This is a genomic window from Dietzia sp. B32, assembly GCF_024732245.1.
Lineage (GTDB): Bacteria > Actinomycetota > Actinomycetes > Mycobacteriales > Mycobacteriaceae > Dietzia.
Map to the genome: position 1 here is coordinate 3611427 of NZ_CP093845.1, position 57176 is coordinate 3668602.

Sequence of the window (57176 nt, forward strand, 5' to 3'; positions counted from 1 at the left end):
ACTCGCCCCCGACGGCACCCTGACCGTGACCACCGACACCGGACACACCATCACCACCCACCCCGACGGACCCCTCGCCCGCTGGCGCCACCGCACCACCGAGACCGACCCCGCGGCCGGCACCGACAGCGACAGCTACGTCCCACCCCCACGCCGACCCTGGCTCGACCCCCGACCACAAAGCACCCACTGGTACCGCCGCGCCCAACGCCTGGCCACCGAACGCAAAGCCAACACCATGGCCCCACCAGCAGAAACCCACCCCGACGGCCCCGACCACGACACCGACCCCCACCCTTCTGACCGGCCGGGCGATCCCCAGCGCGCCGCTGCCCGGCGAGGCGACAGAACGAGGGCCCGGTGTCGCGGAATGCGACACCGGGCCCTCGTGGAAGGTGTGGAACAGGTCAGTGCTTCTCGCGACCCCAGTGGTACTCGAAGACCAGGCCGGAGGCGCAGATGATCAGGGCGACGGCGCCGCCGATGAGCACCCACCAGTTCCAGAACGCCGCACCGTACCCGATGATGAAGATCGAGAAGGCGACCAGAACCGGCCAGTAGCTGTGGGGGCTGAAGAAGCCCAGCTCGCCGGCGCCGTCAGAGACCTCGGCCTCCTCGTAGTCCTCGGGAAGGGTGCTGATGCGCCGCGCCACGAACCGGAGGTAACCACCGATCAGCAGGCTCAGGCCGGCGGAGAGCACGAAGGCCGTGGTGCCGACCCACTCGACGCCCGTCCGCGACGTACCGGTGAGGTACGCGTACCCGATACCCATGACGGCCAGGAAGATAAACAGGGCGTCGAAAATTCGTACTGTTGCGTTCATCGTTCAGGAATCCTTCGCGTGATACCGGGAGAGCCGTCAGTTGCCCGACGCGGTCTCGATGATGTTGTTCTGGTCGCGGGTATCGCTGCGTCCGGTCTTGAACGGTGCAGTGGAGGTCGAGTACGGGTCCTGACCGATCGACTCCAGCGCCTCCGCATTGGACGCGGTCGGGTTCTCCTGGCGGAACTGGATGTACTGGGCGAAGTCCTCCGGCGACACCGCGCGCAGCTCGAAGTTCATCATCGCGTGGTAGATACCGCACATCTCGGCACAGCGTCCGACGAATGCGCCCTCGCGGTCGATCTCCTCGATCTGGAACATGCTCAACTGCTGGTTCTTGCCCGGATGCGGCATGACATCGAGCTTGTAGATGAACTCGGGGATCCAGAACGAGTGGACCACGTCGGCCGACGCGAGGCGGAACTCGATGCGCGTGTCGGTCGGCAGCACCAGGACCGGGACCTCATCGGAGGTGCCGACGGTCTCGATGTTGTTGTAGTGGAGGTACGACTTGTCCTCGGCGAGACGACCGTGGATCGGGCCGCCGGCCGCCGGCTCACCGTGGTGCCCCAGGGCCTCACGGACCTCGTCGGAGAGCACACCGGCCTCCTCGGCCGCGCGCTGCGCCTCGACGTTGGTGCCGTCCTCGATGCTGACCCCGGCGACGTCGACCTTGTTGTAGCCGAACTTCCAGTTCCACTGGTAGGCGGTGACGTCGACCTTGACGCCGACCTCCTCCTGCGGACGGAGGTCGAGGACCTTGTTCTGCGTGACCACGGTGAAGTAGAAGAGGACGGAGATGATCACGAACGGCACGGCCGTGTAGATGAGCTCCAGAGGCACGTTGTAGGCGGTCTGACGCGGGAACTCGCCGTCGTCGTTCTTCCGCTTGCGGTGGAACGCCATCGACCAGAAGATCAGGCCCCACACGAAGAACCCGACGATGAGCGAGGTGATGACGGTGCCCGTCCAGAACTCGCGGATCGCGATGCCCTCCGGGGTGATCCCGTTCGGGAACCCGAAGTTGATCGTCTGGTTCCACCACTTGTTGTCGGTGTGGAGGCTACAACCGGACAACAGCAAGCCCAATGTGCCGAGAGACACCGCGAGTGTCGCCCTGCGCGTCCGACGACGCCCGTCACGCTGTTCCACCATCACGCCTTCCTGATCAGCGGCACCGGCCACGTGGCCGGGACACCTTAGAAGAGTAGACCACGGCTCTCAGAATGGAAGCCGCGGGTCCGGCAATTCACCCATAGGGCCCCCGCGCCGTCCACGGGGGGCCGGAGGGGTCTTGCGGACCAGTAGTATTCGATCGCGTCGCGACCCGCGCGGGCGGGTCACCCACCGACGCCCCGACGACGATGGACGAGGTTTCCGACGCATGTGTGGCCTGCTTGGTCTGATCACCCCCGACGGCTCCGCCCGTACCCACGAGGCGCGGGTCCTGGGCGCCATGGGGTGCCAGCGCCACCGCGGCCCCGACGAGGTGGGCACCTGGGTCGACGGCGATATGGCCTTCGGGTTCAACCGGCTGTCCATCATCGACATCGCGCACTCGCACCAACCCCTTCGCTGGGGACCGCCCGAGCAACCGGACCGCTACGCGCTGGTGTTCAACGGCGAGATCTACAACTACCTCGAACTGCGCGAGGAGCTCCAGCGTGACCACGGAGCAGTGTTCGAGACCGAGGGCGACGGCGAACCGATCGTCGTGGCGTTCCACCACTGGGGCCCCGCCGCGGTACGCCGGCTGCGCGGGATGTTCGCCTTCGCGATCTGGGACACCGTCGAGCGGTCGCTGTTCGTTGCCCGGGACCCCTTCGGCATCAAGCCCTTGTACATGGCGACCGGCCCCGGCGGAACCGTGTTCGCGAGTGAGAAGAAGTCGGTCACGGAACTGATCGACCTCGTCGTCGTCGACACCTCCATCGACACCCGCGCCCTCCAGCACTACGTCACCCTCCAGTACGTCCCCGAGGACGAGACCCTCACCCGCGGGGTCCGACGGTTGGAGTCGGGGTGCCACGCCACGCTCGCCCCCGGCGCGGCGCCGGTGATCGAGCGCTACTTCGAGCCGACGTTCCCGGTCGTGCCCGTCGCCGACGGCGACGCCCAGCGACGCTACGACGAGATCGCCGCCGCACTGGAGGACTCGGTCGCCAAGCACATGCGGGCCGACGTCACCGTGGGCTCCTTCCTCTCCGGTGGCATCGACTCCACCGCCATCGCCGCGCTGGCCCGCCGACACAACGAGAACCTGCTGACGTTCACGACCGGTTTCGAGCGCGAGGGGTACTCCGAGATCGACGTCGCCGCCGAGTCGGCCGCGGCGATCGGTGTCGAGCACATCATCAAGGTGGTCTCGCCCGAGGAGTTCGCCGCCGCGATCCCCGAGATCATCTGGTACCTCGACGAGCCGGTCGCCGACCCGGCCCTGGTCCCGCTGTACTTCGTCGCACGCGAGGCCCGTAAGCACGTCAAGGTGGTCCTGTCCGGCGAGGGCGCGGACGAGCTGTTCGGCGGGTACACCATCTACAAGGAGCCGCTGTCGCTGGCGCCGTTCGAGAAGGTCCCCGGCGGGATCCGCCGTGCGCTGGGCAGGCTCAGCACCCGGATCCCGGAGGGCACCCGCGGCAAGAGCCTGCTGCACCGCGGCTCGATGAGTCTCGAGGACCGGTACTACGGCAACGCCCGCTCGTTCTCCGAGGAGCAGGTCCGGTCCGTGCTGCGCGACTACCGGCCCGAATGGGGTCACCAGGACGTCACCGCCCCGATCTACGAGCGTTCGCGCGGCTGGGACCCCGTCGCCCGGATGCAGCACCTGGACCTGTTCACGTGGCTGCGCGGCGACATCCTGGTCAAGGCGGACAAGGTCACCATGGCCAACTCCCTCGAGCTGCGGGTGCCGTTCCTCGACCGTGAGGTCTACGAGGTCGCCTCGCGTCTGCCGCACACGGAGAAGGTCGCGCACGGCACCACCAAGTACGCACTGCGCAAGGCGCTCGAGCAGATCGTGCCCGCCCACGTCCTGCACCGGAAGAAGCTCGGCTTCCCCGTGCCCACCCGCCACTGGCTGGCGGGGCCGGAGCTGCACGACTGGGCCCGCGAGCACGTGGCGGCGTCCGGCACCGACGAGTTCGTCGACAAGGCCGCCGTACTGCGGATGCTCGACGAGCACCGGCGGGGCGAGTCCGACCACAGCCGCCGCATCTGGACCATGCTGTGCTTCATGATCTGGCACGGCATCTTCGTCGAGGGCCGGATCACCCCGGACATCGAGCAGCGCGAGTACCCGGTCCGCCTCTAGCCCGGGGCCGCGGGGCGGTCAGGCGGGCAGCAGCGCCGACAGCTCCTCGGCGGCCTCGTCCCCGTACGCGTCGACGAGCCGGCGGCGGGCGGCCGCCGGGTCGATGGTCCACTCCTGTGTTCCCGTGGTCTCCAGGACGTGGGTCGCGACGAGGGCGCCGAACTGGGCGGACCGTTCCAGCGACAACCCGTCGAGCACCCCGGAGAGGAAGCCCGCCCGGAACGCGTCGCCGACTCCGGTGGGATCGAGGAGGTTCTCCGACGGCACGATCCCGACCTCGATCGGCTCCGCACCCTGCTCGACGATCACCACGCCCTTCCCACCGCGGGTGGTCACGCGCGTGCCGACCTTCGCGTCGAGCTCCTCGGCCGTCCAGCCGGTCTTGTTCAGCAGCAGCTCGTACTCGTACTCGTTGGTGAACAGATAGCGTGCACCCTCGACCAGTGCGCCGGCCGCGTCACCGTCGAGGAAGGCCAGCTGCTGGGAGGGATCGGCGGCGAAGTCGAGACCGAGCTCGCGGCACTCCATCGTGTGCGAGTGCATGGCCGTGGGGTCGTTGGCCCCGATCAGCACGATCTCCGGCGTACCGATCCGCTCGACCAGACGGGCCAGGGAGATGGTGGACGCCTCCCCCATCGCACCGGGGTAGAAGGACGCCAGCTGCGCCATCTCCGAATCGGTCGTGCACACGAACCGCGCGGTGTGCAGCGCGGAGCTGATGTGGACCGCCGAGCAGTCGACGCCGTGGCGCTCGAGCCAGTCGCGGTACTCGGCGAAGTCCTCGCCCGCCGCCCCCACCAGATGGGGCTGACGGCCCAGGACGCCGAGGGCGAAGGCGATGTTGCCGCCCACCCCGCCGCGCCGGATCTGCAGAGAATCCACCAGGAAGCTCAGCGACACGTGCGCGAGCTGGTCCGGCAGCAGCTGCTCGGAGAAGCGACCCGAGAAGGTCATGAGGTGGTCGGTGGCGATGGAACCTGTGATCACTACGGGCATGACCCAGACAGTAGACGACCCGGGCCGATGGGTGATCGGCCCGGGTCGTCGGGTACTCCGTGCGACCGCGGCGTCAGTTGAACGAGTCGCCGCACGCGCATGAACCGGTGGCCTGCGGGTTGTCGATCGTGAAGCCCTGCTTCTCGATGCTGTCGACGAAGTCGATGGACGCACCGGTCAGGTACGGGACGCTCATGCGGTCGACGGCGAGCTTGATGCCGCCGAAGTCGTCCACCACGTCGCCGTCGAGCGAACGATCGTCGAAGAAGAGCTGGTAGCGCAGGCCCGCGCAACCGCCGGGCTGGACGGCGATGCGCAGCGAGAGGTCGTCGCGACCCTCCTGGTCGAGCAGGGCCTTGGCCTTGGCGGCGGCTGCTTCGGTGAGCAGTACGCCGGTAGCGGTGTTCTCCGCAGTGGTCATGTCGGTTCTCCTTGCGATCGGAAAGAGGGCTTCGGGGGCGTTATGACAGATCCAACGCCCACCGGGGAGTCCTCTATTCCCCGGCACCCGTTCCCCCGCACACGATACGCCTGCCGCGGCCGATGGGTGAATGTCCGGCGTCGGTGTCGATCGCCTAGCCTGGGTGTGTGAAGTTGCGTGCATTCGGCTCCAGAGACGACGAGACCGCCAAAGGCTCCCCCGCCCACGAGGCGCGGCCCGAGCCTGCCTCGGCGTCGGCGTCCGTGCCCACCGCGGACCCGCGCCGCCCCGCGGGCAAGGGCAAGCCGACTCCCCGTCGTCGCGACCAGGAGCGGGCCCGCGGGATGCGCCAGGGACCGGTGACGGCGCCGGTCACCCGCAAGGAGGCCAGGGAGCGCAAGAAGGCGGCCAGGGCCACGATGTCCAAGGACGAGCGCCGGGCCGCCAAGGCGGAGGAGCGTGCCGCCCGCGAGGAGCGCCGCCAGCTCATGATGGAGGGCGACGACCGCTACGTGCTCTCCCGCGACCGGGGCGAGGTCCGTCGCTTCGCACGCGACTGGGTGGACACCCACCGTCGTCTCATCAACTGGTTCATGCCGCTCGCCCTGTTCGTGATCGTGTTCCAGCTCATCCCGAACCCGGCTCTCATGGCGTACAGCCAGACTCTGTTCCTGGTCCTCATCGTCGTCGTCATCGTCGACGGCGTCTTCCTCGGACGGACCGTGAACCGGGCCGTCCGCGAACGGTTCCCGTCCACCGACGACACCGGTTTCGGAATGGGGTGGTACGCCGTCATGCGCGCGACCCAGCCCCGGATGCTCCGCACCCCCCGCCCCCGGGTCCGCCCGGGCGACGCCATCTGACCCGTTCCCACCGCTGACCCCCGGAAGGGCCCGACCCCCATGCGCCTGCTCGTCCTCGGTGGTACCCGCTCGGGAAAATCCGCCCACGCCGAGTCCGTGGCGGCCGACATCGACGACGACGTCGTCTACGTCGCCACGGCCCGGCGCGATCCCGACGACGACGAGATGACCGCCCGGATCGACGCGCATCGCGATCGCCGGCCCACCCGGTGGGCCACGGTGGAGACCGACGAGATCGCCCGCGTCCTCGCGGAGAACCCTGACGCGACGGTCCTCGTGGACGATCTCGGAGGGTGGTTGACGCGCCGGATGGACGCCACTCTCGGGTGGGCCGACGGCGGCGCCGCGGTGGCCGACGACCTGGACGAGCTCGTCACCGCGGTGACGGAACACTCCGGCTCCGTGGTCCTGGTCTCCCCCGAGGTCGGCCTGGGAGTGGTCCCGGATTCGCTCTCCGGCCGGGTGTTCGCCGATGTGATCGGGTCGCTCAACCGGCGGCTGGCCGGGGTGTGCGACTCGGCGGTGCTCGTCGTCGCCGGTCGCGCCCTCCCCCTCGACGGGGCCCGCCCGGCGCCGGCGCCGAGCACCGGTGCCGTCGGCGCCGTCGGTGGGGCCGGTGCCGTCGACACGACCGAGGCCGCAGCCGCCCCGCCCGCGGATCCCGGACAGGCCGGTTCCCACCTCGAGGACGTCCCCCACGACTTCCCCGGCCTGGGCGACGTCGCGCACTACGACGACCCCGTGGCGTTCCCGCCGGTCCACCCCCCGTCCCACACCGTCGCCGACGAGGCGCGTGCCCGGCACCTCACGCTGACCAAGCCCGCGACATCCCTGGGCCGACTCGAGGAGCTCGGTGTCTGGATCTCCTCCTGCCAGGAGACGTGTCCGCCGCGCCCGCTCGACCGCGCCAGGGTGGTGGTGTTCGCCGGTGATCACGGGGTCGCCGGGCACGGCGTGTCCGCGTTCCCGCAGGAGGTCACGCTGCAGATGGCCGACAACATCGTCGGCGGTGGAGCAGCGGTGTCCGTCCTCGCGCGCACGGCCGGCGCCTCGGTCCGGGTGGCCGACATGGCGATGTCGGCCGAGCGACCCGGCGGGCTCGACGACCACAAGGTCCGCCGCTCCAGTGGGTCGATCGACCGGGAGGACGCCCTGACCCCCGACGAGGTGCGGGCCGCGATCGCCGCCGGACGCCGTATCGCCGACGAGGAGGTCGACTCCGGGGCGGACCTGCTCATCGCTGGCGACCTCGGCATCGGCAACACCACCCCGGCGACCGTGCTGACCTGCCTCGTCACCGGTCGGGAACCGGTCGAGTTGGTCGGGCGCGGAACCGGCATCGACGACGAGGGCTGGATGCGCAAGACGGCGGCGATCCGGGACGCGATGTTCCGGGCGTCCGGCGATCTGCGGGATCCCGTGGCCATGCTGCGCAAGGTCGGTGGTGCAGACCTCGCCGCGATGGCCGGATTCCTGGCCCAGGCGGCGATCCGGAAGACCCCGTGCCTGCTCGACGGATCGGTGGTCACCTCCGCCGCGCTCATGGCCGAGGCGATGGCACCCGGTTCCCGCCAGTGGTGGGCGGCCGGCCACCGCAGCGCGGAGCCCGCCCACACCGCCGCGCTGACGTACCTGTCCCTCGACCCGATCCTCGAACACTCGATGCGTCTGGGTGAGGGAAGCGGGGCCGTCGCCGCCCTGCCCGTCGTCCACAACGCCGTCGCGATCCTCACGCAGATGGCGACCTTCGCCGACGCCGGGGTCGCCGGCAAGGACTGACGACCCGTGCTCGACGCGGCCCGGCTCGCTCTGTCGTGGATGACGGTGCTGCCGGTCGGCCGGCCCGGGGTACCCGATGCCGCGGCGGCCGGGAGGGCGATGACCGCGATGCCCGTCGTGGGACTGGTGTGCGGCGTCGTGGCGACCGCCCTCGCCCACGGCGCACACGCGTCGGGAGCGGGCGCGCTGCTGTCCGGGGTGGTCGGCGTGGCAGGCGTGCTGGCGCTGACCCGCGGCATGCACGTGGACGCGTTGGCGGACACGGCGGACGGGCTGGGGTCGTACGCCGGCCCGGATCGCGCGCTGGAGATCATGCGGTCCGGGTCCGTCGGGCCGATGGGGGCCGCCGTCCTGGTGTTGGTCCTGCTCGCCGAGGTCGCGGCGCTGGGCACCCTGGTCGACTCGGGTGCCTGGCTCGCCCCGGTCGCCGCCCTCGTCCTCTCGCGCTGCCTACCTGCCGTCCTCCTGCGTCGGGGCGTCCCCGCGGCGTCGCCGACCGGTTTCGGCGCGCTCGTCGCCGGCTCGCAGTCCCGCGTCGCCGTGGCGGGGACCGCACTGGTGTGTGCGGCCGCCGGCGCCGCGCTGGCGGGGTCCGGGTGGTCCGCCGCCACGTGGTGGGCGCCGGTGGTGGGCGCCGCCGCGGGGATCGCCGCCTGTGCCGCGGCGGCGGGGTTCGGTCGTCACGCCGTCCGCCGGCTCGGTGGGATCAGCGGGGACGTCCTGGGAGCGGTGATCGAGACGGGCAGCGCCGCCGCGCTCGTGACGGCGGTGCTCCTCCTCTGACGCGGCCGCTCAGGCCAGACGCGTCATCCAGCCGAACGGGTCCTCCACGGAGCCGCGCTGGATGCCGGTGAGCGTCTCGCGCAACCGCATGGTGATCTCCCCCGATCCCCCGTCGCCCACCGTGTATCCGCCGGCGGCGTGCTGCACGGATCCGACGGGGGTGATGACGGCGGCGGTGCCGCACGCGAACACCTCGGAGATCTCGCCGGAGGCCACGCCCGCCTCCCACTCCTCCACGGAGACCTTGCGTTCGGTGACGCGGTAGCCGAGGTGGCGCGCCAACTGCAGGAGGCTGTCGCGGGTCACGCCCGGCAGCAGCGAACCGGACAACTCGGGGGTCACGATCTCGGCGGAGTCACCGGAGCCGAGCACGAAGAACAGGTTCATCCCGCCCATCTCCTCGACGTACTTCCGCTCGATCGCGTCGAGCCAGACCACCTGGTCGCAGCCCTTGGCGGCGGCCTGCTCCTGGGCTGCCAACGAGGCGGCGTAGTTGCCGCCGAACTTGGCCGCGCCGGTGCCGCCGGGGCTGGCGCGCACGTACTCGGTGCTCAGCCAGACGCTCACGGGGGCCACGCCGCGGGAGAAGTACGCGCCGGCCGGGGAGGCGATCACCGAGTAGAGGTACTCGTCGGCCGGGCGCACGCCGAGCCCGGTCTCGGTGGCGATCATGAAGGGCCGCAGGTAGAGGGACTCCTCACCCCCGGCGGCGGGCACCCAGTCACGGTCGATCGCCACGATCTGGCGCAGTGACTCCATGAACAGCTCCTCGGGCAGCTGCGGCATGGCGAGGCGCTGCGCAGAGCGGTTGAAGCGGGCGGCGTTCTGCTCTGGCCGGAAGGACGCGATGGAGTCATCGGACTGCCGGTAGGCCTTGAGCCCTTCGAAGATCGTCTGGGCGTAGTGCAGGACCACGGCGGACGGGTCGATGGACAGGGGTGCGTACGCCTCGACGACCGGGGTGCCCCACTGCCCGTTCGAGTACGGGAGGGTGACCATGTGGTCGGTGAAGTACTTGCCGAAGCCGGGGGCGGCGAGGATGGCCTCACGCTCCGCGGCCGACCTCGGCGAGGCGGACGGGCGGACGTCGAACTCGGACATTGCGGGTCTCGTTCCTTGGGGAAGGGGGGCTGGTCAGCGGGTGCGGATCTCGACGAGCGGGGGTACCGCGAGGCGGCACGGTACCTCTCGGCCCCGTACGTCGACGACGACCTCGTCGCCCTTCTTCAGGCCCGCGTCGAGCTCGATGAACGCGAGCGCGATGCCCGTCTTGAGGGTCGGCGAGAACGTGCCGGAGCTGGTGACGCCCACGTCGCGTCCACCGGCCCGCACGGTCTGGCCGGCGCGCAGGATCCCGCGCCCGGTGACCTCGAGCGCGTACATCCGGCGGGCGGGGCCGGCCGCCTTTTGACGCAGCAGTTCCTCGCGGCCCCAGAAGGCGGGCTTGTCCCAGCCGATGGCCCAGGCACAGCGCGCCTCGAGCGGGCTGAGGTCGACCGACAGTTCGTTGCCGTGCAGCGGGTACCCGGCCTCGGTGCGCAGGGAGTCGCGGGCACCGAGGCCGCACAGCGCGCCCTCCCGCGAGAGCACCTGCTCGGCGAGCGCGTCCCAGACGGCGCCGGCCTCATCCCAGGCGGGCAGGACCTCGAAGCCGTACTCGCCGGTGTACCCGGTGCGGCAGATCCGCACGGACCGGCCGTTCCAGTCGGCGTCGACGTACGCCATGTAGTCGAGGTCGGTCGGCAGGCCGAGAGCTTCGAGGACCTCTCCGGCGCGGGGCCCCTGGACCGCGATCACGGCACGGGAACGGTGCTCGTCGGTGACGCTGACCTCGGGCGCCCGCTCGGCCGCCGCGGCCTGCAGCCGGCGCACGACCTCGGCGTTGTTCGAGGCGTTGGGGATGAGGAAGATCTCGGAGTCGGAGACCCGGTAGGCGATGAGGTCGTCGACCACTCCCCCGGACTCGTCGCAGCACAACGTGTACTGGGCGCTGCCGGCGGAGACCCGGTCGAGGTCGTTGGTGAAGCACGTGTTGACGAACTCTGCGGCGCCGGGGCCGGTCACGAGCGCCTTGCCGAGGTGGCTGACGTCGAACAGTCCGACGGCCGTGCGGGTGGCGGTGTGCTCGGCGACGGTGCCGGTGTACTGCACCGGCATCGACCAGCCGCCGAAGGGGGCGAAGGTCGCACCGGCCTCGACGTGACGGGAGTGCAGCGGTCCCTCGTGAAGGTCCCCTGTGTCTGTCATCTGACCACTCCTCGCGCTCTACGGTCCGGCTGCCTGCCCACGTTAGTCGATAGACTATGGTGCCCTCGCCGTGGCGGTCCCGCCGCGTCGCCCGGGCATCGCACTCACTTCCCGCCGGACCCACCGACCCCCAGGAGCGCTTCATGCCGACCGCGCAGTCGATCCTCACCCACAACCCGGACCTCGCCCCGATCGAGGCGGTGACGTCGCCGGTGGACGCGGACGTGGTGGTGGTCGGGATCGCCGCGGATTCCGCGGATGCCGGGGCGGATGCCGCGCCCGTCGTCGTCGCCCCGGGGTTGGACGCCGAGGTCACCGCGGCGCTGGCCACGGTCGCGCGGTCGGTGGGCGCGTCCACCAAGGTCGCCGCCACCACCCGTGTCCCCGCACCGGACGGCGTGCCGGCCGGGTCCGTGGTGCTCGTGGGGCTCGGGTCCTCCGACGACGAGGTGTCCGACGAGTCCCTGCGCCGCGCGGCCGGTGCCGCCGCGCGTGCGTGCCGCGGACTCGGGACCGCCCTGGTGTTGCTGGACGCCGAGCGCGCGGAGCCGGTGGCCCTGGGAGCGGGGCTCGGATCGTTCCGCCCGGCCAAGGTCACCTCGAAGAACGACGACGACGACGAGAACAGCGATTCGCTGAAGGTGTTCGTCGCCGAGGGCGGCGCCGACGCCGTGGCCCGTGCCGCCTCCATCGCGGAGTGTGTCGGTCTCGCGCGCGATCTGGTCAACACCCCACCCAACCTGCTGTTCCCCGGATCGTTCGCCGATCGGGCCGCCGAGCTCGCCGGCGAGGCCGGTCTCGAGGTCGAGGTGCTCGACGAGGCCGCGCTGGCCGAGGGTGGCTTCGGCGGCATCCTCGCCGTGGGTGGCGGTTCCTCGCGCGGTCCGCGTCTGGTGCGTCTGACCCATCGTGGCGCCGCGGGTCGGCCGACGGTCGCGTTGGTCGGCAAGGGCGTCACCTTCGACACCGGCGGCATCTCGATCAAGCCGGCCGCGGGCATGGAGCAGATGACGATGGACATGGGCGGGGCCGCGGCCGTGGTCGCGACCGTGATCCTGGCCGCCCGTCTGGGACTGGACCTGACCGTGGTCGCCACCGTGCCCATGGCGGAGAACATGCCGTCCTCCACCGCGTACCGGCCCGGTGACGTGCTGACCATGTACGGGGGGACGACCGTCGAGGTGCAGAACACCGACGCCGAGGGGCGTCTCATCCTCGCCGACGCGATCGTGCGTGCCTGCGAGGATTCGCCGTCGCACCTCATCGACACCGCCACCCTCACCGGCGCGCAGATGGTCGCGCTGGGCAAGAAGACGCCCGGCGTCATGGGCACCGAGGACTTCCGGGACCGGGTGGCCGAGCTCAGCCGCGGGGTCGGCGAGGGCGGGTGGCCGATGCCGCTGCCCGAGGAGCTCCGTGCCGGGCTGGACTCCGAGGTCGCCGACCTCACCAACGTCACCCCGCACCGCTGGGGCGGCATGCTGTCGGCCGGGTTGTTCCTCTCCGAGTTCGTGGCCGAGGGCGTCGAGTGGGCGCACATCGACGTGGCCGGGCCCGCCTACAACGACGGTGGCCCGGAGGGTTACCTGCCCAAGGGCGGAACCGGGGTGCCCGTGCGGACCATGCTCGCCGTCCTGGAGGACATCGCCGCCGCAGGCTGACCGTCACCGCCGCCGCGGGCTCGCCCTAGCGCCCGTCGGCTTCGCGCATCTGCTCGCGGAGGCGCTCGGCGCGTTCGCGCCGCTCGCGCTTGATGCGGACCTCCTCGTAGTCGCGCATCCGCCGGGGGTAGCCCTGGACGGCGGCGTCGAACAGGGGAAGCTTGAGCTGCGCCGCGAGCCTGCGCGCGGTGGCCACGTCGCCGACGGGCCTGCGGGTCCATTCGCCGTCGAAGGCCACGAGGCACAGTCCGGGGACCGAGACGAGGGTCTCCGGCTCGAGATAGGCCTCGACGCCAACGCGGGTACGGCACCACCGGCGCAGGTGATCGAGATCGGCCGGATCCGCCGGGATCCGCGGCCCACGACGTCCGAACAGGTCACGGATACCCACCGCCGGCTCCCTCCCGTCGGGCCCCCGTACGGGGTGAGGGCCGCCTGTGGAAAACGATCGTACCGACGTCCGACGCCCGTCACGCTGCGGGCAACCGGCGGATCGGGCACCCGGCCGGGTCCGGATCGGCACGTCCGCCGACACCGACAGGTGGCAGAGGGCACAATGGACGACGATCCTGGGTAGGGGCGCCACCGCGCACCCGGCTCCGGACCGACACGACGAACAGATAACTCACACCCACGACGCCGCTCACGCGGGCGCGGACCGCGCCTGCTGACAGCGCCTGAGAACTCTTGAGGAGTCACGACACCATGGCCTTCTCCGTACAGATGCCGGCTCTCGGTGAATCCGTCAGCGAGGGCACGGTTACCCGCTGGCTCAAGAAGGAGGGGGACACGGTCGAGGTCGACGAGCCGTTGCTCGAGGTCTCCACCGACAAGGTCGACACCGAGATCCCGTCGCCCGCGGCCGGCACGCTGAAGAAGATCGTCGCCGAGGAGGACGAGACCGTCGAGATCGGCGGGGAGCTCGCGGTCATCGACGACGGCTCCGGCGGATCCGATGACGCCGACTCCGGGGATGCCGACGACTCCGACGATCAGGCCGACGACTCCGCGGACGACTCCGACGAGCCCGCCGACGAGCCCGCCGAGAAGTCCGGCAGCAGCAGCAAGAGCGGCGGTAACAAGGGCGGCGGCAAGGGCACCGACGTGGTCATGCCCGAACTCGGCGAGTCCGTCACCGAGGGCACCATCACCAACTGGCTCAAGTCCGTCGGCGACACCGTCGAGATGGACGAGCCCCTGCTCGAGGTCTCCACCGACAAGGTCGACACCGAGATCCCCTCCCCCGTCGCCGGCACCCTCCAGAAGATCGTGGCCGAGGAGGACGAGACCGTCGAGGTCGGAGCCGTCCTCGCCGTCATCGGCGACGGCGACGCCGGAAACGACGACGACTCCGACGATCAGGACGCCGACGACGACGCCGACGACCAGTCGGCCGAGGATCAGAACGCGACCGACGCCAAGGACGAGGGCGTGGACGCCTCCGACGAGGACGAGGTCCCCGAGGACACCCCGGAGAAGGAGAAGAAGGCGGCCGCCGAGGCGGAGGCCAAGTCCGAGGAGAAGGCCGAGAAGAAGTCGGAGAAGTCCTCCGGCGACTCGTCGTCCGGTGACCTGCCGAAGCGGGCCGAGCCCGCGGCGGCCGCGAAGTCCGGGACCTCGCCGTACGTCACCCCGCTCGTGCGCAAGCTCGCGCAGGAGCACGGGGTCGACCTCGACTCGGTCAAGGGCACCGGCATCGGCGGCCGCATCCGCAAGCAGGACGTCCTCGCGGCGGCCGAGGGTTCGGGTTCCGACTCCGGGTCCGCGGCCCCGGCGGCCGAGAAGGCGACCACCGGCGGCCCGTCCACGGCCGGCGTGCGCCCCGAGCTCGCCGAGCTGCGGGGCACCACCAAGAAGGCCAACCGGATCCGCAAGATCACAGCGAAGAAGACCCGCGAGTCGCTGCAGCAGACCGCGCAGCTCACGCAGGTCTTCGAGGTGGACATGACCCGGGTGGCGCAGCTGCGTTCGCAGGTCAAGGAGCAGTTCGCCGACAAGCACGGCGCCAAGCTCTCGTACCTGCCGTTCTACGCCAAGGCGGTCGTCGAGGCCCTCGTGTCGCACCCGAACGTCAACGCCTCCTACAACGAGGACACCAACGAGATCACCTACCACGGTTCGGTGAACCTCGGGATCGCCGTGGACACCGAGGCGGGGCTGCTCTCCCCGGTCATCCAGAACGCCCAGGACCTGGACATCCCGGGGCTGGCCAAGGCGATCATCGACCTGGCCGAGCGGGCGCGGGCGTCGAAGCTCACCCCGGACGACCTCCAGGGCGGCACGTTCACCATCACCAACATCGGCAGCGAGGGGGCCCTGTTCGACACCCCGATCCTCGTCCCGCCGCAGGCGGCGATGCTGGGCACCGGCGCGATCGTGCGGCGGCCCGTCGTGGACGCGGACGCCGACGGCGAGTCGATCGCCATCCGGTCCATGGGCTTCATGCCCCTGACCTACGATCACCGCCTGATCGACGGTGCCGACGCCGGCCGCTTCCTCACCACGGTGAAGGACCGGTTGGAGAAGGCCGAGTTCGACAGTGACCTCGATCTGTAGATTCGGCTGAACCCCGCGACGGGCGCCCTCCCCAACGGAGGGCGCCCGTCGTCGTCGTCACACCCTTCGGCCTACCCTGGAGACATGTCCCACACCGGTCAGTCCCTCCGCCGCGACCCGGCGCCCCCGGAGATCCGTCGGCTCGGCACAGTCGAGTACAGCCCCACCTGGGAGCTCCAACGCTCCCTGGCGGAGGAACGCGCCGACGGGAAGCGTGGTGACACGATCCTGCTCCTGGAGCACCCCGCGACGTACACCGCCGGCAAGCGCACGGAGCCGTCCGACCGCCCCACCGACGGGACCCCGGTCGTCGACGTCGACCGCGGCGGGCGCATCACGTGGCACGGGCCCGGCCAGCTGGTGGGGTACCCGATCATCGAACTGACCGACCCCATCGACGTGGTCGAGTACGTCCGACGCGTGGAGCAGGCCCTCATCACCACCTGCGCGCGGCTCGGTGTGGAGGCCGGGCGCGTCGACGGGCGTTCCGGGGTGTGGTGTGTGGCCTCGGACGGCAGGCCCGAGCGCAAGATCGCCGCCATCGGGATCCGGGTCCAGCGGGGCGTGACGATGCACGGGTTCTCCCTCAACTGCGACTGCGATCTGACCGCGTTCTCGCGGATCGTCCCCTGCGGCATCGTCGACGCCGGGGTCACGTCACTCACCGCCGAACTCGGGCGGACCGTGCCGGTGTCGGGGGTTCTCGACCAGGTCACCTCCGACATGGTGGAGGCGCTCGACGGCCGACTGCCCGTGGCGTGATTCGCGCGTAGGCTTGCGGCCGTGACTGTCACCCCTGAAGGCCGCAAGCTCCTCCGTATCGAGGCCCGCAACGCCGAGACGCCGATCGAGCGGAAGCCGTCGTGGATCCGCACCCGGGCCACCATGGGTCCCGAGTACAAGGAACTCAAGACCCTGGTCAAGACCGGTGGCCTGCACACGGTGTGCGAGGAGGCCGGCTGCCCCAACATCTACGAGTGTTGGGAGGACAGGGAGGCGACGTTCCTCATCGGCGGCGAGCAGTGCACCCGTCGCTGTGACTTCTGCCAGATCGACACCGGCAAACCGAGTGCCCTCGACCGTGACGAGCCGCGCCGTGTCGCCGAGTCCGTGCGCGAGATGGGATTGCGATACTCCACGATCACGGGTGTCGCACGCGACGACCTCGACGACGGCGGGGCGTGGCTCTACGCGGAGACGGTCCGCAAGATCCACGAACTCAATCCCAACACGGGTGTCGAGAACCTCATCCCCGACTTCAACGGGAACCCGGAGCAGCTGGCCGAGGTGTTCGAATCGCGCCCCGAGGTGCTGGCGCACAACCTCGAGACCGTTCCCCGGATCTTCAAGCGGATCCGCCCGGCGTTCCGGTTCGACCGGTCCCTCGACGTGATCCGCGCCGCCCGCGACTTCGGCCTGGTCACCAAGTCCAACCTCATCCTGGGGATGGGCGAGACGACCGAGGAGATCGTCGACGCGATGCGCGACCTGCACTCCGCCGGCTGCGACATCCTCACCATCACGCAGTACCTGCGGCCGAGCCCGCTGCACCACCCGATCGACCGCTGGGTCAAGCCCGAGGAGTTCGTCGAGCTGTCCGACCAGGCCCGCGAGATCGGCTTCGCCGGCGTCATGGCCGGCCCTCTCGTCCGCTCCTCGTACCGCGCCGGTCGCCTCTACGTCCAGGCCATGGAGCACCGCGGACAGGCCGTGCCGGAGCACCTGCAGCAGCTGATGACCGGGGGATCGGCGTCCCAGGAGGCGTCGAGCGTCCTGGATCGCGAACGCGCCCGCGTCTGACCCGCTCGCCGTCGGCCCGGCGGGTCACCCCTCGCGCCCGCCGCGGTTCCCGAACCGCGGCGGGCGCCACGTATCCTGGTGGGCATGGCGAAGAGCGAGCTCACCAAGGCGGATAAGAAGGCGGCCCGCGCCGTCCGGCGGCAGGCGGGCAAGGAACAGCGCGGCCAGATGTGGCAGGCGCTGAAGATCCAGTCCAAGCAGGACAAGCTCCTGTGGCCGCTGATGATCGGCGCCCTGGTGGTGTCGGTGGTCGTGTTCTTCCTTCTCGGCACACTGTGGGGCGGCGAGTGGTGGATGCTCCCACTGGGCGTGCTCACCGGTCTCATGCTCGCGATGGTGATCTTCTCGCGACGTGTGCAGAACACGGTGTACGGCAAAGCCGAGGGTCAGCCCGGTGCCGCGGCGTGGTCCCTGGACCAACTGCGGTCCGGATGGCGGGTCAACCAGGCCGTCGCCGCCACGACGAGCTTCGACGCCGTTCACCGGGTGGTCGGACGGTGCGGCATCGTGATCGTGGGCGAGGGTGAACCGCGCCGCCTCAAGCCGCTCATGGCGCAGGAGAAGAAGAAGGTCGCCCGGGTCGTGGGCGACACCCCGATCTACGAACTGATCGTGGGCGATGAGCAGGACGCCACCCCGGAACAGGTGCCGCTGCGCAAGCTCAATCGCCGCCTCACCCGCTACCCGATGAACATCAGTCGGGCCAAGGTCGACGCGCTCGATACGCGGCTCCGCGCGCTGAGCACCAAGACCGGCGTGCAGAATCAGATGCCCAAGGGCCCGATGCCCCAGGGTGCGAAGGTCCGCAACATCCAGCGCAGCGCCCGCCGCCGCGGCTGACCCGGCCCGCCGGCTCGTCAGCGGGTGCGGATGAGCGTGGTGCCGGTGGCGCGGTCGTGCATGCCACGGCCGTCCTCGTCCTGGATGAGCGGGGGTAGCAGGAAGAAGATGAACACCACCCGCACGAGCGCGCGGACGAAGCCCACGCGCTCGTCGGCATCGATCCGCGCCGTGCCGATGCCCACCACTGCCTGCCCCGGGGTCTGTGCGAACAGCCACACGCAGACCACGCCGCTCACGCCCCAGATCAGCGGCACGGCCCAGCTCGAGACAGTGGAGAACGAGTCACCTCCGAGGACGCCCGGGCCGGCCAGCATCACGATGATCGCGACCAGGCCGTACGCCAGGGACCAATCCACCACGAGGGCGCCGATCCGGAGGCCCAGCGGGGCGATCGACCCCTCCCCGTGGCGGGGGAGCCCGAGGTTCTCTCCCTTGAACTTCTGCTCCGGCCCACTGCCGGAGGTGGGTCCGGACAGCCAAGATCCCGCAACGTCACGCATGCTGACCAGGGTAGCCGGGCGACCTGCCGATCCCCATGTCGGCGATACCCCGCCGCGGATGACTAAACTGACCCCATTGGGAGGGACCCCACCCGGTCGATGGTGTTACACCAGCGAAACATTCGGTTGACGGCCGGGCAACACCTCGCCCATATCGTGAGGTCACCGCACGACGGGAGACACCGGTCGCCCGTCGCACAGAGAGACGAGGAGCGAATCGTGGCATTCTCCACTCCGGACGAGGTCATCAAGTTCATCAAGGACGAGGGCGTCGAGTACGTCGACATCCGGTTCACCGACCTGCCGGGCAACGAGCAGCACTTCACGATCGCCGCAGCGGCGTTCGACGAGGACCTGATCGAAGACGGTCTGGCCTTCGACGGCTCCTCCATCCGGGGTTTCCAGTCGATCCACGAGTCCGACATGATGCTCCTGCCGGATGTCGCCACGGCCCGCCTCGACCCGTTCCGCAAGGCCAAGACGCTCAACATCAGCTGCTTCGTCCACGATCCCTTCACCCGTGAGGCCTACAGCCGCGACCCGCGCAACGTCGCCCGCAAGGCCGAGGAGTACCTGGTCTCCACCGGCATCGCCGACACCTGCTTCTTCGGCGCCGAGGCCGAGTTCTTCATCTTCGATTCGGTCCGCTACGGCTCGGGCACCAACCACGGCTTCTACGAGGTCGACTCGACCGCCGGCCACTGGAACAGCGGCGCCGAGACCGAGGCCGACGGCTCCCCCAACCTCGGCTACAAGGTCCGCGCCAAGGGTGGCTACTTCCCGGTCGCCCCGTACGACCACTTCGTCGACCTGCGCGACGAGATGTCCACCAACCTCACCAACGCCGGCTTCGAGCTCGAGCGTCTGCACCACGAGGTCGCCGGCGCCCAGCAGGAGATCAACTACAAGTTCAACACCCTGCTGCACGCCGCCGACGACGTCCAGCTGTTCAAGTACATCGTCAAGAACACCGCGTGGAAGAACGGCAAGTCCGCCACGTTCATGCCCAAGCCCCTCTTCGGCGACAACGGTTCGGGTATGCACGCCCACCAGTCGCTGTGGAAGGACGGCAAGCCGTTGTTCCACGACGAGTCCGGCTACGCGGGCCTGTCCGACATCGCCCGGTACTACATCGGCGGCATCCTGCACCACGCGCCGTCGCTGCTGGCGTTCACCAACCCGACGATCAACTCGTACCACCGGCTCGTCCCGGGCTACGAGGCCCCGATCAACCTGGTGTACTCGCAGCGCAACCGCTCGGCGTGTGTCCGGATCCCGATCACCGGCAACAACCCCAAGGCCAAGCGCATCGAGTTCCGCTGCCCCGACTCCTCCGGCAACCCGTACTTCGCGTTCGCCGCGATGATGATGGCCGGCATCGACGGTGTGAAGAACAAGATCGAGCCGATGGCCCCGGTCGACAAGGACCTCTACGAGCTCCCGCCGGAGGAGGCCGCCGACATCCCGCAGGCGCCCACCTCGCTGCCCGCGGTGATCGACCGCCTCGAGCAGGACCACGAGTACCTCACCGAGGGTGGCGTGTTCACCGAGGACCTCATCGAGAACTGGATCTCGTACAAGCGCGAGAAGGAGATCGCCCCGGTGAACCTCCGCCCGCACCCGCACGAGTTCGAGCTCTACTACGACTGCTGACAGATGTCGCAGCCCTGAAAGGGCCTCTGAACTGCAGACTTGCAGGCTCAGGGGCCTTTTCCGTTGCCGTGAGATCGGCCGGATCCCGCAGGACTCACTGGGCCGTGGTCATCGAGGCCACGCTCCACGCACCGATCGCCACGGACTTCGAGCAGTACCGTCGCGTCGACGACGCCCGGTGTACACCGCTGTGCGTCGTGAGGCATAGCGACTCTTGAACATGCCGCGGTGGGAGGCGGCAATACGTTTGTCCTGCACCGTGTCGGCGCACTCGCTAACGTTTGCTGCAACGACGAGGAGATCACGTATGGCGAAGTACTCCGTGACGCAGTCCGCGGTCACGCAATTGCTGGCTGACGTCAGGAGCGATCGCATCGCAATACCCGAACTCCAGCGACCATTCGTCTGGGACAGCGTCAAGGTCCGCGATCTGATGGACTCCCTCTATAAGGGCTACCCCGTCGGCTACCTGATCACCTGGCAGTCGGTGGGCGCCAAACTTAAGGGGGGTCAGGTCGCGGCGCACCAGCAAATCCTCATTGATGGCCAGCAGCGCATCACGGCACTTCGGGCCGCGGTCGCGGGTCTAAAGGTGATCAACAAGAGGTACAAGGCAGTCCGCATCGTCGTCGCGTTCAATCCGATCACCGAAGCGTTCGCGACCCTGACCCCAGTCATCGGGAAGAATCCCCAGTGGATCTCTGACATCAGCGAGTACTTCAACTCTGACTCGCCGCTGGGGTTCGCGCGGCAGTACATGGAGCGCAATCCCAGTGTCGACCCTAAGGTCTTCGAATTCAACCTCGCCAAACTCGGGGCGATCCAGAACGCCCAGATCGGGATCATCGGTCTCGCCGACGACCTCGACGTCGAGACTGTCTCCGAGATCTTCATCCGCATCAACTCCAAGGGTGTGCCCCTCAGCAGCGCCGACTTCGCGATGAGCAAGATCGCCACCTACGGCGACCGCGGACGCAATCTCCGCAAGCTAATCGACTACTTCTGCCACTTGGCTGTCGCGCCGCACGCCTACGCCGACATCAAAGAGAACGATGGCGAGTTCGCAGCCACCAGCTACCTCAAGGCGATTAGCTGGCTGAAGGACGAGGCCGAGGACCTCTACGACCCCGAATACAGTGACATCATCCGCGTAGCGGGGCTAGTCGGCTTCAGCCGGGGCAAGGCCTCCAGCATCGTGAGTGAACTTTCTGGTCGCGACCCGGAGACCCGCAAGGTTGACGAGGAACGCATTCCGGTCGCCTACGACAAACTCGAAGCGGCTCTCCTCAAGATCGTCAACAACTTTCACTTCGACAACTTCCTCATGCTTATAAAGTCGGCGGGCTTCATCAGTCCAGGCATGGTGAACTCTCGGAACGCGCTCAATTTCGCCTACGCGCTCTATCTCCGCCTGCGCGACGACAAAGACACTAGCGAGGGTGAGCGTAAGCGCATCGTGAAGCGCTGGTTCGTGATGTCGATGCTCACCGGCCGACACTCCGGAAGCTTCGAGTCCACCTGGGAGCAAGACATCCGCCGCATCGGTGAGCAAGGTGCCGCCAACTACCTCAAGCAAGTCGAAGAGTCCGAGCTCTCGGACGCCTTCTGGGCCGTTACTCTTCCCGCCGCCTTGGAGACGACGAGTACGGTTAGCCCCTTCTTCCAGACCTTCCTCGCTGCCCAGGTCGCGAACAACTCCCGCGGATTCCTCTCCAAAGGAATCACCGTCGCAGCTATGACCCAGCAGTCGGGCGACATACACCACATAGTCCCCAAGGACTACCTGCAGAAGAATGGCTATCCCGACCGCGGTGACTACAATCAGGTAGCCAATTACGTATTGACCGAGACGTCAATCAACATCAGCATCAGCAACAAACCACCAGCTGTTTACATGGCCGAAGTCGATGAGCAGATCAAGACCGGCAAACTCACCCTCGGAGAGATCACCGACACTGGCGGTTTGGCCCGGAACCTTGCCGAGAACGCTGTGCCTGAATTCCTACCGGCAGTCGATGCCGGTTCCTACAAGGAGTTTCTCGCCGAGCGCCGGAAGCTTATGGCCGCCACCATCCGCGACTACTTCCAAGCCCTCTGACGGACTGGATCTCTTCGATGACCCTCTCTGCTTACGAACAGAAGGAGTGGGACCGCCTTCAACAGCGCAAGGCGGACGCTCTCAGCAAGAAGGCCCGCCACCTGTTGCCGACCGCAGCTCGGGATCGGATCTCCACGGCTGTCGATACAGTCAAACAGGCTCCTGCAGCCGAACTCGCGGGCACGGCCTATGCCAACGCGACGACAGAGCTCTGGAAGATCATCGGGAGTGCCGCTTCCATCACTGTGAGCACCGAGAACGTGGTCAAGCAGTTTCGAGCAGCGGGCTACCGGATCGGCGCGTTTGGCAGCATCCGAGGTCTTGACCTGGAAGTCGTCGATTCGGTTGCGAGGTTGAGCCGCATCCGGTGGGGCCACGCAGGGTCGGCCGCACTCAGCGGCTTCGCATCGGCAGCGGCCATCACAGGCGGTGGCGTGCTCGTCGCCGAGGGAACGGTGCACAACGAAGGCGCCAAGAAGGCCCCGGGATTCGGGGTTGTGGCAACCGCATACGCCGCAGACATCGCGTCGGTCCTCGGACTCGCGGCGCGAACAGTCGCCTCGACCGCCCGCTACTACGGCTACGACCCCCATCGACCCGAAGAGCAGGTCTTCATGATGTCCGTGATCGGTCTCGGCATGGCGACTGGGACGCCTGCCAAGACCGCCGCCTACGCCGAACTCTCACAGTTGACGCAACTCCTGTTCCGTGATGCAACCTGGGCCAAGCTCAACGAGAAGGTCCTCACGAAGATCGCTCAGCAGTTCGCGAACAGGTTCAGTGTCAGTCTCACCAAGAAGAAGCTTGGCCAGTTCGTCCCGATTGCTGGGGTACTCGTCGGGGCAGGGCTCAACTTCGCGCTCATTGACAGCATTGCGGTCGCCGCCAACGATGCCTATCGAGAACGCTTCCTCATCGGGAAGTCGGGTGTAACGCTCTATGATGTCGCCGATGGCTCTGGTTCAGCCGCTTCGCTCAACGAGAGCGCCATCAGCGTCATCAATCTGCTTAAGGAAGAGGGCGCACTCCCGGCACTCGATCCGCGCACCGCATCGCCCGAGGAGCACGACGCCTGACCCTCTGAGATTCCGCAGGAGACCCGTTCGAGGCCGAGATCAGCCAGAACGGGCCGAGCTCCGTTCTCAGCGTTCCTTAGCTCACACTGTGTTTTCCCGAGATGCTGAACATTTGCAAACGAACCCCGGGGTTTCGAGCTTTACTGCGACTGTTGATGCTCTTGCCGCCCCGTACTATTGCAAAATGCAGGTCAGGGCCGCGGCCTGCCTTGAGGGACTAGCCGGCCGAGTGACCGAAGGACCACGCGTCGACGGAGGAGATGCGCACGCGCATGACCGGCATGACGCCGGGAACGCCCCGCTGCCACGCGTCGGTGAGGTGGATGAACGAGGACACCCGTTCCTCGTCGTCCAGGGCGTTCTCGTACTTCATGATGCCGATCTGGCGGAATATACTCGCCTGGGCGCCGGCCACTTCCTCGGACTTCTCGTCACCCGACAGTGCGTCGAGGGTGGCCGCCTGGATCCGCATGAACTCGCCCTCGGTGATCAGGTTGCCCTCCCAGGCGTTCCCGTTGATCACGAGGGTGATCGGGAAGTTCACGGGGGCTTGCTCAATGCCCTCCGCCATCCGGCGGAGCAAGTAGTCGAGGTCGGTGGCGCCTTCATTACCAGTAGTCACGGCTCGAGTGTATCGACGCCGGTCGGTTACACGGACAGGACGCCGAGGACGCACACCCGCCCGTCGGCGCTCCCTCCGGATGCCGTTCCCCACCCCGTCGGGAAAACCCCTGATTCCGCCGGCCGCCCCGGCCGGGGCGTTTACGGTGGTGGCAACCCGGCGACCACGGCCGGGCGCCACGCCGGGAAGGAGCCGGGATCATGGAGACCGACGGATTCGACTTCCGCAGTTCCTCCCCCCGGGCCCGGCCGCTCAAGGTGGTCGCCGCGGCACTCGATCCGGAACACGACCCCGACAGGCAGGGACAGGGCTACCCCGTCCTGCTCAAACTGTCGCGGGTCCTGGACCCGGAGGAGGCGCGTCTGATCCTCGAGCGCAATCCCTTCCTCCACGCCACCGCCGGTTCCCGGAAGCTCATCGCCATGGACACCTCGGTCGAGACCCTCCGCGAGCAGAAGGACCGGCTCCAGCTCCTCCTCGCGGAGGTCGAGGCCGACGCCCTCGCCGAGCAGGCCCGCCAGCGGATGGAGGAGCACCGGGCGGCCGAACTCCGGGTGGAGGAGCTGCGTCGGCGGAACGAGATCCTCGGGGAGATCGAGTGGTGACCGGGTTCGGGTGGTGAATGTGCAGCGGCATGGGAGAGTTCACCCATGAATTCCCCGCTCCGCTCCCGGTCCGTCTCCGGCGCCGCACGCTCCGCCGCGGACCACCCCGCACTCGAATGGCTGGCCCGCGCCGGATTCGTCATGAACGGGGTGCTCCACCTGCTCATCGGGTGGATCGCCGTTCGCATCGCGCTCGGGTCGGGAGGCGGTGAGGCCTCCAACTCGGGTGCCCTGGCGCAGATCGCGAGCGCCCCCGGCGGGCAGGTCATGCTGTGGGGTGGCGCGGTGGGCTTCGTCGCGCTGGGCCTGTGGCAGATCACCGAACTGCTACTCGGGTCCGAGGATGCCTCCGACCGGGTGAAGGCCGGGGCCAAGGCGGCCGTCTACGTGGCGCTGGGGCTCACCACCGCGCGGTTCGCCTCCGGCGGCGGCGGGTCGGATTCCCAGACCGCCTCCGACGCCACGTCCGGCCTGCTCGCCTCCGGGCCGGGGAAGGTGGCGTTGGTCATCGCGGGCCTGGTGATCCTCGGGGTGGGCGGGTACCACGTCTACAAGGGGGCCACGGCGGCGTTCGTCGAGGACCTCGAACGCACCGGCGGTGGTCAGGTCGGCCGGGCCATGATCATCGCGGGCCGGGTGGGTTACGTCGCCAAGGGCATCGCGCTGGCCATCCTGGGCGGTCTGGTGGTCGCCGCCGTCGTCACCACGGACCCGGAGAAGGCCGGCGGGCTGGACTCCGCGCTGCGCACGGTCGGCGAGCAACCGTTCGGGCAGGTCCTGTTGGTGCTGACCGGCGCGGGAATCGCCCTGTACGGTCTCTACTCGATCGGGCGGGCCCGCTACGGCCGGATGTGACCCGGCGAGCGTGACACGGCGGGGCGCACGCGTGTCTCAGCCGAGCTTGGGGAAGTTCTGGGGACAGTAGGTCCCGACCGCAGCGCCGAGGAAGAAGCCCTGGCCGTCGGGGTCGAGGCCGGCCCGCTCCCCCAGCCATCCGGAGACCTCGTCCATCTGCTGCCCGCCGTCGAACCGGCCGCAGGCCTCGGTGGCCGTCACGACGGGATCCACGCCCTCGGGCAGGGTGACGCCCCGCCGCTCGAGCAGTGCGACGAAGTCCCCACCCCCGGGAGCCGGCGGCGGGGGCTCGGCAGCCCCCGGGCCGGGTGCGTCCGCCGGTGCCTCCTCGGGCGGCGGCAGCGGTTCGGGCTCCCCCGGCATCGGCTCGGGAGCCGGCGACTGGGGCGAAGGAGGCGGAACCGGGCCGGTGGGCTTCTCCGGCCGCTCCTGGGCGAACGGCGACGAGGTGGCCACCGACGCAGTGGGTTCCGAGGACACCTCCGGGGCCTCGCCGTCCACCGTCGCCCCGCCGCACCCCGCGAGGACTGCCGCCACCACAGCGGTGGCGACGCCGGAGGCGGTCAGGCGCGTACGTGAACTCATGGTGCGCATGTTAGGTCACCCGGACCCGGGCGCGGGGAGAAGCACCGTCGCGAGCACTCCGAGGTGATCCGTCCTGGCCACCTCGACGGTGTCCGTCTCCCCCACGGCGACCGCACCGCGGGCCAGCACGTGGTCGATACCGATGAGCGGGGGGATCCGCCGACCCGCCGGCCAGGTGGGCACCCACCCGTCGCTCCCGCCCGAGACGGAGTCCGTGTAACCGAGACCCCGCAGGTCCCGGAACCGCACGTGATCCCAGGTGGCGTTGAAGTCCCCGCCCACCACGACCGGCCCGGGCCCGGGCAGGCTGCCGAGGTACCAGCGCAGTCGATCGGCCTCGTCCACGGCGGCGGGTGCGTCGAACACCGGAGCCACGGGGTGTGCGGCCACCACCGTCACCGGTCCGCCCGGACCCGCCATCTCGGTGCGCAGCAGTCCGAGGCTGAAGCCCTCGACCCTCTCCGGCGGCGAGAGGGGGAACCGCGACCACACCGCCACCCCCTGGGTCGTGGGAGCGGTCGCGGCCGCCTCGTGCGGCAGCAGCCCCGTCAGCCCCGCGGTGCGCAGCGCGTCCGCCGCCTCCGGCGTCGTCTCCACGGTCATGAGCAGGTCGACCCCGCCGGTGCGGACCGCCCGGACCACGTCGTGCGGGGCGGCTCGGCCGAACTCGAGGTTCTGCACCATCACCCGAACCGGCAGGCCCTCGTCGTCGTCGATCTGGCGTGGCGGGGCCACGAGGGGCCCGTACTGGACCACCCCGGCGCCGACGAGCGCGACGGCGATGATCCCGAGAAGCACCGACCGTGCGCGGACGGCCGCGATCAAGGCGACCAGGGAGAACGCCCACGCGGCGACCGCGAACGACGCGAGGACCGGCACCGCCGGGAGCTCCGAGCGTGAGTGGTGCAGCGTCACCCCGGCGCCGGCGACGAGCACGGCGAGGACGGCGATGGCCCGGGCGACCGGGCGCCGACGGGTCAACGCAGAAACTTGCGCAGGTCCCCCAGCGCGGCGATCACGCGGTCCAGGTCGTCACCGTTACGCACCATCGAGCGCACCGTCTCCGCGACCGACGCGACGGTCGGTGAGGATGCGGTCGCGGTGGGCCCGTCGACCGGCTGGCCCACCAGCGCGCCCGAGGCGGCGCGGGCCGCACCGGGGCGCCGGCGGTCCGGGCCGAGCTCCACCTCGAAGCGGTCGCCCTTGTCGTCGGACCCGAGGCAGCGGACACGCTCGTCGGCGGGGACCCCGGCGGCGCGCACGGCGTCGACGAACTCGTAGAGCTCGCCGTAGGTCACGCCGTCGAGGGTGAGGGTGAGGTTCATCGTCACAGCCATGCGCCCAGGTTATCGGCGCGCGGGTGGGCCGCGCATCAGGGACGACCCTGGTTCCGACCCTGGCCCACCCCCGCGCCGGGCCGGCGTCCCCCGTCAGTCCTCGCCCCAGAACACGTGGTCGACAGCCTTGCGCCCGAGACGGGTCACGCGGAGGTACTCGTTGAGGAACCCCGCACCGTCGGCCGAACCCGTGCAGATCATCGCCACCGCCGCAAGGATCGCACCCTGCCCCGGGAGCTGGTCGACCGCTTTGCCGCGTGCCAGCACCAGAGCGTTGCGGGCGTGCCCGGCCATCAACCACGAGTCGACCAGGGCATCGCGCTCGGACTCGGACAACAGTTCGGCGGAGGCCGCGGCGTCGAGCGCCTCGAGCGTGGACGTCGTGTGGAGGCCGGGTACCCGGGCGGCGTGCTGCATCGTCAACAGTTGGGCGCACCATTCCACATCCGCCAGGCCACCGCGCCCGAGCTTGGTGTGGGTGGCCGGGTCCGCGCCGCGGGGCAGTCGCTCCGAGTCGATCCTCGCCTTCATGCGGCGGATCTCCTGGACGATCTTCGGCGGCACACCCTGTTCCGGGTAGCGGAACTCGTCGATCATGTGGAGGAAGTCCAGCCCGAGGTCGCGGTCGCCGGCGGCGAACGCGGCGCGGAGCAGCGCCTGCAGCTCCCAGGTCTCGGCCCACTTGGCGTAGTAGGCGCGGTAGGAGGCCAGAGTGCGCACGAGGGGGCCGTTCCGCCCCTCGGGGCGCAGGTCGGCGTCCAGGTCCAGCGGGGGATCCGACGACGGCGAGGACAGCAACCTGCCCACCCGCTCGGCCACCTGCGTGGCCCACCGGACCGCCTCGTCCTCCGGGACGCCCTCGGCCGGGTCGCAGACGATCATCACGTCCGCGTCCGAACTGTAGGACAGCTCGTCCCCGCCGAGCCGCCCCATCCCGATGTAGGCGATGCGGGCCGGCGCCGCACCGCCCTCGGGCATCATGTCGCGGACCACCGCGGCCAGCGACGCCTCGAGCACCGCACGCCACACGGCCGACAGTCGCCTCCCCACGTCGGGGACCGAGATCATCTGTAGAACGTCCGCGGCACCGATCCGGGCCAGCTCGGCGCGGCGCAGCGACCGCGCCGCCGCGATGACCCGCTCGGGAGTCGGGTGCCGGGCGGCGGAGGCGGTGAGCGCGGAGGCGATGTCGGAGACCTTGGAGGCCACCAGCACCGGCCCCTGCGCGCCGTCGGTGAGATCGGGGATCACCTCGGGATTGCGCGTGAGCAGGCCGGCCACGAACGCCGAGGTCCCCAGGACCCGCACCAGACGGCGGGCGACGATGCTGTCATCGCGCAGTGTGCGCAGGAACCAGGTGACCTCCTCGTGCTCCTCGCACAGGCGCCGGTAGGCCAGCAGCCCCGCGTCGGGGTCCGCCGTGTCGGCGAGCCACTCCATGAACGTGGGCAGCAGCAGCGCCTGGATGCGGCCCCGGCGACTGTTCTGCCCCGCGAGCGCACGCAGGTGACCCAACGCGTTGCGGGGAGCCGCGAAGCCGAGGGCGGCCAGCTGACGCTCCATCGCCTCCGGGCTGAGGGAGAGCGCCTCGGCGTCGTAGGAGGCGATCGAGTCCAGCAGCGGGCGGTAGAAGAGCTTCGAGTGCAGGCGTCGCACCCGGCGGCGCAGCTCCCGCAGACTCTGCCGCAGCACCTGGGCGGCGTCGTTCGGCCCGTTCGGCCGGATGTGCGCCGCGCGGGCCAGCCAGCGGTAGGCCTCCTCGTCGTCGTCCTCCGGTAGCAGGTGGGTGCGCTTGTAGCGCTGCAGCTGGAGACGGTGCTCGAGCAGGCGGAGGAACTCGTAGGCGGCCATCAGTTCCGCGCCGTCCTCACGCGCGATGTACCCGCCGTCGCGCAGGGCTCCGAGCGCCTCGACGGTGCTGGTGACCCGCAGGTCCTCGTCCGTGCGGCCGTGGACCATCTGCAGCAGCTGCACGGCGAACTCGACGTCGCGCAGGCCACCGCGCCCGAGTTTGAGTTCCCGCTCGCGCAGGGCCTCGGGCACGTTCTCCTCGACCCGCCGTCGCATCGCCTGCACGTCGTGGACGAAGTCGTCCCGTTCGGCGGCGGTCCACACCATCGGGTGGACGGTGTCGTGGTACTCCACGGCCAGTGCCATGTCGCCGGTCATGGGGCGCGCCTTGAGCTGTGCCTGGAACTCCCACGTCTTGGCCCAACGCTTGTAGTAGGCCGTGTGTGAGTCGAGTGTGCGCACCAATTCGCCGGACTTGCCCTCCGGACGCAGTGCCGCGTCAACCTCGAAGAAGGCCATGGACCCGATGCGCATCATCTCCCCCGCCACCCGCCCGGTCCTGGCGTCGGCGGGCTCGGCCACGAAGATCACGTCGACGTCCGAGATGTAGTTGAGTTCCCGCGCACCGCCCTTGCCCATGGCGACCACGCCCAGCCTGCCCGGCATCGGCGAATCCGGATAGACGGTGGCCACCGCGACCGCGAGGGCGGCGGTCAGTGCGGCGTCGGCGAGGTCGGACAGCCGCCGACCCACCTCGATGAAGGGAAGTGCGGGTTCGTCGTCCTCGACGGCCACGGCCACGTCGTGGGCGGCGAGCAGGGCCACGTGATCGCGGTAGGTGGAGCGCAGCACGCTGACCGCGGCGCCGCCGGTGACCCCGGCGCGGTAGGTGCCGACGCTGCGCAGATCCTCCCGCTGGGACGGCTCGGGGGCGTCTGCCACGGCCTGCTCCGGGACCGCCTCGACCGCACTGAGCATGTCGGCCAGGATGTCCTCGAACGCGGGGAGGTCCGCCCGCAACAGCGTCCACCGGGTGGGCTCCGCGACGAGGTGGTCCCCCAGAGCGCTCGACGACCCGAGCAGCCCCAGCAGTCGCGCGCGCAGCCGCGAGTCGGACCGCAGGGCGCCGTCCAGCGCCGCGACGCCGGCGCCGGCGGAGCCGCTCTCATCGTGGGAACCGGCGGCGAGTGATTCGTGGAGCCGCACCAGGGCTCCCAGAGCGAGGTCGGGGTCCGGAGCCCGGGACAGCGACCACAGCACCGGGACCGCGTCGTCGTCGGTCCACCCCAGGTAGTCGAGCCAGTCCGCGGCTCGGTCGTCTAGCAGCCCGAGGCGGCCCGGGCTCGGTAGCCGTGGTCGCGAGGAATCCCTGCTCACGATCCCACCGCCGGTCACAAGTTGAGGTAGTGCCGCAGCTCGTACGGGGTCACGTCGTTGCGGTACTCGCGCCACTCACGCCGCTTGTTTCGCAGGAAGAACTCGAAGACGTGCTCGCCCAGCGCCTCGGCGACCAACTCGGACTCCTCCATCGCGTCCAGCGCCTGCTCGAGGCTGCCCGGGAGGTCGGTGTACCCCATCGCGCGCCGCTCGCGGCGGCTCATGGTCCACACGTCGTCCTCGGACTCCGGCGGGAGCTCGTAGCCCTCCTGCACACCCTTGATCCCTGCGGCGAACATCACCGCATAGGCCAGGTACGGGTTGCAGGCCGAATCGGGACTGCGCACCTCGATCCGCCGCGACGACGCCTTGTTGGGCGTGTACATGGGCACGCGGACGAGGGCCGAACGGTTGGCCCGTCCCCACGTGGCCGCGGTGGGGGCCTCGCCGCCGCCGATGAGACGCTTGTAGGAGTTGACCCACTGGTTGGTCACGGCGGAGAACTCGGGCGCGTGGGTGAGGATGCCCGCGACGAACGACTTCGCGGTGGTCGACAGCTGGTACTCGTCGTCCGGGTCGTGGAACGCGTTGGCGTCGCCCTCGAACAGGCTCATGTGGGTGTGCATCGCCGAGCCCGGGTGGTCGCGCAGGGGCTTGGGCATGAACGACGCCCACACCCCGTTGTTCATGGCCACCTCCTTGACCACGTAGCGGAACGTCATGATGTTGTCCGCCATGCTCAGGGCGTCGGCGTAGCGCAGGTCGATCTCCTGCTGCCCCGGCGCGTTCTCGTGGTGGGAGAACTCCACGGAGATGCCCATGGCCTCCAGTGCCTCGATCGCGTGGCGTCGGAAGTGGGGCGCCGAGTCGTGGACCGCCTGGTCGAAGTAGCCACCGTTGTCGGTGGGCACCGGTTCCGCGCCGTCGGTGTCCAGGTCCTTGAACAGGAAGAACTCGATCTCGGGGTGCACGTAGCACGAGAACCCGAGGTCGGCGGCCTTGTTGAGCTGGCGGCGCAGCACGTGCCGGGGGTCGGCCCAGCTGGGGCTGCCGTCCGGGTTGTAGATGTCGCAGAAGATTCGTGCGGAGTGCTGCTTGCCGTCGGCGTGGGCCCACGGGAGCACCTGGAAGGTCGACGGATCGGGCTTCGCGACGGTGTCCGCCTCCGAGACCCGGGAGAAGCCCTCGATGGCCGAGCCGTCGAAGCCGATCCCCTCCCCGAAGGCGCCCTCGAGCTCCGCCGGCGCCACGGCGACCGACTTGAGGGTGCCGAGGACGTCGGTGAACCAGAGCCGGACGAACCGGATATCGCGCTCTTCCAAGGTCCTGAGAACGTACTCCTGCTGGCGGTTCATGCCGTCCAACCTAGCGCCTGTCGCATTACGAGCGTGTGACACCCGCCGTGCCGACTCCCACCGCCCCTCTCCGGGCCGGTCGTGGCAGACTCGTCCGCGACAGCGCGCCGATTCCGCCGCGCACGTCACCGCCCCCTGTCCACCCGGGTACCGGCCACCGCCGCCGGCCTCGAGGTCACCGAAGGAAGGCCACATCTCCATGAGCGACTCCCCCGACACCCCGGTCTACGGCGCCGGCGGCGCACCGGCTCCGACACCGCAGGGCGACGGGCCGCAGGGCCTGACCCGGGTCACCCGTCTGCACCACCTCGCCGAGCTGAAGGCCGCCGGCGAGCCGTGGCCGATGCTCACCGCCTACGACTTCGTCTCCGCGCGGCTGTTCCAGGAGGCCGGGATCCCCGTGCTGCTCGTGGGCGACTCGGCGGCCAACGTGGTCTACGGCTATGACACGACGGTCCCGGTGACCGAGGACGAGATGATCCCGCTGGTGCGGGCGGTCACCCGCGGCGCCCCCAAGGCGCTCGTCGTGGCGGACCTGGTCTTCGGCAGCTATGAGGCCTCGCCGACGCAGGCCGTGGCCGCGGCCACCCGCATGATGAAGGAAGGCGGCGCCCAGGCCGTCAAGCTCGAGGGCGGGGTGCGGATGGTCCCGCAGATCAAGGCGATCGTGGACGCCGGGATCCCCGTGATGGCCCACATCGGGTTCACCCCGCAGTCCGTCAACGGGCTGGGCGGGTTCCGGGTCCAGGGCCGCGGCGACGCAGCGGATCAGCTGCGTGCCGACGCGCGCGCCGTCCAGGAGGCCGGGGCGTTCTCCGTGGTGATGGAGATGGTGCCCGCCGACCTCGCCCGCGAGGTGACCGCGGAGCTGCAGATCTCGACCGTGGGCATCGGAGCCGGCAACGGGTGCGACGCCCAGGTGCTGGTCTGGCAGGACATGGCCGGTCACAGCACCGGTCGCACCGCGAAGTTCGTCAAGCGGTACGCCGAGCTGGCGGACACGCTGCGCGACGCCGCCCGTGAGTACGGCACCGAGGTCCGCTCGCGGGCCTTCCCCGGCGCCGAGCACTCCTTCTGACCGTGATGGCACCGACGACCGACACCGGGCGCGGCGCCGCCCGCCGCGCCCCCTACCCCGCGATCGAACCGCACGACAGCGGGATGCTCGACGTGGGCGACGGCCAGCAGCTCCACTGGGAGTGCTCCGGCAACCCGGACGGCGCCCCCGTGGTGTTCGTCCACGGCGGACCCGGCGGTGGGACCACCCCCGCGCACCGGCGCATGTTCGACCCGGCCGCCTACCGGATCATCCTGTTCGACCAGCGGGGATGCGGACGGAGCACCCCGCACGTCGCCGAGGGCGCGGACCTGTCGGTCAACACGACCCGTCATCTGATCGACGACCTCGAGCGACTGCGGGAGCACCTCGGCGTCGAGACGTGGCTGGTCTTCGGCGGCTCGTGGGGGTCGACTCTGGCACTGGCCTACGCCCAGGACCATCCGGACAGGGTTCGTGGTCTGGTCCTGCGCGGCATCTTCCTGTGCCGTCCGAGCGAGATCGACTGGTTCTACCGCGGTGGCGCGGCGCACCTGTTCCCCGACGTGTGGGAGGGCTATCTCGCGCCGCTGCTCGCCGCGGACGGGGCGGACGCCGTCCACGGGCCGGGCTACGACCACGTCGCCGCCTACCACCGGCTCCTGCACTGCGGTGATCCGCAGATCGAGATCGAGGCGGCCCGGGCGTGGACCACGTGGGAGACGTCGACCTCGACGCTGCTCCCCCGGCCCGTCGACACCGGCGGGGACCACGACCGTTTCTCGCTGGCCTTCGCCCGGATCGAGAACCACTACTTCGCCAGCGACGCGTTCCTGCAGGGCCGGGCGATCCTGGACCGGATGGACCGCATCGCCCATCTCCCGGCCGTGATCGTCCACGGCCGGTACGACGTGGTGTGCCCGGTCGTGAGCGCGTGGGAACTGCACGCGGCGTGGCCGGGTTCCGAGCTGCACATCGTCCCCGACGCCGGGCACGCGATGGCCGAGCCCGGCACGACCCACCACCTGCTGGAGGCCACGGACCGCTTCCGGCCCTGACGAGCCCCTGACGCGCTCCCGGGTCAGACCACCCCGAAGCGGCGCGACACCGCGACGGTGCCCCTCTGGTAGCCTGCCGGGAACAGCCGGACCAGGGCGTCCAATAGGTGCGCGTCGACCCCTACCAGCACTCGCGCCTTGCGTCGCTCCACGCCGTCGAGGATCACCCGTGCGGCGGTCGACGCCTCCGTGCGCGCGAACTTGGTGTCGAAGATCGTGGCGAAGTTCGCGCTGTCGAGGCCCTCCGCCGCGCCGGCGCTGCGGGCGACGGCGGTCTTGATCCCGCCCGGGTGCACGCAGGTGACGTCGACGGGGTGCCCGGCCGCCAGCATCTCCATCCGCAGGGACTCGGTGAACTGCTGCACCGCCGCCTTGGCCGCGTTGTAGGCGTTCTGGGTGGGGACGGACAGGAACGCGAAGATGCTGGAGACGTTGACCAGGTGGCCGTCGCCGGAGGCGATGAGGTGCGGCAGGAACTCCTTGGTGCCGTGGACGACGCCCCAGTAGTCCACGTCCATCACCCGCGCGATGTCCTTGTAGGCGGACTGCTCGACCGCCCCGGTGAAGGCGATCCCCGCGTTGTTGACGACCAGGTGGACCGCGCCGAAGTGCTCGGCGACGGCCCCCGCGTACTCCGCGACCATGGCCTGCTCGGTGACGTCGAGGCGCTGCGAGTGCACGTCGGTGGCGCCGTCACCGCGCGCGAGCTCGACGGTGCGGGTCAGGCCGTCGACGTCGATGTCGCTCAGTGCCAGCCGCGCGCCGCGCCGCGCGGCCTCGCGCGCCAGTTCGCGCCCGATCCCCGAACCGGCGCCGGTGACGACGACGACCTTGCCGTCCATCCGCCAGCGGGGGCGGCGGGCCAGTGACCCGACGGTGCCGAACAGTCGGCGGACAGGGGCGCTCACGAGAGGGCCTCCTGCCCGGTACGCGTCACGTCCGTGGCGTCGGCCGCGGTCCGCCGATACGCGCTCAGGTCGAACTCCCGCGTCTGGTTGCGGAAGGAGAACGTGAAGTCCGGCCACACGGCCGGCGCGTTGCCCTTGGCGTCGAGGTACCAGCTGCGACAGCCGGTCACCCACACGGTCTCGCCGGTGCTGTCGCGCAACTCACGGTTGTACGCGTCCTGGACGGCCGAACGCACCTCGACGGTCTGCAGGTCGCGGTCGCGCATGGTGCGCAGCGCGTCCACGAGGTAGTTGAGCTGGGACTCGATCATGTAGATCATCGACGAGTGCCCGAGCCCGGTGGCGGGGCCCACCAGGACGAACAGGTTGGGGTAGCCGGCGACGGTGGTGCCCTTGTAGGCCTCCATGCCCTCGCTCTGCCACTTGTCCGCGAGCGTGCGTCCGTCCGTTCCGCGGACCCGCTCGAAGAACGGGGAGTCGGTGACGTGGAAGCCGGTGGCCACCACCAGGACGTCCGTGGGGTGCTCGACGCCGTCACCGGTGACGATCCCGGTCCCGGTGACACGGGTGATCGGCTCGGTGACCACGTCGACGTTGTCCCGGGACAGTGCCGGGTACCAGGAGTTGGACAGCAGGATGCGCTTGCACCCGATCTCGAAGTGCGGGGTGAGCCGCGCGCGCAGCGCCCGGTCGCGCACCTGCATCGCCAGGTGCGCCCGTCCGAGCGCCTTGATCGGCGCCAGCGCCGCGCGCGTGCGGGTCAGGCCCACCACCTGGAACTCGCGGCTGGCGTACTGCAGGGCCCGCACCGCGCGTTGCAACCCGGGCACCCGGCGGTACAGCGACCGCTCGACCCGGGGGTACTGCCGATCCATACGCGGCAGTACCCAGGGCGCGGTGCGCTGGTAGACGTCGAGGTGCGCCACGGTCGGGGCGATGGACGGCACCACCTGGATCGCCGAGGCGCCGGTGCCGATCACCGCGACGCGCCGATCGGCAAGCGTCACCGAGTGGTCCCACCGGGCGGTGTGGAAGACGGGCCCGGCGAAGTCTCCGATGCCGTCGATCTCGGGGAGCCTGGGCTCGCACAGTGCGCCGACGCCCAGCACCACCACGCGGGCGTCGTATACCCCCTCGCTGGTGCGCACCGTCCACCGGCCGCGGGACTCGGAGTAGTCGACGGAGGTGACGTCGACGCCGAAGCGGATCTTGTCGCGCACGCCGGCCTCGTGGGTCACCCGGCGGATGTAGTCGTAGATCTCGCCCTGCGGCGAGAAGGCCCGCGACCAGTCGGGGTTGAGGGCGAAGGAGTACGAGTAGAGGTGGGACGGGACGTCGCACGCCGCCCCGGGGTAGCTGTTGTCCCGCCACGTCCCGCCGACATCCGGGCCGCGCTCGAGGACCACGAGGTCGTCGAAGCCCTCCTGCGCGAGTCTGATGGCCGCGCCGAGCCCGGAGAACCCGGCCCCCACGACGAGGGTGTCGACGATTTCCGGCTGATCCACAGTCTCTCCCTACGACGAACGTGTGACCGTTGCCACCGACCTTACCCGTCGGTAAGTCCACCGGGGGCCGTGCTCCTTCACGCCGTTCATCCTTTACTGATACAACCGGTCCATGACGATCAACGAGACCGTCGAGGTCGAGAGCAAGTTCGAGGTCGACGAGCACACCCCGCTGCCCACCGTCGACGCCCTCGCGCCTCTCGTCGCGGACGTCCCGGTGCAGCACCAGCTCTCCGCCACCTACTACGACACCGCGGACCTGTCGCTCACCCGCCACAAGGTGACCCTCCGGCGCCGGACCGGTGGGGACGACGAGGGCTGGCACCTCAAGCTGCCCGCCCGGGGTGGTCGCGTCGAGTTGCAGGCCCCGCTCGGTGACGGCGACCCGCGCGACGACGTCGTCCCACCGGAGTTCCTCTCCGCGGTCGCCGGGGTGGTCCGGCGCCGGCCGCTCGAGCCCGTCGCCCGCATCGACAACCGTCGGCAGGTCCTCACGTTGCGGGACCCCGACGGTGCCCCGGTGATCGAGTTCTGCGACGACCACGTCTCCACCGAGTCCTTCGTCGACGGCGGGTCCACGTCCGGGTGGCGGGAGTGGGAGACCGAACTGGTCGATCCGGGACGGCCCGACGCGCACGACCTCCTCGAGAGCGTCGCGACTGCATGCGCTGCCGCGGGCGCCACGGCCTCGTCGTCGTCGTCCAAACTCGCCCGCACGATCGGGCCCCTCCCCGAGGCCCACGAGCGCGGCGTCTCCCCCGTGCGGGACGCCCTGGCTCGTGACCTGCACCAACTCCTCGATCACGACCCGGGCGCCCGTCGCGTCACCATGGTGGGCGTCCACCAGATGCGCGTGGCGGTCCGGGGTCTGCGCAGCACCATCAGTTCCTACGCCGACGAGCTCGGGTCCGAGACCGCCGCCACCGACCTCGACCTGGCAGCGATCCTCGCCGAGCTCAAGGTGCTCGCCGCCGTACTGGGCAAGGTCCGTGACATCCAGGTGGTCGACCAACGGCTCGGGGCGCTGGCCGCCGGCTACCCCGAGGACGTGGTGACCCCGCGGACCCGGCACCTCCTGCGTACCGAACTGGACCTCGAGGAGGCCAGGGCGGGCGAACGACTCACCGCGGCGCTGCTCTCCGACCGGTACCTCGACCTCCTCGACCGGCTCCACGACCTGGTCCGCATCGCGGGCACCGACGCGGCCCCGGCGGAGGGCGGGACGCGGACGAAGGGCGGCGGGACGCGTCGCGACGCCGAGGACCTCCTCCTGCGCGGGGTCGATCGGCAGTTCAGGAAGTTCGCCAAGGCCCGCACCCGCACCGAGCGCGACCTGGACTCCCTCGACCTGACGCTGGCCCAGCGGGAGGAGCTCACCCACGTCGTGCGCAAGCGGGCCAAGGCGTTACGCTCCAACGTCAGCGCGGTGCCGGCCACGGACGACCTCGCCATCGCACCGTTGCGCACCGCCTGCGACCGGCTGCACTCGGTGCTCGGCGAGGTGCAGGACAGTGTCACCACCCGGCAGTGGATCAGACGCATCACGCGGCGTGCCGAATTCGCGGGCGAATCGACGTTCGGCCTCGGGGTGCTCTTCGAGCACGAGCGGGGGTTCTCCGAGCGCGCCCTCGAGGGGTTCGAGGGCGACGCCGCGGCGGTGACGGCCGCCTACCGCGAGCTGTCCGAATCACGCCGCGCGGCACGGCGATGCAGGAGGAAGGACGAGAAGGGCGGGAAGAAGGGCAACAAGAAGAAGGGCCGCGGGAAGTAGGCGCGCCCGGCGGGTCAGTCCTTCTCGTCCTCGGCGTCCCACGCCTCGTTGCGGGCCTTCGCCTTCGCCAGCGCCGCCTCCGCCTCCCCGCGCGTGGCGTACGGGCCCATCCGGTTGTCCCAGTTGGTCACCTTGCCCTGCAACGCCTGACCTGTGGTGATGTCGTAGTACCACTGTTCGTCCGACATGGTGGACCTCCTCGGTGCGACGGATGGCGTTCACTCCGGACCCTACTACCAGCGCCTCGGAGTATCAGTCTTCCGGCCTCGTCGGCTTGCGCGCCGGAAATGCACGATTCCGAGGGACGTGCGCTCCCGGAGTGGACCATAGGGAGCACGCAACCGGCGGGCGCACCACCAACCGGGGATGGGGCGAACGAGCCGGCCTGTAAGCCGGATCCTGTGCCCTCCGCGGGCGGAGGGCGACGACCATCCATCTGGACACACCGTTGCCGGGTGCCTCGAGCGGTCCACCCGCGGACTCGGGCGAGCAGCCCTCCCGTGCATCGCTGCACACCATCCGCGCAGTCGCACCGCGGGCGGTGCGACCTTCGACCTTGCTCCGGGCGGGGTTTACCTAGCCGCCCCGGTCACCCGGGGCGCTGGTGCGCTCTTACCGCACCGTTTCACCCTTACCGCGCCCGCAGGCGCGGCGGTCTGTTTTCTGTGGCACTGTCCCGCGGGTCACCCCGGGTTGCCGTTAGCAACCGCCCTGCTCTGTGGAGTCCGGACTTTCCTCGGACCCGGGCCTGGTCGCCCGAAGGCGCCGGTTCCCCTGTCCGCGGCCGTCCGGCCGACTCGTTCGCCCCAGGGAGTCTAGTCGCCCGCGCGGGGCGGTCGGGGTGCGGGCTCAGACGAGGTGGGAGGTGTCGTTGACCAGGTGCACCGAGGTGGGACCGTCGGGGTAGAAGCGCACGTCGGAGACGGAGGCGAGGTCCAGGTGCAATCGGAACAGCAGTTCGTCCCCGGCGCCCAGACCCGCCCGGATCGCCAGTTTGATGGGCGTGACGTGGCTGACCACGGCGACGACGCCGCCGGGGCGGTCGGTCACGATGCGCTGCAGTCCCCGCTCGACGCGCGCCCGCACCACGGCGAAGCTCTCGCCACCCGGTGGTGCCACGGCGGTGTCGGCGAGCCACCGCGAGTGGAGGGCGGGGTCCTGCTCGGCGGCCTCCCGGAAGGTCAGCCCCTCCCACCCGCCGAAGTCGGTCTCGATGAGGTCCTCGTCCACCACCAGGGGCACGCCTGCGGCATCGGCGGCCCGCTCGGCGGTCGCCAGGCAGCGTCGGAGCGGGGAGGAGACCACCGCGGTGAGATCCGGCAGTGCCGCGAGCCGGGCGGCGGTCCGCTCGGCCTGGGTGACGCCCAACTCGGTGAGGTCGGGGTCGCCCTGTCCGGAGTAGCGCCGGTCCACCGACAACGGGGTCTGTCCGTGGCGGGCCAGGACGATCCGGGTGGGGTGGCCGGTGGCCCCGGTCCAGCCGGGTCCGCTGCTCGAACCCGCTCCGGTGCCCGAACCCGGTCGGCTGCTCACGAGTTGTCGGTGCGGACCACGATCACGCCACACTCGGGGCAGTTAAGCACCTCGTCCTCGGGGGCGGAGCGGAACGCCGAGACGGTGCTCCGGTCGAGGTCCATCGCGCAGGCGGAGCAGCGGCCGCCGTTGAGGATCGCCGCGCCCCGGCCCGCCTCCTTCGCGCTACGGGTGTAGTGGTCGAGGAGTGCGGCGGGGATGGTCTCGGCCACGCGGGCCCGCTCGGCCATGGTCTCCGTCACCGCGTCCTCGAGCTCCGCGAGGGCGGTGTCGCGCAGCGTCACGGCCAGCCCGATGCGCGCGTCCAGGTCGGTGACGATCGCGCCGGAGTGGCGGACGTCGGCCTCCATGGCCTCGTGCCGCTCGCCGAGCTCGCCGAGCTCACCCTCGAGTGCCTCCTGCCGGCGGGCCAGCGAACGCAGTTCGTAGTCCAGTTCGGTGGACTGCCGCTCGGACAGGCCGCCCTTCGCGAGCAGGTCGGAGTCCGCAGCACGACGCCGACGCACGGCCTCCAGGTCGGACCGCAGCTTGGCCAGTGCGCGGTCGAGATCCTCCAGGTGGATCCGGGCCCGGGCGACGGACTCCGTGGCGGCCCGCCGCTCGGCCTCCAGCGCGTCGAGGGTCGCCTGCTCGGGTAGCTGCGACCGCCGGTGCTCGAGACTCGCCAGTCGCAGGTCGAGGTCGGCGATGTCGACGAGTCGACGCTGGTCGTGGGGATCGGCCTTCATGGGTGCCAAGACTACCGCTGCCCCCGCGCTCCCCCGGCGGCCACCGTCCAGGGGTCGGTCCGCTGCTCGCAGACCGTCGCCGTGAGATCCGCCCCCTCCTCGAGCAGGGCCGCGGCCTGTGCGCACCACGGGAACTCCAGCGCCCAGTGCGCGGCGTCGACGAGCATGGGCCCGCCCGAGCGAAGGTGCTCGTCCACGACGTGATGGCGCAGGTCCCCGGTGAGGTAGACGTCGGCGCCCGCGGCGCGGGCCGCGCCCAGCAGGGAATCGCCGGACCCGCCGCACAGCGCGACGCGCCGGATCTCGGCGTCGGGATCGCCCGCGGCGCGGACCCCCCACTCGGTGGTGGGCAGGCGCTCGGCCACGAGCTCGGTGAACCGCGCCAACGTCATCGGTGCGTCGAGTTCGCAGATCCGACCGAGCCCGGTGTCCTCGGGTCCGGGTCCGGGTCCGGCGTGGTTGACGAACACGTCCATCGCGGGCACCTCGTACGGGTGCCCGGCCAGGACGGCGCGCCGCACCGCGGACCGCAGTTCCGGCGGCGCGACGAATTCCACCCGGGTCTCGGAGACCTGCTCGGGCTCGCCGATGCTGCCGATGGTCGGGTCGGTGCCGTCGCCGGGGCGGAACCGGCCGGTGCCCCGGACGGAGAACGAGCACTCGGTGTAGCCGCTCATCCGCCCGGCGCCGGCGGCGAAGACCGCGTTCAGCAGGTCGTCGCGGTCGTCGTCGGGCACGGTCACCACCCACCGGTCGACGGTTCCGTCGCCGGTGGGGGCCAGGGGGCGGCCGGGGGTCAGACCGAGCGCGTCGGCGAGGGCGTCGTTGACTCCGGGTCGGGCGGAATCGGCGTTGGTGTGTGCGGAGTACAGCGCGCAGCCGCCCGCGATGAGCCGGTGGAGCAGTCGACCCTTGGGGGTGTCGGCGGCCACGGAGTGCACGCCCCGCATCAGCGGCGGGTGGTGGACCAGCAGCAGGTCGGCGCCCTCGGCGAGCGCGTGGTCGACCACGGCGTCGGTGGCGTCCACCGCCACCACGACCCGCTCCACCTCGGCCGCCGGGTCACCGGCGACCAGTCCCACGCGGTCCCACGATTCGGCCAACCGCGGCGGGTAGGCGTGCTCCAACAGGTCGATCACGTCGGCCAGGGTGGGCCTGCCGGTGGTCATGGTCGCTCCCCTTCCTGTTCACCCGCCGCGCCGCGATCAGTCCGTGCCGCGATCTGCCCGTTCCGCCATCTGTCCGTGCCAGGCTCCGACGAGTTCGTCCACCATCGTGCCCGGCCGCACGGCCAGTCGCAGGTAGGTGGCGTCGAGGCCGGGGAACGTGTCGCAGCGACGGGTGACGATCCCCCGGCGCACGAGCCCGGTCCGGAACGCGACCGGATCGATCCCGGCCGGGGTGCGGACCAGGACGAACGGCGCGGCCGGCGGCACCACCACCTCGATCCCCGCGGCGCCGAGTGCGCGGACCATCTCATCCCGCTCGGCCGCGACCTGCACCCGCGCGGCGTCGAGCTCCGGATCCGCCTCCGGACCGACGCATGCCCGGACGGCCTCCAGCTGGAGGGTGCCCAGGGGCCAGTGCGGCCGGCGCGCGGCCAGGTCGGCCAACACCGACGGGTCCCCGACGGCGTACCCCACTCGCAGGCCGGCCAGCGCCCACGTCTTGGTCAACGACCGCAGCACCACGAGGCCCGGCAGCTCGGCGCCGGCGAGGGTGTGGGCCGCCTCGTCCGGGAGGATGTCGCAGAACGCCTCGTCGACGACCGTCACCCGCCCCGGACGACACAGCGCCGCCACGGCGGACCGGGGGTGCACCACCGAGGTGGGGTTGGTGGGATTGCCGACGACGACGAGGTCCGCCTCCTCCGGGACGAGGCCGGGATCGAGGTCGAACGGAACCGGCAGGAGGACCCGCTCCACCGACACGCCGGCCCGTCGCAGCTCGAGCTCCGGTTCGGTGAAGGACGGGTGCACCACCGCCGCTCGCAGCAGGTTCCGGGCCGCGTGCGCGGCGAGCAGGTGGAACCCCTCCGAGGCGCCGCCCAGCAGCAGGACGCGGTCGCGTCCGACCCCGTGACGGGCGGCCACGGCGGCCACCGCGGCGTCGTCGTCGTCGACCCCCGGATATCCCCCCAGGTCGGCGAGGCGGGCCGCCAACCTGTCGCGGAGCCAGCCCGGCGGCCCGGACCCGCGCACGTTGACGGCGAAGTCCAGGGCGCCGGGGACCAGCTCGGCGTCACCGTGGTGTCGCAGCGCCGCCCACGACGCCTGGTCGGGGCCCTCTCCGGGTTGTTCACTCATTCCCGGAAGCGTAGGACGACCGCGCGCGCCGCGCGGCGCCGGACGGGCGGAGGGGCCCGCCCGGCGGACTCTGGGAGGATGGCGGCATGACCGACCGCCCGATCCTCCTGGTGGACCTCGACGGCACCATCACCGACTCCCTCGACGGCATCGCCAAGTCCCTCCACCACGCGCTCGGCGTGGTGGGCACGCGCTGGGACGACACCCGCGACATCCGTTCCATCGCCGGCCCGCCCATGGTCGACACGTTGACCTCGCTCGGCCTCGCCGGGTCCGACCTGGACCGGGCCGTGGCCGCCTACCGGGAGCGCTACGACGAGGTGGGGTGGTTGGAGAACGCCGTCTTCACCGGGATGGACGCGTTGCTCGACCGGCTCGCCGTGGACGGCTACCGGATGGCGGTCGCCACGAGCAAGGACGAGGTCGCCGCGCGCCGGATCCTCGGGCACTTCGACCTGGCCGCGCCCTTCGAGTTCATCGGCGGGGCCGACATCTCCGTCGGCCGGATGGCCAAGGCCGACGTGATCGCGCACTCCCTCGCTGCGATGGGGGTCGAGCCGACGCCCGTCGACGGGGGCGGGACCGGGCAGGTGCTGATGATCGGAGACCGCGAGCACGACATCGAGGGCGCCGCCCGCTACGGCGTCCCCACCGCGATCGTGCGGTGGGGTTACGGGCGCCCCGACGAGTGGGACCGCGCCCACTGGTCGGCCGTCGACACCGCCGCACTGGAGGAGATCATCCGTGGGTGGTGAGTCGCGGGTGCGCGTGGTGTTCGTCTGTACCGGCAACATCTGTCGCTCCCCCATGGCCGACGTCATGGCGCGTCGGGCGTTCGCAGACGCCGGGCTCGGCGACCGGGTGGTCGTCTCCAGCGTCGGCACCGGCGGCTGGCACGTCGGCGACGGCATGGACCCGCGCGCCGCGGCCGAGCTCGCGGCCCACGGCTACGACACCGGGCACGTGGCCGCGCAGCTGTCCGAGGAGGACCACGACGCCGACCTCGTGGTGGCCCTCGACGCCGGCCACCGCGATCACCTGCACCGCGCGGGCGTCGACCCCGACCGGATCCGGCTGCTGCGTTCGTACGAACCCGGCGCGGACGGTGCGGACGTGGCCGACCCGTACTACGGCGACGACAGCGGCTTCGCCCGCACCCGCCTGCAGATCTCGCGCGCCCTGCCCGGTCTGGTCGCCGAGGTGCGCGGCCTCACTGCTTAGCGGGCGCAGGGTAGCGGGCGCGGGGTAGCGGGCGCGGGGTAGCGGGCGCGGGGTGGCGGGCGCACCGGCGACGGGACCCGCCGGCGCGCGACGGATACCCTGGGACCATGCGGACTCTGCGGCGATTCCTGACCCCGGGATGGGTGATCGGCGTCCTCGCCGCGATCTTGTTCGCCTGGGCGTGCTTCGCGCTGCTGGCGCCGTGGCAGTTGGGCAAGAGCGACGATCTCGACGCCCGCAACGCGCGGCTCGCCGAGTCCGTCGAGGCCGCCCCGGCGCCGCTGGCGCAGGTGGTCGACGGGCCGCAGGCCTACGCCGAGCGGGAGTGGCGCCTGGTCACCCTCTCCGGCGAATGGCAGCCGGACTCCGAGGCGCTGTTGCGTCTCCGGTCCGTGGACGGGGATCTCGTCTACCAGGTGCTCACCGTGTTCGACCCCGTCGACGGCGCGGACCTGCTGGTCAACCGCGGATACGTCCTCGTCGGGGAGAACAACGCCGTCCCGGACTACCCCGCGGCTCCCACCGGCGAGGTGGAGATCACCGCGCGTCTTCGCGTCGCCGAACCCGGCGAGGCCGAGCCCGTGCCGATGGCCGGCCTGCCGGCGGTGCGGGTGGTCGACCCCGCGGCCATCGGAGACACCCTCGGACACGACCTCGTCCCGGAGGGGTACCTGCAGTTGACCGGGGACCAGCCCGGTTCGTTGACCCCCGCGCCGATCCCCGGCATTGAGAACGGCCCGTACCTGTCCTACGGTCTGCAGTGGCTGGCCTTCGGCGTGCTCGCCCCGGCCGCGCTCATCTACTTCGCCTGGGCCGAGATCCGGGCCCGGCGACGCGACGCCGAGGTCGCGGCCGCCGACGCCGAGGCGGACGCCGACCGGGGTTCGGATGACGACATCCCCCCGACCGCGGGGAGAAGCGACCAGGGTGGCGGGACGACGGGCGGCATCGCCCGTGGCGACAGCAGCGTCGACCGGGACGCCTCCGACGTCGACGAACTCTCGGCGCGCGAACGGGCGATGCGAGCCCGCTACGGCGACCGCGACGACGTCGAGAAGCGCCGGGCTCTCCGCCGCGCCGACCGCCTGCGGACGTGACCACACCCCGCCGTATCCACCGCGGCCCGGAGTGTTCGGTGGTGCGATCGGGAACGGCTCCGGAGATGTTATGCGAGAGGCCCCACCTCGTACGGGTACGGGGTGGGACCTCTTCCTCGGTGCGCGCGGAGGGAATCGAACCCCCGACCGCTGGTGTGTAAGACCAGAGCTCTAACCGCTGAGCTACGCGCGCGTACGCACCGGCGCCGAGAACGCGCCGGTGCGGTCAGATTATGCCATCCGGGAGATCGCCCCGCCCCGGGGCGGGGCGGGCATCCCGGGTGCCGGGATCACTTACGCGGCATGCTGTTCTTGCGCAGGGCGAGCCGGCTGCCGGCCCAGTCCCCGAGCGCGGCGGTGCGCGTCTGCAACATCCCCGCGGTCTGCGCGGACTCCGCGATCACCGCGGGCACGACATGCCCGTCGCGCCCCGTCTTGGGGGTGAGGACCCACACGGAACCGTCGTCCGCCAGGGGGGTCATGACGTCCATGAGTCGGTCGACGAGGTCACCGTCACCGTCCCTCCACCAGAGCAGCACCGCGTCGACCACCTCGTCGGTGTCCTCCTCCAGCAGCTCTGATCCGACGGCGTCCTCGACGGCCTCGCTGATCGACTCGTCACAGTCGGAATCCCATCCGACCTCCTGAACGAGCATGCCCTCCGTCAGTTCGAGCTGACCAGCTACCTGGTCCGCTCCGTCCTGCTGGTTCGCCGCGGCGACCACCGTGGTGTTCCTCCCTCTATTCCGTCGTGCTACTTCTCGGGTCCTTCGCTGACCAGGAACACTACCCGCGCATGCTCACCGGGGAAACGACTACCGCCCATTTACCGGTGCCCGGGCTCGGGTGACGGTGTCGCGCGTCACGCTTTGGGGCACAATCGGAACCGGTGGGCCTACGGTGGCCCGTCCCGAGCCCGACGCGATCCGCCCCACACCTGCGGACCGCGGCCCGGGCCCGACGAAGTACCACGACATGTGGAGGCCCCACCGGGCGTCCACGGTACGAATCACAGAAGTGAGGACGATACGCATGAGCGGAAACGAAGGCCCACGGGACGGGACCGCCCCCACCAACGTGCCGATTCTCCGGGAAGGGGTCGCCTCCTACCTGGCGGACTCCGACCCCGAGGAGACCCAGGAGTGGATGGACTCGCTCGACGGCCTGCTCGCCGAGGCCGGTCCCGAGCGTGCCCGTTACCTCATGCTCCGTCTGCTCGAGCGGGCCTCCAAGCAGCGTGTTCCGCTGCCCGCCCTCACGTCCACCGATTACGTCAACACCATCCCCACGAGCCTCGAGCCGGAGTTCCCCGGCGACGAGGCGGTGGAGCGGACCTACCGTCGGTGGATCCGCTGGAACGCCGCCATCATGGTCCACCGCGCCCAGCGGCCCGGAATCGGCGTCGGTGGCCACATCTCCACGTACGCCGGGGCGGCCCCGCTCTATGAGGTGGGGTACAACCATTTCTTCCGCGGCAAGGACCATCCCGGCGGCGGCGACCACATCTTCTTCCAGGGTCACGCCTCCCCCGGCATGTACGCCCGCGCGTACCTCGAGGGCCGACTGCGTGAGCAGGACCTCGACGGGTTCCGCCAGGAGAAGAGCCATCCGGGGCGTTCACTCCCCTCCTACCCCCACCCCCGCTCGCTGCCCGAGTTCTGGGAGTTCCCCACGGTCTCCATGGGCCTGGGGCCGATCAACGCGATCTACCAGGCGCGGTTCAACCGCTACCTCCACAACCGCGGCATCAAGGACACGTCGCAGCAGCACGTGTGGGCGTTCCTCGGTGACGGTGAGATGGACGAGGTCGAGTCGCGCGGCGCGCTCCAGATCGCCGCGAACGACGCCCTCGACAACCTCACCTTTGTCATCAACTGCAACCTCCAGCGTCTCGACGGGCCGGTCCGCGGGAACGGGCAGATCGTCCAGGAGCTGGAGTCGTACTTCAGCGGCGCTGGCTGGAACGTCATCAAGGTGGTCTGGGGTCGCGAATGGGACGCCCTGTTCGACAAGGACACCGAGGGCGCCCTGGTCTCGCTGATGAACTCGGTCTCCGACGGCGACTACCAGACCTTCCGCGCCAACGACGGTGCGTGGATCCGTGAGCACTTCTTCGGACGCGACCCCCGCACCGCGAAGCTCGTCGAGGACATGACGGACGAGGAGATCTGGGCGCTGCGCCGTGGCGGGCACGACTACCGCAAGATCCACGCCGCGTACAAGGCGTCGCTCGAGCACACCGGTCGGCCGACGGTCATCCTGGCCCACACCATCAAGGGCTTCGGGCTGGGCCAGAACTTCGAGGGACGCAACGCGACCCACCAGATGAAGAAGCTGACGCTGGACGATCTCAAGCAGTTCCGCGACAAGCAGGAGATCCCCATCACCGACGAGGAGCTGGAGGCCGACCCGACCCAGCCGCCCTACTACAACCCCGGACCCAACTCGCCGGAGATCCGGTACATGTTGGAGCGCCGGTCCGCTCTCGGCGGGCACGTCCCCGAGCGGCGCCAGTCGTTCACGCCGCTGGCCGTGCCGGACATCGATTCCCTCAAGTCCCTGCGCAAGGGGTCGGGCAAGCAGGCCGTGGCCACCACGATGGCGCTCGTGCGGACGGCCAAGGAGCTCATGCGCGACGAGTCACTGCGGGACCGCTTCGTGCCGATCATCCCCGACGAGGCCCGCACCTTCGGCATGGACTCGTGGTTCCCCACCCTGAAGATCTACAACCCGCACGGGCAGAACTACACCTCGGTGGACCACGACCTCATGCTGAGCTACAAGGAGGCCAAGGACGGCCAGATCTTGCACGAGGGCATCAGCGAGGCGGGCTCGGTCGCCGAGTTCACCGCCGCCGGGACCGCCTATGCGACCCACGGTCAGCCAATGATCCCGCTGTACATCTTCTACTCGATGTTCGGGTTCCAGCGCACCGGCGACGGCATCTGGGCCGCCGCCGACCAGCTCGCCCGGGGCTTCCTGCTGGGTGCGACCGCCGGCCGCACCACGCTCACCGGCGAGGGACTGCAGCACATGGACGGCCACTCCCCGCTCCTGGCCGCGACCAACCCGGGGATCATCTCCTACGACCCCGCGTGGGCGTACGAGGTCGCCCACATCATGCGTGCGGGCATCGAGCACATGTACGGCCCCGGGGCGGCCCACGAGACCGAGACCGACGGCATCGACCGCAACGTCTCGTACTACATCACCCTGTACAACGAGCCCGTCCCCCAGCCGGCCGAGCCCGAGGACCTGGACGCAGACGCGCTCCTGCGCGGCTTGTACCGATTCAGTGCGGCCGAGACCGGGACCCACAAGGCCGCCGTCCTCGCCTCCGGCGTGGCGATGTACGCGGCGGTCGAGGCCCAGAAGATGCTCTCCGAGAAGTGGGACGTGGCGGCCGACCTGTGGTCCGCCACCTCGTGGACCGAACTCGCCCGCGACGGCTTCGAGTGCGAGCGTCATGCGCTGCGCCATCCCGACCAGCAGCCGCGCACCCCGTTCGTCACCGCCGCCCTGGCCTCGGCCGAGGGGCCGAAGGTGGCGGTGAGCGATTTCCAGAAGGCGGTTCCGGACCAGATCCGCGCCTGGGTGCCCGGCGACTTCACCGTTCTCGGGTGCGACGGCTTCGGGTTCTCCGACACCCGGCCCGCCGCGCGCCGCTTCTTCAACACGGACGCGGAATCGATCGTCGTCGCCGTCCTGGCAGGTCTGGTTCGTGAGGGCGCGATCGAGAAGCGCACCCTCCTCGAGGCCGCCCGCCTGTACCGGATCGACGACGTCATGGCCGCGCCCGAGCCGACGACGGACCCCGGAGTGGCGTGACAGACCCGACCGGCCCCGGGACCGGGGAGAGGGATCCACAGCCCGTCCGGCGGCGTTCTTCGACGCCGCCGGACCAGCGACCCGTCTCCGATGCCCTGCTCAAGCGCATCACCCGGTACTCGGGGACCCTGTCCACCGAGGCGGTCCGCGCGCTCGAGCAGGAGCTGCCGTTCTTCGGCGAGCTGTCCGCTGACCAGCGGGCCGAGATCCAACTGATCATCCAGAGCGCGGTGCGCGACTTCGTGACCTGGATGCGCAACCCGGAGGCGCCGCACACGGACACCATCGCGGGATTCAAGCTGCTCCCCAAGGGGCTCGGCCAGGGTCTCACCCTGCAGCAGACGGTCCAGCTCGTCCGGTCGACGTGTGAGTACTTCGAATTGGTGATGCCCCGGATCACCCACAACGAGCGCCAACGGGGTCTCATGATCACCGCGGTGCTCAAGTTCGGTCGCGAACTCGGCTTCACCGCGGCGTCGGTCTATGCCGCCGCCGCGGAGAACCGGGGTGCCTGGGACACCCGGATGGAAGCCATGCTGGTCGACGCCGTGGTCCGCGGTGACCGCCATGCCGACCTCGCCTCGGGGGCCTCGGCCCTGAACTGGGACCCGACCACCGCCGCGACCGTGATCGTCGGCCGGCCCCGTGAGGAACTGGGACTGGCGTCGGTACCCGCCGCCCACCGGGCTGCGGTCGCCGCCAACCGGCACGCCCTGGCCGTGGTGCAGGGCGCCCGCCTCGTCGTCATCCTCTCCGGTGAACTCGAGTCCTCCTCCGCCGTGCCGGCCGGGGTCCTCGACTCCTTCTCTCCGGATGCACCGATCGTCGTCGGGCACACGGTGGGCTCCCTCGCCGAGGCCCCCGACAGCGCGGCCGAGGCGCTCTCCGGGTCGGCGGCCGTCTGCGGTTGGCCCGGTGCACCCCGGCCGGTGGCAGCGATCGACCTCCTTCCCGAGCGGGTCCTCGCCGGCGATCGTGGCGCGGCGGCGATGTTGGTCGATCGGATCGTCACTCCCCTGCGTGGCGCCGATTCCTCGGTCGAGGACACCCTGCGGGCCTATCTGGACTCCGGAGGGCACGTCGAGGCCTGTGCCCGCGAGTTGTTCGTCCATCCCAATACGGTGCGGTACCGCCTCAAGAGAGTGAGCCAAATCACCCAATTCGATCCGCTTAACGCAAGGGACGCTTTTGTCCTCAGAATTGCCCTCGTCCTCGGGAAGTTCGCCGATCGAAGTACTCAGGAGTCCTAATTAGTCACTTCTGTAACAGGGTGTAACGAAACCGCACAGAATGCAGATGGACGACCGGCCAGCTCGACATTTGTGGGAAGTGTACAAAATCCGGGCTGTGTTTCTGGCTTGGGGAACATCATCCGAAGTGGGTGCGGACGTGTTCTCTGATATTCGTGCTTTGCCTTACCTCCCCTGGACAAGGGTCTCAGAAAGCCGGGATGCTCGCCCCCTGGCTCGAGTTGCCCGGTGCCTCGGACCGCCTCGACGAGTGGTCCGCATCGAGCGGACTCGACCTCGAGCGTCTCGGCACCACCGCGACCCTGCAGGAGATCACCGACACCGCGGTGACCCAGCCACTCGTCGTGGCCTCCGCACTGCTCGGTGCCGCAGAGCTGCGCCGTCGTGGCCAGGTCCCCTCCGACACGATGGTCGCCGGTCACTCGATCGGCGAGATCGCGGCGCTGGCGATCGCCGGGATCGTGTCGGAAGCCGACGCCCTGCGCCTGGCGTCCGTCCGTGGTGCGGCGATGTCCCGGGCGTGCGCCGAACGTCCCACCGGGATGATCGCGGTCCTGGGCGGCGTCGAGGCCGACGTCCTGTTGTCCCTGGACACGGCCGGTCTGCAGCCCGCCAACCGCAACGGTGCGGGCCAGATCGTGGCCGCCGGCCCGCTCGAGGCCTGCGACGCGCTGGAGCAGAACCCGCCGAGCCGGGCCCGCCTGCGCCGACTGGAGGTCGCGGGGGCGTTCCACACCCACCACATGGCCTCCGCCGTCGCCGAGTTCCGCGAGCTCGCGGACACGATCGAGGTCAACGACCCCGAACTGACCCTGATCTCCAACGCCGACGGCATGGTGGTCACCTCCGGTCGCGATGCCCTCGACCGGGTCGTCTCCCAGATCACCCACCCCGTCCGGTGGGACCTGTGCACGCAGACCATGCTCAAGCTGGGTGTCGACACGTTCGTCGAACTCCCGCCCTCCGGCTCGCTCGTGGGACTGGCCAAGCGCATGATGCGCGATGTGCCCCGCTACGGCGTGACCACCGTTGAGGACCTCGAGTTCGCACTCGAGTCGGTTCCCGCACTCAGCGGCGCCTGACCGCTCCATCCACCCCCGATCGGCGGCCCCGGCCGTCGATCGCGATCAGACCACCCGTCGCGCCCGCCGGGCACGACACCACCCATCAGAAAGGGACACCACATGGCACGCACCGAGGCCGAGATCATCGCAGGACTGGCGGAGATCGTCGAGGAGGTCACCGGAATCGAACCCTCCGAGGTGACCCCGGAGAAGTCCTTCGTAGACGATCTCGACATCGATTCGCTCTCCATGGTGGAGATCGCCGTGCAGACCGAGGACCGCTACGGGGTGGAGATCCCCGACGAGGACCTCGCAAAGTTGCGTACTGTTCAGGATGCGGTCGACTACATCCAGAAGATCGACCAGAGCTGACATCCGGCCCCGTGTGCCGGGGCGGGGACGCAGTCAGGGCCGAAGGTGCGGTCGGTGCACCACGTCGAGCCCGCGTCCCCTCCCCCACACAGGGCCCAGCAATGACCGCCCCGCTGACCGCGGGGCACCGGGCGAGAGGTCCGGATCGGGACGGGGGTCCTGATCCGAACGCCGATCGCCCACCAGCCAGTCCGGGGGTCCATCGCAGGCGCGCTCTCCGTCACGGGGACACGCGCCGAGGAAAGGACTGCACTTATGACCATCACCAGCGCTGTTGACCAGAACATCCAGATCGATCCTCGCGATCCCGTCGTCCGGCTCGAGAATCTCTTCGACCCGGCCTCACTCGAGTTCATCACCGAACCCGACGCCTCCGGTGCTCTGGCCGCACGCGGCCTGATCGACGGCGAACCCACCATCGCGTACGCGACGGACGCCACTGTCATGGGTGGCGCCATGGGCCTGGACGGGTGCCGGCACATCGTGCGCGCCATCGACGTGGCGATCGACGAGCATTTGCCCGTCGTCGGCGTCTGGCATTCGGGTGGGGCGCGACTCGCGGAGGGCGTCGAGGCGCTCCACGCGGTCGGCCTCGTTTTCGAGGCCATGGTCCGCGCATCGGGCCACGTGCCCCAGATCTCAGTCGTGCTCGGGCCCGCCGCCGGCGGCGCCGCCTACGGTCCCGCCCTGACCGACGTCGTCATCATGGCGCCGGCCGGCAAGATCTTCGTCACCGGACCCGACGTGGTCCGCTCGGTGACCGGCGAGCAGGTCGACATGGAAGGCCTGGGCGGCCAGGACGTGCACCACCGCAAGTCGGGCGTCTGCCACATCGCCGCGACCGATGAGCGTGACGCCCTTCACCGGGCGCGCCGGCTCGTGACGCTGCTGTCCGCGCAGGGCGAGTTCGACACGCGTGTGCTCGAGGGCGACCACACCGATCTCGCGGGCCTGCTCCCCGAGTCCCCCAAGCGCGCGTATGACGTCCGCCCCCTCGTACACGGGTTGCTCGACTCCTCGGAGCTCGATGGCAGCACCACGTTCGAGGAGCTGCAGGCGAAGTGGGCGCCCAGCATCGTCGTGGGCTTCGGTCGTATGGCCGGCCGCACCGTCGGCGTGATCGCCAACAACCCGCTGCGGCTGGGCGGCTGCCTCAACTCGGAGTCCGCGGAGAAGGCGTCGCGCTTCGTCCGGCTCTGTAACGCCTTCGGCGTGCCGCTGCTCGTGATCGTGGACGTGCCCGGGTACCTGCCCGGCGTCTCGCAGGAGTGGGACGGCGTGGTGCGTCGCGGTGCGAAGCTGCTCCACGCGTTCGCCGAGGCCTCGGTCGCCCGCGTCACCCTGGTGACGCGCAAGATCTACGGCGGCGCCTACATCGCGATGAACTCACGAGCGCTCGGCGCCTCGGCCGTGTTCGCCTGGCCCGACGCCGAGGTCGCCGTCATGGGGGCCAAGGCCGCCGTCGGCATCCTGCACAAGCGCACCCTCGCGGCGGCACCGGAGGACGAGCGGGAGGCGCTGCACGAGCGTCTGGCCGAGGAGCACGCGGCCATCGCCGGCGGCGTGGGCCGGGCGGTCTCCATCGGGGTCGTCGACGAGGTCATCGAGCCGACCGACACCCGACGCCGCCTCGCGGAGGCCCTGGACGCCGCCGCGCACACCCGCGGCCGGCACAAGAACATCCCGCTGTGACCTGATCCCCCGGCCGGAACACCCCGGCAGGATCTGCGAACGACGACTGCGCCCTCTCCCCGATCGTCTGGGAGGGGGCGCAGTCGTGTGTCGGGCGCAGTCGTGTGTCGGGCGCAGTCGTGTGTCGGGCGAACGGGAAGCGCCCGCCCCGAGAGGGTGCGGGCGCTTCCTGCGCGAGTGCGGGAGTGCGGTGGGTCAGCCGACCCGGGAGAGCCAGGTGACCTCGGCTGCGGCCGGGTGGCCGCGCAGCGGCTCGAGGGCGCGGTCCCAGGCGGTGCCGAGCTCGTCCTCCACCGCGGAGTGGAAGGCGGCGGGGCCGGCCTTCATGAGATGACGCAGGCGGTTCTCGCTGATCACCACGTCACCGCTGGCGCCCGTCTGTCCCCGCCACATCCCGAGTTCGGGTGTGTGCGAGAAGCGTTCGCCGTCGACGAGGTCGCTCGGGTCCTCGGTGACCTCGAACGAGAGCATCGCCCATTTTGCCAACGAGTCGGCCAGGCGCGCGCCGGTGCCGACCGGGCCGATCCAGTCGACGATCGCCTTGCGAGCGCCCGGCTGGGCCGGCTGGTCTTCCCAGCGCATGGCTGAGTTGGCGTCGAGCGTGGCTGCGAGAGCCCACTCGACGTGAGGGCATAACGCGGTAGGCGCGGCATGGATGAACACCACGCCGGTCGTCGTATCCGCGAGATAGTTATGGTCAGACATCACTTCACTCCCGACTCACTGAGGGACGTCTTCCCCAACGACCTCACGAAATCGTGTGAATGATGTTGCTTATGTTGCTTGCAGTTACCACTGTGCCTGAAGTGGTCGAATTACACCAGCGACACTTCTCGACTCTCAGCAAAGTTACAGCACGGTGATTCCGGCGCCCGGCACGACTGCGGGCGTGTCGCGGGTGGCGGACTCACCCGCCCAACGCATCGTCCTCGCGCGAGCGCCGGGTGGCCGCGTCGACGACCCTGTCGGACAGCTCCGGCCACAGCGGCTTGGCCCAGTCGCCGAAGTCGCGGTCGGTGAGCACCACCAGCGCCGTGGAGATCTCGGGCTCGACCCACAGCAGCGTCCCGGACTGTCCGAAGTGACCGAAGGTCGCGGGCGAGTTGTGCTGGCCGGTCCAGTGGGGGTGCTTGGCGTCGCGGAGTTCGAAGCCCAGGCCCCAGGGGCACGGCTTCTGCATGCCGTACCCGGGCACGATCCCGTCGAGGCCGCGGAACTGCTCGGTGACGGCCTCTTCCAGGGTCTCGGGGGCGAGCAGGCCCGGGGCCACGAGTTCCCGGGCGAACGCGATGAGGTCGGCGAGGCTGGCGGACGCGCCGTGGCCGGCGGATCCCTCGAGCGTGGTGGACTCCATGCCCAGCGGCTGGCACACCCCCTCGTGGAGGTAGTCGCCGAACGCGATCCCGGTGGCGTCGGCGATGTGGTCGGCCAGCACCTCGAACCCGGCCGAGGAGTAGATCCGCCGTTCCCCCGGCTCGGCGCGGACCTTGTCGCGGTCGGCGAAGTCCAGCCCCGAGGCGTGGGCGAGCAGGTGACGCACCGTGGACCCCTCGGGCCCGGCGGGCTCGTCGAGGGTGATGGCCTCCTCCTCGATGGCCAGGAGCGCGGCCATCGCGACGAGGGGCTTGGTCACCGAGGCCAGGCGGTACACGCGGGTGTCGTCGCCGTGGACCGCGAGGGCGCCGTCGGGGCCGACGACCGCGGCCGAGACGTTGTCCACCGGCCAGTCCGCGACCACCGACAGTGCGGTGGAGAGCCTGTCTCGATCGAACTCGTCCGACATCGGTTCCTCCCTGGATCGCCTGCGGCCGGCGGAGCCGGCGGCCGTGTCGGCCTCGCCGATGTGGCGTAGCGGCCGTGGGGGCCAGTCTGTCAGGTCGGGTCGGCCACCGCGGTCAGGTCCGCGGCACGTCGCGGCGCCGGAATCCGACCACCCCCACGGCGACGAGGACGGCCGCGATGGCGAGGAGCACGGTCACGCCGACCGTGTCCACGGGACCGACGGGGGCGGTGCCCACCGCGCCGAACGGGGACAGGCGCATCTGGTCCTCGCTGAGCCGGAGCGTGGGTCCCATGAGGGTGACGACGACGGCGAGGACGAACGGCACCCAGGCGAGGACCTGCAGCCGCGGGGCCGCACCGAACAGTCCGATGGAGACCGCGACGAACACCAGCGCGGCGGGGATGTACCACGCCCCGGCCCCGATGATGCGCACCGCGAGGCCCGCGTCGTCCAGCACGGCGGCCGCGGTGATCCCGAAGGCGGCCGCGCCGGCGAGGACCACCACGACGGTGCCGGCGGCCACGACGGCCGCGTGCGCGGCGAGCCATGACCACCGCGAGCGCCCCGTGGACAGCTCCACCTCGAGCCGGCCGGCGGCCTCCTCGGCGCGCAACCCGGTGAGGGTCTGCAACGCGAAGCCGGCTCCGAGGAATCCGGCGAAGGCGACGAGCATCTGCACGATCGAGTCGACCAGGGTGCCCGCATCGGCGAGGAACATCGCCAGGTCGGGGTTGGAGAGCATCGTCTCGACCACCACGTTCATCAGCGCGCCGTACACGGCCATCAGCGCCACCACGCCGATCGTCCAGCCGGCGAATGCGCCGAGGTGCTGGTGGACGGCGGACCCGGTCCGGGACGCGCGCCATCTCGACGCGGTGGCGGGGCCGGTCCGGGCCGGGACCAACCCCTGGCCCACGTCCCGGCGGCCGGCGAGCCACAGGGAGACGGCCGCGAGTCCGGCCGCGGCGGCGACGGCCACGATCAGAGGCACCACGGACGCATCGCCGAACGGCCGGGTGAGGCCGTGCCACCCCAACGGGGAGGTCCAGCTCAGCCAGTTGCGGTTGACGTCACCGATCCCGCGGGTGATGAGGGTCAGTCCGGCCGCGGCCATCGACACCGCCCACACGGTGCGGGTGTGCGCGAGTACCTGGGCGACCACGGCGGTGCCCGCGGCGTAGACCCAGCCGGCGGCGACGATCGAGCCCACGTACAGCGCCGCGCCGCCGGGATCGATCTCGAGGGTGAGGGTCGCCGTCCACAGCGCCAGTCCCAGGACGGTGAAGACCCCGACGACGACGACAAGTGCGGCCGCTGTCGGGGCGAGCCGACCGACCCGGCCCGACAACAGCAGTTCGGACCGTCCGGACTCCTCCTCCCTGCGGGTGGAGCGCGCGGTCAGGGCGATCGCCATGACGGGGATGCCGAAGGCGACCATGAACGAGTACTCGTTCATCATCACGCCGCCGAGGGTGTCGAGTCCGGCCACCCGGCCCGTGAGCATGATCATCGACTCGCCGACCGAGGTGCCGTACGCGGCGAGGTCCTGCGGGGTGTCGTAGAGGGCTGCGATCGAGAGCCCCGTGATGAGGTACAGCGCGGCGAGGCCGAGGACCCAGGCGGCCGCGACCCGCCACCCCGTGCGCAGGGCGATGCGGGTTAGTAGTCCGGTGCCGGCGAACGGCGAGGTCATCCCCGGTCCCCTGCTCCGGAGTAGGCGCTGAGGAACAGGTCGTCCAGGCTGGGCGGGGTCGCGGTGAGCGTGTGGATGCCGGCCGCGTGCAGGACGCCGGTGACCTCCCCCAGCTGCGGGGCAGGCACGTGGCAGCGGACCTCGAACCGACCGTCGGCGGCCTCCTCGATCCGCAGGCCGTCGACCCCCGTCACGCGTCCGAGTGAACCCGGATCGGCGTCGGTGACGGCATGGACCTCGGTCGTGGTGTGGCGCCGCAGGTCGGCCAGCGTCCCCGAGGTGACGGTGCGTCCGTCGCGGATGATGCTCACCCGGTCGGCGAGCGCCTCGACCTCGCCCATGATGTGGCTGGACAGCAGCACGGTGGCGCCACCGTCGACGGCCTCGCGGACGC

General features: G+C 70.4%; 50 protein-coding genes, 1 tRNA gene, 1 other RNA gene and 1 pseudogene (1 of these 53 only partly in view). 25 read left to right on the plus strand and 28 right to left on the minus strand.

The genetic code is table 11. The features are described from left to right. Positions 1-407: 407 nt before the first annotated feature. Together L8M95_RS16990 and L8M95_RS16995 are read right to left on the minus strand one after the other, a co-directional pair. A complete protein-coding gene (locus L8M95_RS16990; RefSeq protein ID WP_260487242.1) occupies positions 408-824 on the minus strand; it encodes a cytochrome c oxidase subunit 4 in 417 nt (138 codons plus the stop codon). Between the two features lie 36 nt (positions 825-860). Then, entirely contained in the window at positions 861-1979 is a 1119-nt protein-coding gene (locus L8M95_RS16995; protein ID WP_260489298.1) for a cytochrome c oxidase subunit II, read from the minus strand. Positions 1980-2208: 229 nt separating this feature from the next. Between L8M95_RS16995 and asnB the strand changes: the two genes are divergently transcribed. Continuing rightward, positions 2209-4134, plus strand: a complete 1926-nt coding sequence (gene asnB, locus L8M95_RS17000; RefSeq protein ID WP_260487243.1) for an asparagine synthase (glutamine-hydrolyzing) — start codon at positions 2209-2211, stop codon at positions 4132-4134. An 18-nt stretch (positions 4135-4152) separates the two neighbouring features. Here asnB and L8M95_RS17005 read toward each other — a convergent pair whose 3' ends face one another. Both L8M95_RS17005 and L8M95_RS17010 read right to left on the minus strand, forming a co-directional pair. Beyond that, the gene (locus tag L8M95_RS17005; RefSeq protein WP_260487244.1) at positions 4153-5130 is read right to left on the minus strand and encodes a carbohydrate kinase family protein; all 978 of its coding nucleotides are present in this window, start codon (positions 5128-5130) and stop codon (positions 4153-4155) included. Positions 5131-5203: 73 nt separating this feature from the next. Beyond that, positions 5204-5551 (minus strand): iron-sulfur cluster assembly accessory protein, encoded by a 348-nt coding sequence (locus L8M95_RS17010; RefSeq protein ID WP_067714160.1) that lies wholly within the window; start codon positions 5549-5551, stop codon positions 5204-5206. 167 nt (positions 5552-5718) lie between these two features. Here L8M95_RS17010 and L8M95_RS17015 point away from each other — a divergent pair, with 167 nt between their 5' ends. From L8M95_RS17015 to L8M95_RS17025, 3 genes are read left to right on the plus strand one after another with little or no spacing between them, the layout of a single operon-like run. After that, on the plus strand, positions 5719-6414 hold the full coding sequence (locus L8M95_RS17015) for a DUF3043 domain-containing protein (RefSeq protein WP_260487245.1): 696 nt from the start codon (positions 5719-5721) through the stop codon (positions 6412-6414). 39 nt (positions 6415-6453) lie between these two features. Next, entirely contained in the window at positions 6454-8193 is a 1740-nt protein-coding gene (cobT, locus tag L8M95_RS17020; RefSeq protein WP_260487246.1) for a nicotinate-nucleotide--dimethylbenzimidazole phosphoribosyltransferase, read from the plus strand. Positions 8194-8199: 6 nt separating this feature from the next. Beyond that, positions 8200-8976: an adenosylcobinamide-GDP ribazoletransferase gene (locus L8M95_RS17025; protein ID WP_260487247.1), complete on the plus strand. Its 777-nt coding sequence runs from the start codon at positions 8200-8202 to the stop codon at positions 8974-8976. A gap of 9 nt (positions 8977-8985) precedes the next feature. Here L8M95_RS17025 and L8M95_RS17030 read toward each other — a convergent pair whose 3' ends face one another. Beyond that, a complete protein-coding gene (locus tag L8M95_RS17030; protein WP_260487248.1) occupies positions 8986-10077 on the minus strand; it encodes a branched-chain amino acid aminotransferase in 1092 nt (363 codons plus the stop codon). Positions 10078-10110: 33 nt separating this feature from the next. Then, a complete protein-coding gene (gcvT, locus tag L8M95_RS17035; RefSeq protein ID WP_260487249.1) occupies positions 10111-11223 on the minus strand; it encodes a glycine cleavage system aminomethyltransferase GcvT in 1113 nt (370 codons plus the stop codon). Positions 11224-11366: 143 nt separating this feature from the next. Between gcvT and L8M95_RS17040 the strand changes: the two genes are divergently transcribed. Then, on the plus strand, positions 11367-12884 hold the full coding sequence (locus L8M95_RS17040) for a leucyl aminopeptidase (RefSeq protein ID WP_260487250.1): 1518 nt from the start codon (positions 11367-11369) through the stop codon (positions 12882-12884). A gap of 25 nt (positions 12885-12909) precedes the next feature. Here the strand turns inward: L8M95_RS17040 and L8M95_RS17045 are convergent, their stop codons facing one another. Beyond that, positions 12910-13275, minus strand: coding sequence for an oxidoreductase (locus tag L8M95_RS17045; protein ID WP_260487251.1), 366 nt, complete (start codon positions 13273-13275; stop codon positions 12910-12912). Positions 13276-13589: 314 nt separating this feature from the next. Between L8M95_RS17045 and sucB the strand changes: the two genes are divergently transcribed. The 4 genes from sucB to L8M95_RS17065 all read left to right on the plus strand — a co-directional run bounded on the left by sucB (position 13590) and on the right by L8M95_RS17065 (position 18080). Next, positions 13590-15440, plus strand: coding sequence for a 2-oxoglutarate dehydrogenase, E2 component, dihydrolipoamide succinyltransferase (gene sucB, locus L8M95_RS17050; protein ID WP_260487252.1), 1851 nt, complete (start codon positions 13590-13592; stop codon positions 15438-15440). Positions 15441-15524: 84 nt separating this feature from the next. Then, the gene (gene lipB, locus L8M95_RS17055) at positions 15525-16202 is read left to right on the plus strand and encodes a lipoyl(octanoyl) transferase LipB (protein ID WP_260487253.1); all 678 of its coding nucleotides are present in this window, start codon (positions 15525-15527) and stop codon (positions 16200-16202) included. A 21-nt stretch (positions 16203-16223) separates the two neighbouring features. Then, on the plus strand, positions 16224-17240 hold the full coding sequence (lipA, locus tag L8M95_RS17060) for a lipoyl synthase (RefSeq protein ID WP_260487254.1): 1017 nt from the start codon (positions 16224-16226) through the stop codon (positions 17238-17240). An 84-nt stretch (positions 17241-17324) separates the two neighbouring features. Further along, positions 17325-18080, plus strand: a complete 756-nt coding sequence (locus L8M95_RS17065) for a DUF4191 domain-containing protein (protein WP_260487255.1) — start codon at positions 17325-17327, stop codon at positions 18078-18080. A 17-nt stretch (positions 18081-18097) separates the two neighbouring features. Here the strand turns inward: L8M95_RS17065 and L8M95_RS17070 are convergent, their stop codons facing one another. Further along, complete coding sequence (locus L8M95_RS17070) at positions 18098-18583, minus strand: RDD family protein (RefSeq protein WP_260487256.1); 486 nt, start codon at positions 18581-18583, stop codon at positions 18098-18100. A 219-nt stretch (positions 18584-18802) separates the two neighbouring features. On the opposite strand from L8M95_RS17070, the gene glnA (L8M95_RS17075) reads away from it, so the two are divergent. The 3 genes from glnA (L8M95_RS17075) (at position 18803) to L8M95_RS17085 (ending at position 23410) form a co-directional block, all read left to right on the plus strand. Next, complete coding sequence (gene glnA, locus L8M95_RS17075) at positions 18803-20236, plus strand: type I glutamate--ammonia ligase (RefSeq protein ID WP_260487258.1); 1434 nt, start codon at positions 18803-18805, stop codon at positions 20234-20236. A gap of 307 nt (positions 20237-20543) precedes the next feature. Further along, positions 20544-22334, plus strand: coding sequence for a DUF262 domain-containing protein (locus tag L8M95_RS17080; protein WP_260487259.1), 1791 nt, complete (start codon positions 20544-20546; stop codon positions 22332-22334). A 17-nt stretch (positions 22335-22351) separates the two neighbouring features. Beyond that, positions 22352-23410: an EcsC family protein gene (locus tag L8M95_RS17085; protein ID WP_260487260.1), complete on the plus strand. Its 1059-nt coding sequence runs from the start codon at positions 22352-22354 to the stop codon at positions 23408-23410. 217 nt (positions 23411-23627) lie between these two features. Here the strand turns inward: L8M95_RS17085 and L8M95_RS17090 are convergent, their stop codons facing one another. Beyond that, complete coding sequence (locus L8M95_RS17090; protein ID WP_260487261.1) at positions 23628-24032, minus strand: hypothetical protein; 405 nt, start codon at positions 24030-24032, stop codon at positions 23628-23630. 200 nt (positions 24033-24232) lie between these two features. Here L8M95_RS17090 and L8M95_RS17095 point away from each other — a divergent pair, with 200 nt between their 5' ends. Both L8M95_RS17095 and L8M95_RS17100 read left to right on the plus strand, forming a co-directional pair. Continuing rightward, positions 24233-24637, plus strand: coding sequence for a hypothetical protein (locus L8M95_RS17095; RefSeq protein WP_260487262.1), 405 nt, complete (start codon positions 24233-24235; stop codon positions 24635-24637). Positions 24638-24682: 45 nt separating this feature from the next. Next, positions 24683-25492 carry a DUF1206 domain-containing protein gene (locus L8M95_RS17100; protein WP_260487263.1) on the plus strand — a complete coding sequence of 270 codons (810 nt, stop codon included), beginning with the start codon at positions 24683-24685 and terminating at the stop codon, positions 25490-25492. Positions 25493-25528: 36 nt separating this feature from the next. Here the strand turns inward: L8M95_RS17100 and L8M95_RS17105 are convergent, their stop codons facing one another. From L8M95_RS17105 to glnA (L8M95_RS17125), 5 genes are all read right to left on the minus strand, one after another. Beyond that, positions 25529-26077 carry a DUF732 domain-containing protein gene (locus L8M95_RS17105; protein ID WP_260487264.1) on the minus strand — a complete coding sequence of 183 codons (549 nt, stop codon included), beginning with the start codon at positions 26075-26077 and terminating at the stop codon, positions 25529-25531. A 15-nt stretch (positions 26078-26092) separates the two neighbouring features. Further along, positions 26093-27058 carry an endonuclease/exonuclease/phosphatase family protein gene (locus L8M95_RS17110; protein ID WP_260487265.1) on the minus strand — a complete coding sequence of 322 codons (966 nt, stop codon included), beginning with the start codon at positions 27056-27058 and terminating at the stop codon, positions 26093-26095. Then, on the minus strand, positions 27055-27414 hold the full coding sequence (locus L8M95_RS17115) for a hypothetical protein (RefSeq protein ID WP_260487266.1): 360 nt from the start codon (positions 27412-27414) through the stop codon (positions 27055-27057). The genes L8M95_RS17110 and L8M95_RS17115 overlap by 4 nt, the downstream gene beginning before the upstream one ends. A 93-nt stretch (positions 27415-27507) precedes the next feature. After that, positions 27508-30585, minus strand: a complete 3078-nt coding sequence (locus L8M95_RS17120; RefSeq protein WP_260489299.1) for a bifunctional [glutamine synthetase] adenylyltransferase/[glutamine synthetase]-adenylyl-L-tyrosine phosphorylase — start codon at positions 30583-30585, stop codon at positions 27508-27510. Positions 30586-30596: 11 nt separating this feature from the next. Next, positions 30597-31937, minus strand: a complete 1341-nt coding sequence (gene glnA / locus L8M95_RS17125) for a type I glutamate--ammonia ligase (RefSeq protein ID WP_260487267.1) — start codon at positions 31935-31937, stop codon at positions 30597-30599. A 199-nt stretch (positions 31938-32136) separates the two neighbouring features. Here glnA (L8M95_RS17125) and panB point away from each other — a divergent pair, with 199 nt between their 5' ends. Together panB and pip are read left to right on the plus strand one after the other, a co-directional pair. Further along, on the plus strand, positions 32137-33015 hold the full coding sequence (panB, locus tag L8M95_RS17130; RefSeq protein ID WP_260487268.1) for a 3-methyl-2-oxobutanoate hydroxymethyltransferase: 879 nt from the start codon (positions 32137-32139) through the stop codon (positions 33013-33015). A gap of 5 nt (positions 33016-33020) precedes the next feature. Further along, positions 33021-34031, plus strand: a complete 1011-nt coding sequence (gene pip / locus L8M95_RS17135; protein ID WP_260487269.1) for a prolyl aminopeptidase — start codon at positions 33021-33023, stop codon at positions 34029-34031. A 23-nt stretch (positions 34032-34054) separates the two neighbouring features. On the opposite strand, the gene L8M95_RS17140 is transcribed toward pip, so the two are convergent. Both L8M95_RS17140 and L8M95_RS17145 read right to left on the minus strand, forming a co-directional pair. Next, positions 34055-34873 (minus strand): SDR family oxidoreductase, encoded by an 819-nt coding sequence (locus L8M95_RS17140; protein WP_260489300.1) that lies wholly within the window; start codon positions 34871-34873, stop codon positions 34055-34057. A gap of 62 nt (positions 34874-34935) precedes the next feature. After that, the gene (locus L8M95_RS17145) at positions 34936-36444 is read right to left on the minus strand and encodes an NAD(P)/FAD-dependent oxidoreductase (protein WP_260487270.1); all 1509 of its coding nucleotides are present in this window, start codon (positions 36442-36444) and stop codon (positions 34936-34938) included. Positions 36445-36556: 112 nt separating this feature from the next. On the opposite strand from L8M95_RS17145, the gene L8M95_RS17150 reads away from it, so the two are divergent. Beyond that, positions 36557-38215: a CYTH and CHAD domain-containing protein gene (locus L8M95_RS17150; protein ID WP_260487271.1), complete on the plus strand. Its 1659-nt coding sequence runs from the start codon at positions 36557-36559 to the stop codon at positions 38213-38215. A gap of 14 nt (positions 38216-38229) precedes the next feature. On the opposite strand, the gene L8M95_RS17155 is transcribed toward L8M95_RS17150, so the two are convergent. The 6 genes and pseudogenes from L8M95_RS17155 to cobC all read right to left on the minus strand — a co-directional run bounded on the left by L8M95_RS17155 (position 38230) and on the right by cobC (position 42782). Beyond that, entirely contained in the window at positions 38230-38403 is a 174-nt protein-coding gene (locus tag L8M95_RS17155; RefSeq protein WP_260487272.1) for an SPOR domain-containing protein, read from the minus strand. Positions 38404-38587: 184 nt separating this feature from the next. Then, an RNA gene (rnpB, locus tag L8M95_RS17160) (RNase P RNA component class A) lies at positions 38588-39015 on the minus strand. A gap of 49 nt (positions 39016-39064) precedes the next feature. After that, positions 39065-39712 (minus strand): annotated as a pseudogene (locus L8M95_RS17165) (histidine phosphatase family protein); the annotation flags it as partial. A 32-nt stretch (positions 39713-39744) separates the two neighbouring features. Further along, positions 39745-40476, minus strand: a complete 732-nt coding sequence (locus tag L8M95_RS17170) for a zinc ribbon domain-containing protein (RefSeq protein WP_260487275.1) — start codon at positions 40474-40476, stop codon at positions 39745-39747. An 11-nt stretch (positions 40477-40487) separates the two neighbouring features. Beyond that, positions 40488-41645 carry a Nif3-like dinuclear metal center hexameric protein gene (locus L8M95_RS17175; RefSeq protein ID WP_260487276.1) on the minus strand — a complete coding sequence of 386 codons (1158 nt, stop codon included), beginning with the start codon at positions 41643-41645 and terminating at the stop codon, positions 40488-40490. Between the two features lie 36 nt (positions 41646-41681). Continuing rightward, positions 41682-42782: an Rv2231c family pyridoxal phosphate-dependent protein CobC gene (gene cobC / locus L8M95_RS17180; protein WP_260487277.1), complete on the minus strand. Its 1101-nt coding sequence runs from the start codon at positions 42780-42782 to the stop codon at positions 41682-41684. Between the two features lie 86 nt (positions 42783-42868). On the opposite strand from cobC, the gene L8M95_RS17185 reads away from it, so the two are divergent. The 3 genes from L8M95_RS17185 to L8M95_RS17195 all read left to right on the plus strand — a co-directional run bounded on the left by L8M95_RS17185 (position 42869) and on the right by L8M95_RS17195 (position 45100). Then, positions 42869-43537, plus strand: coding sequence for an HAD hydrolase-like protein (locus L8M95_RS17185; protein ID WP_260487278.1), 669 nt, complete (start codon positions 42869-42871; stop codon positions 43535-43537). Continuing rightward, positions 43527-44003 carry a low molecular weight protein-tyrosine-phosphatase gene (locus L8M95_RS17190; RefSeq protein WP_260487279.1) on the plus strand — a complete coding sequence of 159 codons (477 nt, stop codon included), beginning with the start codon at positions 43527-43529 and terminating at the stop codon, positions 44001-44003. Before L8M95_RS17185 ends, L8M95_RS17190 begins: the two co-directional genes overlap by 11 nt. 107 nt (positions 44004-44110) lie before the next feature. After that, on the plus strand, positions 44111-45100 hold the full coding sequence (locus tag L8M95_RS17195; protein WP_260487280.1) for an SURF1 family protein: 990 nt from the start codon (positions 44111-44113) through the stop codon (positions 45098-45100). A gap of 120 nt (positions 45101-45220) precedes the next feature. Here L8M95_RS17195 and L8M95_RS17200 read toward each other — a convergent pair. After that, a tRNA-Val gene (locus tag L8M95_RS17200) sits at positions 45221-45293 on the minus strand. Positions 45294-45390: 97 nt separating this feature from the next. Next, entirely contained in the window at positions 45391-45825 is a 435-nt protein-coding gene (locus L8M95_RS17205) for a DUF3052 domain-containing protein (RefSeq protein ID WP_067714222.1), read from the minus strand. A 307-nt stretch (positions 45826-46132) separates the two neighbouring features. Here L8M95_RS17205 and aceE point away from each other — a divergent pair, with 307 nt between their 5' ends. The 5 genes from aceE to L8M95_RS17230 all read left to right on the plus strand — a co-directional run bounded on the left by aceE (position 46133) and on the right by L8M95_RS17230 (position 53306). Next, entirely contained in the window at positions 46133-48928 is a 2796-nt protein-coding gene (gene aceE, locus L8M95_RS17210; protein WP_260487281.1) for a pyruvate dehydrogenase (acetyl-transferring), homodimeric type, read from the plus strand. Then, entirely contained in the window at positions 48925-50178 is a 1254-nt protein-coding gene (locus tag L8M95_RS17215; protein WP_260487282.1) for a CdaR family transcriptional regulator, read from the plus strand. Before aceE ends, L8M95_RS17215 begins: the two co-directional genes overlap by 4 nt. A gap of 155 nt (positions 50179-50333) precedes the next feature. After that, the gene (locus L8M95_RS17220) at positions 50334-51260 is read left to right on the plus strand and encodes an ACP S-malonyltransferase (protein WP_260487283.1); all 927 of its coding nucleotides are present in this window, start codon (positions 50334-50336) and stop codon (positions 51258-51260) included. 102 nt (positions 51261-51362) lie between these two features. Then, positions 51363-51614, plus strand: a complete 252-nt coding sequence (gene acpM, locus L8M95_RS17225; protein ID WP_007629089.1) for a meromycolate extension acyl carrier protein AcpM — start codon at positions 51363-51365, stop codon at positions 51612-51614. A gap of 255 nt (positions 51615-51869) precedes the next feature. After that, on the plus strand, positions 51870-53306 hold the full coding sequence (locus L8M95_RS17230) for an acyl-CoA carboxylase subunit beta (RefSeq protein WP_260487284.1): 1437 nt from the start codon (positions 51870-51872) through the stop codon (positions 53304-53306). Between the two features lie 195 nt (positions 53307-53501). On the opposite strand, the gene L8M95_RS17235 is transcribed toward L8M95_RS17230, so the two are convergent. The 4 genes from L8M95_RS17235 to L8M95_RS17250 all read right to left on the minus strand — a co-directional run. Further along, positions 53502-54011, minus strand: coding sequence for a DUF3145 domain-containing protein (locus L8M95_RS17235; RefSeq protein WP_260487285.1), 510 nt, complete (start codon positions 54009-54011; stop codon positions 53502-53504). A gap of 202 nt (positions 54012-54213) precedes the next feature. Further along, entirely contained in the window at positions 54214-55089 is an 876-nt protein-coding gene (locus L8M95_RS17240; RefSeq protein ID WP_260487286.1) for a serine hydrolase, read from the minus strand. 112 nt (positions 55090-55201) lie between these two features. Then, positions 55202-56782 carry an ABC transporter permease gene (locus L8M95_RS17245; protein WP_260487287.1) on the minus strand — a complete coding sequence of 527 codons (1581 nt, stop codon included), beginning with the start codon at positions 56780-56782 and terminating at the stop codon, positions 55202-55204. Further along, on the minus strand, positions 56779-57176 hold the end of the coding sequence (locus L8M95_RS17250; RefSeq protein ID WP_260487288.1) for an ABC transporter ATP-binding protein. The gene runs 526 nt beyond the window's last position; only the last 398 of its 924 coding nucleotides appear in the window; its start codon lies beyond the right edge, outside the window; it ends in the stop codon at positions 56779-56781. Before L8M95_RS17250 ends, L8M95_RS17245 begins: the two co-directional genes overlap by 4 nt.

Bases quoted from the DNA above. Each gene is read 5' to 3' on its own strand.
- L8M95_RS17195 (WP_260487280.1), top strand. From the start codon at position 44,111: ATGCGGACTCTGCGGCGATTCCTGACCCCGGGATGGGTGATCGGCGTC.
- cobT (WP_260487246.1), top strand. From the start codon at position 6,454: ATGCGCCTGCTCGTCCTCGGTGGTACCCGCTCGGGAAAATCCGCCCAC.
- cobC (WP_260487277.1), bottom strand. From the start codon at position 42,782: ATGAGTGAACAACCCGGAGAGGGCCCCGACCAGGCGTCGTGGGCGGCG.
- gcvT (WP_260487249.1), bottom strand. From the start codon at position 11,223: ATGACAGACACAGGGGACCTTCACGAGGGACCGCTGCACTCCCGTCAC.
- L8M95_RS17170 (WP_260487275.1), bottom strand. From the start codon at position 40,476: ATGAAGGCCGATCCCCACGACCAGCGTCGACTCGTCGACATCGCCGAC.
- L8M95_RS17185 (WP_260487278.1), top strand. From the start codon at position 42,869: ATGACCGACCGCCCGATCCTCCTGGTGGACCTCGACGGCACCATCACC.
- L8M95_RS17070 (WP_260487256.1), bottom strand. From the start codon at position 18,583: ATGCGTGACGTTGCGGGATCTTGGCTGTCCGGACCCACCTCCGGCAGT.
- L8M95_RS17065 (WP_260487255.1), top strand. From the start codon at position 17,325: ATGGCGAAGAGCGAGCTCACCAAGGCGGATAAGAAGGCGGCCCGCGCC.
- L8M95_RS17140 (WP_260489300.1), bottom strand. From the start codon at position 34,873: ATGGACGGCAAGGTCGTCGTCGTCACCGGCGCCGGTTCGGGGATCGGG.
- L8M95_RS17085 (WP_260487260.1), top strand. From the start codon at position 22,352: ATGACCCTCTCTGCTTACGAACAGAAGGAGTGGGACCGCCTTCAACAG.
- sucB (WP_260487252.1), top strand. From the start codon at position 13,590: ATGGCCTTCTCCGTACAGATGCCGGCTCTCGGTGAATCCGTCAGCGAG.
- L8M95_RS17245 (WP_260487287.1), bottom strand. From the start codon at position 56,782: ATGACCTCGCCGTTCGCCGGCACCGGACTACTAACCCGCATCGCCCTG.
- L8M95_RS17240 (WP_260487286.1), bottom strand. From the start codon at position 55,089: ATGTCGGACGAGTTCGATCGAGACAGGCTCTCCACCGCACTGTCGGTG.
- L8M95_RS17005 (WP_260487244.1), bottom strand. From the start codon at position 5,130: ATGCCCGTAGTGATCACAGGTTCCATCGCCACCGACCACCTCATGACC.
- glnA (WP_260487267.1), bottom strand. From the start codon at position 31,937: ATGAACCGCCAGCAGGAGTACGTTCTCAGGACCTTGGAAGAGCGCGAT.
- L8M95_RS17040 (WP_260487250.1), top strand. From the start codon at position 11,367: ATGCCGACCGCGCAGTCGATCCTCACCCACAACCCGGACCTCGCCCCG.
- L8M95_RS17105 (WP_260487264.1), bottom strand. From the start codon at position 26,077: ATGAGTTCACGTACGCGCCTGACCGCCTCCGGCGTCGCCACCGCTGTG.
- L8M95_RS16995 (WP_260489298.1), bottom strand. From the start codon at position 1,979: ATGGTGGAACAGCGTGACGGGCGTCGTCGGACGCGCAGGGCGACACTC.
- L8M95_RS17010 (WP_067714160.1), bottom strand. From the start codon at position 5,551: ATGACCACTGCGGAGAACACCGCTACCGGCGTACTGCTCACCGAAGCA.
- L8M95_RS17115 (WP_260487266.1), bottom strand. From the start codon at position 27,414: ATGGCTGTGACGATGAACCTCACCCTCACCCTCGACGGCGTGACCTAC.
- L8M95_RS17150 (WP_260487271.1), top strand. From the start codon at position 36,557: ATGACGATCAACGAGACCGTCGAGGTCGAGAGCAAGTTCGAGGTCGAC.
- L8M95_RS16990 (WP_260487242.1), bottom strand. From the start codon at position 824: ATGAACGCAACAGTACGAATTTTCGACGCCCTGTTTATCTTCCTGGCC.
- L8M95_RS17030 (WP_260487248.1), bottom strand. From the start codon at position 10,077: ATGTCCGAGTTCGACGTCCGCCCGTCCGCCTCGCCGAGGTCGGCCGCG.
- pip (WP_260487269.1), top strand. From the start codon at position 33,021: ATGGCACCGACGACCGACACCGGGCGCGGCGCCGCCCGCCGCGCCCCC.
- L8M95_RS17230 (WP_260487284.1), top strand. From the start codon at position 51,870: ATGACCATCACCAGCGCTGTTGACCAGAACATCCAGATCGATCCTCGC.
- L8M95_RS17080 (WP_260487259.1), top strand. From the start codon at position 20,544: ATGGCGAAGTACTCCGTGACGCAGTCCGCGGTCACGCAATTGCTGGCT.
- lipB (WP_260487253.1), top strand. From the start codon at position 15,525: ATGTCCCACACCGGTCAGTCCCTCCGCCGCGACCCGGCGCCCCCGGAG.
- aceE (WP_260487281.1), top strand. From the start codon at position 46,133: ATGAGCGGAAACGAAGGCCCACGGGACGGGACCGCCCCCACCAACGTG.
- L8M95_RS17100 (WP_260487263.1), top strand. From the start codon at position 24,683: ATGAATTCCCCGCTCCGCTCCCGGTCCGTCTCCGGCGCCGCACGCTCC.
- L8M95_RS17175 (WP_260487276.1), bottom strand. From the start codon at position 41,645: ATGACCACCGGCAGGCCCACCCTGGCCGACGTGATCGACCTGTTGGAG.
- L8M95_RS17235 (WP_260487285.1), bottom strand. From the start codon at position 54,011: ATGTCTGACCATAACTATCTCGCGGATACGACGACCGGCGTGGTGTTC.
- panB (WP_260487268.1), top strand. From the start codon at position 32,137: ATGAGCGACTCCCCCGACACCCCGGTCTACGGCGCCGGCGGCGCACCG.
- asnB (WP_260487243.1), top strand. From the start codon at position 2,209: ATGTGTGGCCTGCTTGGTCTGATCACCCCCGACGGCTCCGCCCGTACC.
- L8M95_RS17155 (WP_260487272.1), bottom strand. From the start codon at position 38,403: ATGTCGGACGAACAGTGGTACTACGACATCACCACAGGTCAGGCGTTG.
- L8M95_RS17095 (WP_260487262.1), top strand. From the start codon at position 24,233: ATGGAGACCGACGGATTCGACTTCCGCAGTTCCTCCCCCCGGGCCCGG.
- acpM (WP_007629089.1), top strand. From the start codon at position 51,363: ATGGCACGCACCGAGGCCGAGATCATCGCAGGACTGGCGGAGATCGTC.